Here is a 57,225-nt window from a genome sequence, read left to right on the forward strand (position 1 = left end):
GAGCGTTACGGCATGCGACGCCTGCGCTTCTTCAACCTCGCCACCAACCGCACGCAGTGCATACTGGCCGCCTGCGCTTACAATCTGCGCACCATGATTGGCGTCCTCTATCCACCCGATGAGAGGCGGACATGAGGGAGGAGTGCGTCCACAATCCGGCAGGATGGCTGCCTAAACCGACAAAGGCCCCGCAAGGGCCGCGGAAAACCGCTCTGCCGGCCTTCAAAAAGGCCCTCACTGACCACCGAAATCCACTTCGCTCCCCGTGCAAAGCCCTCACAAGGGGAGAAGGGAAGAACCGCGCTACTCCGGCACGTACCTTACCGCACCCTTTGCAGCACTGGTTGCCATCGCGGCATAGGCGCGCAAGGCCATCGTCACCTTGCGCTTGCGCTGTTCCACGGGCTTCCAGGCGGCAGCTCCCTTTGACTCCATCGCCGCGCGGCGGGCGACCAGTTCCGCGTCGTCGACAGCAAGCCGGATGGTACGGTTCGGGATATCGATCTCGATCGTATCGCCCTCCTGCACCAGCCCGATCAGCCCGCCTTCCGCCGCCTCCGGGGACGCATGGCCGATCGACAGGCCGGAGGTGCCGCCGGAGAAGCGGCCATCGGTGACCAGCGCGCAGGCTTTGCCGAGGCCCTTCGACTTGAGATAGCTGGTCGGGTAGAGCATTTCCTGCATGCCAGGGCCGCCACGCGGCCCCTCGTAGCGGATGACGACGACATCGCCGGCCTTGATCTCGTTGGACAGGATCGCTTTGACGCTGGCGTCCTGGCTTTCGAACACTCTGGCCGGGCCGGTGAATTTCAGGATCGATTCATCGACGCCGGCGGTCTTCACGATGCAGCCGTCCAGCGCAAGGTTGCCCTTGAGCACGGCAAGGCCACCGTCCTTGGAAAACGGGTGCTCGGCCGAGCGGATGACACCCTTCTCCCGGTCGAGATCGAGCTCGTCCCAGCGGCGGTCCTGACTGAAGGCGACTTGCGTCGGCACGCCGCCCGGAGCCGCCAGAAAGAAGTCGCGGACGCTTTGACTGGTGGTGCGGGAGATGTCCCAATGGTCGAGCGCTTCACCCAGCGTTCGCGTATGTACAGTCGGCAGGTCGCGATTGATCAGCCCGGCGTTGTCGAGCTGGCCGAGGATCGCCATGATGCCGCCGGCGCGGTGGACGTCTTCCATGTGCACATCGGCCTTGGCGGGGGCAACCTTGCACAGCACCGGCACCTTGCGCGACAGCGCGTCGATGTCGTCCTGGTCGAAGTTGATCTCGCCCTCATGCGCTGCAGCGAGAATGTGCAGCACGGTGTTGGTCGAGCCGCCCATAGCGATGTCGAGCGTCATCGCGTTCTCGAAGGCGCCCTTCGAGGCGATGTTGCGCGGCAGCGCGGTGTCGTCGTCCTGCTCGTAATAGCGCTGGGCGAGATCGACGATCAGATGGCCGGCCTCGACGAACAGGCGCTTGCGGTCGGCATGGGTCGCCAGCGTCGAGCCGTTGCCTGGCAGGGAAAGACCCAGCGCCTCAGTCAGGCAATTCATCGAATTGGCGGTGAACATGCCCGAGCAGGAGCCGCAGGTCGGGCAGGCCGAGCGCTCGATGGTCTTGACGTCCTCGTCGGAGATCTTGTCGTCGGCGGCCGCGACCATGGCATCGACCAGATCCAGCGCCTGCGTCTTGCCGGCAAGCACCACCTTGCCGGCCTCCATCGGCCCGCCGGAGACAAAGACCGTCGGGATGTTGAGACGCAGCGACGCCATCAGCATGCCGGGGGTGATCTTGTCGCAATTGGAGATGCAGACCATGGCGTCGGCGCAGTGTGCGTTGACCATGTACTCGACCGAGTCGGCGATCAGCTCGCGTGACGGCAGCGAATAGAGCATGCCGTCGTGACCCATGGCGATGCCGTCGTCGACGGCGATGGTGTTGAACTCTTTCGCAACGCCGCCAGCCTTCTCGATCTCGCGCGCGACCAGCTGGCCAAGATCCTTGAGGTGGACATGGCCGGGCACGAACTGGGTGAAAGAATTGACCACGGCGATGATCGGCTTGCCGAAATCGGAATCCTTCATGCCGGTGGCGCGCCAAAGGCCACGGGCGCCGGCCATGTTGCGGCCATGGGTTGTGGTGCGGGAGCGATAGGCAGGCATGAATTTTCCTTGGCTGGCTGGCTGCGCTCGATGGGAGCGCGGCGGCGCTGAATTCGGACCGCAGGCGTTATAGACGCCGAAGCCTGGTCTGGCCACAATTTTGCAATGCGCCAGATTTTCCCAAGAAAATTTGATGACACTGTCGGATTGCGCGCCGCCCGGGCGTCCTTGGCAAACGGCAGGGCAAATAACACCAACGCCAAGCCAGGCCGTTTCACCGTGATAGCCAACTGCAACAGCCGAGGAGCAAGCAAATGCAAAAGATCACCCCCTGCCTGTGGTTCGACGACCAGGCCGAGGAGGCCATGAACCACTACATGTCCATCTTCAAGAATTCGAAGGTGCTGAGCGTGATGCGCTGGCCCGAGGGCAGCGGCGATAGTGAGGGCAAGGTTCTGGTGACCTATTTCGAGCTCGACGGCGTTCAGTTCCAGGCGCTCAACGGCGGGCCGCAATTCAAGTTCACCGAGGCAGTCTCGCTCTCCATCGACTGCAAGACGCAGGAGGAGGTCGACTATTTCTGGGACAGACTCATCGAAGGCGGTGGCGAGCCCAGCCAGTGCAGCTGGCTGAAGGACAAATTCGGCGTGTCCTGGCAGGTCGTGCCGGAGCAGTTGCCCAGGCTGCTGCTTGATCCCGACCAGGCCAAGGCCAACCGGGTGATGCAGGCGATGATGCAGATGACCAAGATCGACATCGCCAAGATCGAAGAGGCAGCCAGGGGGTGAGTGAACGCGCGACCTTGCCTTCTCCCCCTGTGGGAGAAGGTGGATCGGCGCGCAGCGCCGAGACGGATGAGGGGTGTTCCAGCGGAGTGAGGCGTCAGCGTTCCCTGGAATACCCCTCATCCGTCGCCTTCTCCCACAAGGGGAGAAGGAAAAGCGGCGCAGCTCAGGCTGCCTTGTCGCGGACCTGGTAATCCTTGACCGCGGCGAAGCGGATCGCCTTCCAGCGTTCGGCCTCGTAGTTGAGCGAAAAGGCGTGCTGGGCCAGGAACACCGGGTCGTTGTCGAGGTCGCGGGCGATGTCGCCGCGATGCGCCTCGATGAAGCGATGCACCTCGGCCTTGTCGTCAGCCGATATCCAACGGCAGACGGAAAAGCGCGACATCTCGAAATCGACGGGCAGCGTGTATTCGAAGTTCAGCCGCTCCTTCAGCACGTCGAGCTGCAGCGCACCGACGACGCCGACGATTGCCGGTGAACCGTCCTCCGGCGAGAACAGTTGCACGACGCCTTCCTCGGCCATCTGGTGTAGCGCTTCCTTGAGCTTCTTGGCCTTCATCGCGTCGCCGAGGCGGACGCGGCGCAGGATTTCCGGCGCGAAATTCGGCACACCGCGGAACAGTATCTCCTCGCCCTCGGTCAGCGTATCGCCGATGCGCAGCGTGCCGTGATTGGGGATGCCGACGACGTCGCCGGCAAAAGCCTCGTCAGCAGTGACGCGGGTGCGGGCGAAGAAGAATTGCGGCGCCGACAGGCTCATCGGTTTTCCTGTGCGCACCAGCTTGGCCTTCATGCCGCGCTCGAGCTTGCCCGAGCAGACACGGACGAAGGCGATGCGGTCGCGATGGTTAGGGTCCATGTTGGCCTGGATCTTGAAGACGAACGAGGTCATCTTGTCCTCGGTCGCCTCGACCTTACGCGTGTCGGCCTCCTGCGCGCGCGGCGGCGGCCCGTAGGCGCCAAGCGCTTCGATCAGGTCGCGCACGCCGTAATTACGCAGCGCCGAGCCGAAATAGACCGGCGTCAGATGACCCTCGCGGAAGGAGTCGACGTCGAGCGGACGGCAGGCTTCGCGCGCCAGCTCCAGCTCCTCGATGAAGGCTTCGCGCTCGTTCTCCGGCAACAGGCCGGCGACGCGGTTGGAATCGGGACCGTTGACCGGCGTGCGCTCCTTCTCGGCATCGCCCTTGCGCACGGCGTTCAGCGCCAGATGATAGGTGCCGGAAAAGGTCTTGCCGCGGCCGATCGGCCAGGTGATCGGTGCGGTGTCCAGCGCCAGCTTCTGCTCGATCTCGTCGAGTATCTCGAACGGGTCGCGGCTTTCGCGGTCCATCTTGTTGACGAATGTGATGATCGGGATGTCGCGCAGCCGGCACACCTCGAACAATTTTAGCGTGCGCGGCTCGATGCCCTTGGCGGCGTCGATGACCATGACCGCCGCGTCGACAGCCGACAGCGTGCGATAGGTGTCGTCGGCGAAATCCTCGTGGCCGGGCGTGTCGAGCAGGTTGAAGACGTTGTCCTCATACTCGAAGGTCATCACAGAGGTGACGACTGAAATGCCGCGCTCGCGCTCGATCTTCATCCAGTCCGACCGGGTCTGGATGCGATCCTTCTTGGCCTTGACCTCGCCGGCAAGCTGGATGGCGCCGCCGAATAAAAGCAGCTTTTCGGTCAGCGTCGTCTTGCCGGCGTCCGGATGCGCGATGATCGCGAAAGTACGGCGGCGCGCCACCGCGTTCGTGATGTCTTCAGCCAATTTGTGGAATCCCATGTGGTGCGCGGGCTTTTAGCAGCGCTTTTGTAGCCTGTCGAATATTTTTGGGCGGATGGCTCTCACCCGGTCTTGAGATAGGGTTGCCGCAACGACATCAGAAGACCCGATTCGACAAAGGACCATCCATGAGCGCAGCCAAGCAAGTCATCGTTGTCGGCGCCGGCATTATCGGCGCGTCCATCGCCTGGCATCTGGCGAAGGCCGGCGCGAAGGTGACGGTCGTTGCCGACAGCGGCGTCGGCGGCGTCGCCACGCCGAATTCCTTTGCCTGGATCAATGCCAGTTGGGGCAATCCAGAGCCGTGTTTCCGGCTGCGCATTCGGTCGATGGCCGAATGGACGCGGCTGGCGCAGGACCTGCCCGGCATTCCGCTCGCCTGGTGCGGAGGCCTGTGCTGGGATCTGCCGCCAGCCGAGTTGGAAGCCTATGCCGCCGAGCACTCCGGCTGGGGTTACGGCATCGAGCGCGTCGATCGCGCGGAAGCCGCACGCATCGAGCCCAATCTTGCCGAGCTTCCCGATTTCGCCCTGCATGTGCCCGGGGAAGGCGTCGCCGAACCGGTCGCCGCCACGCAGGTGCTGCTGGCCAACGCCGAGCTGCGTGGCGCGCGGGTGATGACCGGCATGACCGTCACTGCGCTGATACAGACCAATGGCACGATTACCGGCGTCGATACATCCACCGGACCGATTGCCGCCGACGAGGTGGTGATCGCGGCGGGCGCCGGCTCTCCGGCAATCGCCGCGACGACCGGGTTAAAACTGCCGATCGAGACGCCGCCCGGCCTGATCGTCCACTCACGCCCCTACGAAAAGCTGCTCAACGGGCTGGTGATCGGCGACCGGCTGCACATGCGCCAGACGGCGGAAGGCCGCATCATCGCCGGCTCGGATTTCGGCGGCGCCGATCCGGGCATGGATGCCGAAGCCACCGCTCGCGACCTGTTTGCGGCGATGAAGAGCATGCTGCGCGGCGCTGGCGGGCTGGAACTGGATTTCCACACGGTCGGATACCGGCCGACGCCGATCGACGGCTTTCCGATCATCGGGCGGGCTCAAGGCATCAGCGGACTCTACGTCGCGGCCATGCATTCCGGTATCACACTGGCGCCTGCCGTCGGCCTGTTCGCCGCCCGGGAAATCCTCGACGGCGCGCGCGATCCGCTGCTTGAGCCTTATGGGCTGACGCGGTTTGCTCAATAGCCGGGCGGACGGCGAAAACCGCCGCTCAGCGGCGCTATTGCCCTGGCGATGCCGAGCAGCCGCGATTCGGACCAGCGTCTGCCGACCAGCTGCAGACCAATGGGCAGGCCGTCACGGTCCTGCGTGTACGGCAGCGAAAGTGCGGGGTGGCCGCTATAGTTGAACACCGCGCCATAGGCCGGCAGCATCCAGTAGCTCTGCTCCTTGTCATCGACCTTGATCGGTGTTCCCGGCTCGCAATGCGGAAAGGCCGTGGTCATAGCAACGGGGCACAGCAAGACATCCCATTCTTGGAAAAACCGTTCCCAGGCAAGGATTGACCGATCGCGGCGGCCGAGCGCCTCGAACCAACGCGAGACCGGCGTCGGTTCTTCTGGCGGCTCCGGCTGCGTTGCCTCCAGCATCATGCCGATCAGCGCGCCGCCCTCAGCCAGGTCGTCGTGCCAGTCGAGCTTCGGTAGTCTTGCTTGCTCGACAGACGCGCCCGCAGACTGAAGCTCCCTTGCCAGGTTCTCGACAGCGGCCCTGATTTCGCCGGTCACCGGAAAGCCCGGAAAGGTCGGCGCGAAAACGATGCGCAGGGTCTTGAGGTCAAGCTCCGGCATACTCTCGACAGGTACCGGCGCAAGGTCGGCGTCGCGGCCGTCCGGCCCTGCAATGATCCCCAAGATCAGCGCCAGATCTTCGACGTTGCGGGCCAGCGGACCGATGCAGGACATCAGTCGCACGCCGCGCGGTACGCCACCGGGATCGGGAAAGGCGCCGGCTAAGGAGACGCGATGCTCTGTCGGCTTGAGGCCGTAGACGCCGCAGAAGGCGGCAGGCAGGCGGATCGAATCCTGCATATCGGTGCCGAGCTCGAACGGCGTCATCCCGGCGCAGAGCGCTGCGGCAGCGCCACCGCTGGAACCGCCGGCGGTGCGCGAGAGATTCCAGGGATTATTGGTGCGACCGAACAGCGGATTGTTCGACTGCCAGTCGCCCAGCATCGTGGCGACATTGGTCTTGCCGACCAGCACGCCGCCGGCCGCCTTCAGCCTGGCAACGATCGGGCTATCCTCCCGTGCGACATAGTCGGCAAACGGCGGGAAGCCGACTGTGGTCTTCATCCCCGATGTTTCGTGCGTGTCCTTCAGCGTGAACGGCACGCCATGCAGCGGCCCAAGAGCGTCGCCGCGCGCCTGGGCTTCGTCGGCCTTCTCGGCGCGTTGCCGCGCTCCTTCCCTGTCGAGCGTGACGACTGCGTTGACTGCCTCATTGTGCCTGTCGATCTGCGCCAGATGCGCGTCCAGCACCTCCACTGCGGAAATCCTGCGGTCGCGAATGGCGGCCGCCAGCTCGGTGGTAGAGGAAAAGACGAGGTCCATGACCAATGCTCCCGGCTAGCTGGCAGCGCTCGTCTCACCAAATGGCAGACTGCAGCGCGGCTTCAAGCCAAGTTCAGCATTCCAGGCCCGGCGGCGCTTGATCGGGATTGCGCAGAGTTAGCCGACCAGCGCCAGCTTCACCGCGACCCGAGAAGGGGCGAATGCCGATGCCGACGAAGACCGCTTCGTCTAGATAGGCCGCCGGCCCTCACTTCGCCTCTAACGTCCCCTGTTGTGCGTCCGCTCGTAAAGTTCGCGGATGATCCGGCTTGCCGTGGAATCGAACAAGAACGGCAAGAAAGCGTGAATGAGCGCGGCGAATGCCGCCATGAACAACCGTGACGAGAACCACGCGGCGAAAGCCATGTGGCCGAAGTAGGTTTCGCCCACCGAAGCCGGATGAGAAGTGAAAAGTCTTGCGAGCCGTACGGTCATGCTGGTCCCCTTCTCAGCGCGTGAAGTTCAGATCTTGAGCATTTTGCCATGTCTCGCCGGTTCATCGATCCCAAATCATCCTTGTGTTTGGCACATTATTGGGACAAACATCCCACATGCCGCTGGAAATCGATGAAATCGACCGAAGATTGCTGGCCGAGCTGCAACGTGACGGCACGCTATCGGTCGATCAATTGTCGGAAAGGGTGTCGCTGTCGCGCAACGCCTGCTGGCGCCGGGTCAAGCGGCTGGAAGAAGACGGCGTCATCACCGGCCGGGTGGCGCTGGTCGATGCAGACAAGCTTGGGCTTGGCCTCTCGGTGTTCATCCTGGTCCGGACCTCCAATCACGATCCGGACTGGCTGCAAAAATTCCGGGCCGCAGTGACCGGTTTTCCCGAGATCACCGGCGTCTACCGCATGTCCGGCGACCTCGATTATGTGTTGCGCGCCCGCGTCGCCGACGTGAAGGCTTATGACCGGCTCTATCAACGGCTGATCGCGAAGGTGGCGTTGTCGGACGTGTCGGCCTCCTTCGTCATGGAGGAGATCAAGGAGACAACGGTCATTCCCATGGAACTGCGCTGAGGCGGAACTGCGCTGAAAGAAAGCCGTTGATAGCATAGCCGCCGAGTTGACCGAATCGGCTTTGGTAGCGATAGGATCAGCCTTATGCGCGCAGCCCTCTACACTTCCTCCGTCATCGGTCCGGCCGTCGGCTTCGTCAGGCTGCCGCATGGCGAAGGCCTGCCGCTTCCTGCCTATGAAAGCGCGGGCGCCGCCGGCATGGATCTGCGCGCCGCGGTGCCGGACGATCGGCCGCTGCTGATCCTGCCGGGAAAACGCGCGCTGGTGCCAACCGGGCTGATCCTGGAGATTCCGGAAGGCGTGGAAGGCCAGGTCCGGCCGCGCTCGGGCCTCGCCTTCAAGCATGGGCTCACCTGCCTCAACACACCGGGCACTATCGACAGCGACTATCGCGGCGAGGTCAAGGTGCTGCTGATCAACCTCGGCGACGAGGATTTCGCGGTGACGCGCGGCATGCGGATCGCCCAGATCGTCTTTGCGTCTGTGATGCAGGCGACGGTCGAGGAGCGCACATTGGCCGGCGGCACGGCGCGCGGCTCCGGCGGCTTCGGATCGACCGGCACGGCCTGATGAGCATCGTGAAATGAGAATGCCCAAACTCGTCATCTTCGATTGCGACGGGGTTCTGGTCGACACCGAGAACCTGGCCAATCGACGCCTCGCCGAATGGCTCAGCATCGCCGGTTATCCAGCAAGCTTCGAATATTGCCGCAAGAATTTCTCCGGTCGCTCGATGGTCTCGGTGCAAAAGGAAGTCGAGGCGACCGGCATCAGCCTCGGCGCCGATTTCGTCGAACGCTGGAACGCCGGCCTGCCGGACCTGTTCGCGCATGGTGTCGAAGCCGTCCCCTATGTCCGGGAGTTCATCGAAACCGTACACGCGGCCGGCATCGCAACGTGCGTCGCTTCATCAGCGCGGGTGTCGAAAATGCACATCACGCTCGGCCAGACAGGTCTGCTGCCGCTGTTCGAGCATGCGCTGTTCAGCTCGACCATGGTCGAGCGCGGCAAGCCGTTCCCCGACCTGTTCCTGCATGCGGCAAGCACGATGGGCTTCGCGCCCGCCGACTGCATTGTCATCGAGGACAGTGTCGCCGGGACATTAGCCGGGATTGCCGCCGGCATGCGCGTTTACTCCTACCACGCCGACCCGCATTCCGACCGCGACGGTCTGACTGAGGCCGGCGGCATCCTGTTCGACGACATGCGCGAACTGGCCGGGCTGGTGCCGATCCACTGATCTGATATCCAGGCTTCTTATCCGGCTGTACGCCTCAATTGTCCGTGCTAGCATTGCGAATGCTCGACAGTGGGAGGCGCCAGCGCATGAATTCCATCCTGCTTCGCTTCATCCTTGCCTGTTTGCTGCTGCCGTGTCTGTGGACTGCGGCCGGTGCGCAAGGCGTCAGCTTCCCGGACCTCGGCAGCGCCGTCCCCGGCCACAAGGACACGACCTATCTCGACCTCGCCAGGATGGTCATTCCCGATCTAGCGGGGGACAAGGATGGCTTCTACCGAGGTTCCATGCCGGTCAAGATGCGCCATATCGAGGGTCGGGATAGCGGTGGCTCGCCGCCCGAAACCTCGGGCCTTTCCAACGCCGCCGCGCTCGACATCAAGGCCGGCGGCAAGGATCGGCTGGCCTTGCTGCTCGACCTCGGCAGCTCGTCGGACAGCGCCGAGGGGTTCGCAGTGCTGGCGCTTTACGATCTTGCCGGCAAGCCGAGACTGCTCGACATTGTCAATGTCGCCATCGACCGGAGCACCTCTTTCCGCGAGCCGGGCAAGCTGCCGATCGGGTCCAGCGATGACGCCATCATCACCCTGAGCACGCATTTCAATTCGAGCCAGGGCTATGTGAGCACGCCGCTGATCCTGGTCCGCGACGACAGGTTCGAACTGATCGACATGATCTACACGTTCAACGAGAACCTCTGCGCCTATAGGCGCACGCAGGAGTTGGCCTTTCAGACCGTTGCGGACGGCCAGCCCTATGCGACCATCAAGGCCACGGTGACCGATGCCACGGTGCCGAATGGTGAAAGCTGCGACGATCCGGCGCCCAAGGCTTCCTCGCGCGATATTTCCGTCACCTACCATTGGGACAGGGCCGCATACGTCAAGGATTCCGACGCGCTCGACAAATTGGCAGCAGAGAACGCCAATCGCTTCTAAACCAATCGCATTCGTTTGCCCGCCGCAAATCGGCGCGATAGAATCCGGCCTCACACCCCGCAGATGAAGGAATGCATCGATGGACAAGGGCAAAATCTTTCGCGACCTGCATAGCTCGATCTTCGTCATGCCCAACCCGTGGGACATCGGCACGACGAAACTGCTGGCCTCCTTCGGTTTCAAGGCGCTGGCGACGACCAGCGCCGGCTTTGCCTTTTCGCGCGGCCTGCCCGACGGCGCCGTGACCTTCGAGGCGATGATCCACCACTGCCGCGAGGTGACGGCGGCGACCGGCCTGCCGGTTTCGGCCGATCTCGAGAAGGGCAAGGGCGACAGCGCGACAAGTGCCGCGGAAACCGTCTTCGCGGCCGAGGCCGCGGGCCTCGCCGGCTGCTCGATCGAGGATCACACCGGCGAACCCGACAAGCCGATCTACGATTTTTCGCATGCAGTCGAGCGCGTCGCCGCTGCAGCGGAGGCGGCACGGGCGCTGAAGCACGATTTCGTCTTCACTGCACGAGCCGAGAATTTTCTGTGGGGCAAGCCCGACATAGACGACACGATCAGGCGGCTGCAGGCCTTCGAGAAAGCCGGCGCCGACGTGCTCTACGCGCCGGGCCTTGGCGACATCAAGACGGTGCAAACCGTCTGCTCGGCGCTGACCAAGCCGGTCAACGTCATGGTGAGACCCGGCTTCACCATTGCCGATCTTGCCCTGGCGGGGGTCAAGCGCATTTCGCTCGGGCCGTGGCTGACCAATTTCGCCTTCGGCATGCTGGAAACGGCGGCGCGCGAGATCCAGCAGGACGGCACCTTCGGCTTCACCCGCGCCGCTATGCCGTTCGGCAAGCTGCAGGCGTTGTTTGCCGAACCCAACGCATGACGCTCACCGTCGTCGACATGCACACCGGCGGCGAGCCGCTGCGGATCGTCACCGGCGGTTATCCGCAGATTCCGAAAGGAACGATCCTGGAAAAGCGCACCTATGTGCGCGATCACCTTGATCATCTCCGGAAAATCCTGATGTTCGAGCCGCGCGGCCATTACGACATGTATGGCGCGCTGCTGGTGGAACCCGACCTGCCCGGCGCCGACCTCGCCGTGCTGTTCATGCACAATGAAGGCTATTCGACGATGTGCGGCCACGCCATCGTCGCGCTCGGTCGTTATGCCGTCGACGAGGGGCTGGTGGCGCGGCGGGAGCCGGTGACGACGGTTAAAATCGAAGCACCGTGCGGGCTGGTCGTTGCCTCGGTCGAGGTGCAAGACGGCAAGGCCGGTGCGGTGTCGTTCGAAAGCGTGCCGGCCTTTTTGTTCGCCCGCGACCAGGAGATCGAATTGCCGGGCTTTGGCACGGTCGGCTTCGACATCGCCTATGGCGGCGCCTTCTATGCGCTCGCCGATTGCCGCCAGTTCGGGCTGGAGTTCGGCAAGAACCGCGTGCGCGATTTCGTCGATGCGGCGACAGCACTAACGGGGAAACTGAAGGCCGAGTTCCCGCTGTCGCACCCCGACCATGCCGACCTCGCCTTTCTCTACGGCACCATCCTGACCGACGGACAGGACGTATTTTCCGATACCCCGACCAAAAACATCTGCGTCTTTGCCGAGGCCGAGGTCGACCGTTCGCCAACCGGCTCGGGCGTCACCGCGCGGCTGGCGGCAATGCATGCCAAGGGCGAAATCGCCGGCCAGACGCGGCTGTTCGAGAGTATTGCAGGCTCGCGCTTTTCGGGCAGCGTGGCGAGGACCGCGAAAGCCGGGCCGCATGACGCCATCGTCGCCCGCGTTGGCGGCCGCGCCTACTACTCCGGCCGGGCCGAATTCATCGTCGAGTCCGACGACGAGTTGGGGCGCGGCTTTCTTTTACGCTAGCGCCGGGGTGTGCTGAGATTCAGGTCAGGCCGCGCTGAGAATGGTGGGCTCCGAGAACCGGAACGCAGCGTACTTTTGGGTACGTGAGTACCGGAAGCGCAGGAAACCGCCATTCGCAAGCCGGCATCACCTGAATATCAGCGCACCCTAAGCCGCTTCCCGCGCTGAGACCGCCTTGTGCAAATGCACCATCATGGCGGCGGCAAACAGCGGCGTCAGAAGGTTGAGCAGCGGCACGGCAAGAAAAGCAGCAATGAGCAGCCCGGCGAGAAACACCGTGCCGGCATGTTTTTTTCGCAACGCCCGTGCCTCGGCCTCCGGGCGAAAGCGCATGGCGGCGAATTCGAAGAACTCGCGCCCGAGCAGATAGCCGTTGACGATGAAGAAAGCGGCGATGTTGATGCCCGGGACCAGCAGAAGCAGCAGGGCCGCGATGTTGCCGAGGATGACGACGCCGAAGAATTTTAGCGCCAGAACCAGCGAGCGCAGTGCCGGCATGGCGCGGCCGGGCGGTTCATCGGGATAATCGCTGCGCTCGACCACCTCGGCGACGTCGTCGAGGAACAGGCCGGCGATGATCGCCGTCACCGGGGCGATGAGCAGCGCCAGACCCAGCGCGAGACCGATCCCGGCGACGATGACGCCCAGCCATCCGGCCCAGGACGGCAGACTAGGCAGCCATGCGTCGATCCATGGCCAGGCCAGCCATTCGAACAGGCCCTCGATGGCGAACCACAGCGCGGCGAGCGCCAACAAGGTCAGGCCGAGCGTCTTCACGAACACCGAGCGGAATTCGGGCGAGAACAGCTGGCTGGCGGCGGCGCGGGCGGCGCTAGGGATCACGGCGTTTCCAATTCCATGCTGAACAGGCCCATATCAAACGGGCCCATGGCGAACAGGACATCTGCGAGATAGGCGGAGACACGACAAGTCACAAGCGCAACTTTCCTACTGCGCAAGCCTCGCCTGGCGGGCGGGAATGGTCATCGCCGCCACGCCGGCGACGACGAAGGCCATGCCCCACCACGCCGCCGGGCCAAGGCTTTCGCCGAGGAACACGGCCCCAATACCAACGCCGATCGGCACGCGCAGATAGGCTTGCGAGGTGGTGCCGACGGAGCCCAGCGTATGGATGAGGCGGAAATAGATACAGAAGGCCAGCGCGGTTGAAAAAACCGAAAGTCCAAGCAGAGCAAGGATCGAGGCCGCTGACGGCGCTAGCGTCCAGGGCCGCTCGAACACAAGGCTGAGGGGCACGAGTATCGCCGCGCCGCAGAGCATCGAACCGGCGGCCGGAATCATCGGATCGAGGCCCTTGAAGCCGCGGCCGAAAATGGCCGCGCCGGCATAGCAGACCGTCGCGGCGACGACGGCAAGCTGCGCCCACAATTGGTGACCGAGACCGCCAAGCGCCTGGGTGCCGACGATGAGGCATATTCCTGACATGCCGGCGCCGACGCCGAACAGTTTGCGCATGGTCACCGGTTCGTGCCGCGTGATGAGCGCGGTCAGCAAGAAGGTGAAGATCGGCGATGTCGCATTCAGGATCGTGGCCAGGCCGGCGTCCAGAGTGCGCTCGGCCGAGGCGATCAGCGTGAACGGCACAACGCTGTTGAGGCATGCCTGGAACGCGAACCGACGCCAGCTGGCGGCATCGCGCGGCAGGGCCAGGCCACGCCAGCGGATGAGGGCAAGAAGAATTCCACCCGCAATCAAGGTTCGGGCGGCGATCAGCGTTACCGGCGGGATCGTCTCGACGCCGATCTTGATGAAGGTGTAGGAAGCGCCCCACAGCACTGCCAGCGCAACGAGGAGCGCCAGCTCGGTCTTCATGTCGGTATTTGTGGGCATGGCGGTTCGCACCTTTGGGGGACATTGATCGACTACGTCATCTTTGTAAGCAAGGCACGGAAGAAATGCTTCGATCCTTATCCAACCGTGATTGTTGGCTAGGCAAAGCCGCATCAAATCGCTAGACCCGCCCCCGGCCGGCGTGCCAGAAAGCCGGTGGTTTTTCGCGGAGACATCATTGATGCCGGACTATGACGTGCTTTGTATCGGTAATGCCATCGTCGACATCATCGCCCAGTGCGACGAGGCGTTCCTGGAGACGAACGGCATCATCAAGGGCGCGATGAACCTGATCGACACGAGGCGCGCCGAACTGCTCTACAGCCGGATGGGCCCGGCCATCGAAGCCTCGGGCGGCAGCGCCGGCAACACGGCAGCGGGCGTCGCGAGCTTCGGCGGGCGCGCCGCCTTCTTCGGCAAGGTCTCGAACGACGTGCTCGGCGAAATCTACGCGCACGACATGCACGCCCAGGGCGTCGCCTTCGACACCAAGCCGCTCAACGGCGAGCCGCCGACGGCGCGCTCGATGATCTTCGTCACGCCGGACGGCGAGCGCTCGATGAACACCTATCTCGGCGCCTGCGTTGAGCTGGGCCCGGAGGATGTCGAAGCCGACAAGGCGTCGGGCGCCGCCGTCACCTATTTCGAGGGCTATCTGTGGGACCCGCCGCGCGCCAAGGAAGCGTTCCGGCAGACGGCGAAGCTCGCCCATGCCGCCAGCCGCCAAGTGTCGATGACGCTGTCGGATTCGTTCTGCGTCGACCGCTACCGCGACGAGTTTCTGGACCTGATGCGCTCGGGCACCGTCGACATCGTCTTTGCCAACAGCCATGAGATCAAGGCGCTCTACCAGACCGCCTCGTTCGACGAGGCGTTGGCCCAAATCCGCAAGGACTGCAAGATAGCTGCCGTCACCCGCTCGGAAATGGGCTCGGTCATCGTGCGCGGCGACGAGACCGTCACCGTCGATGCAACCAAGATCCGGGAACTGGTCGACACCACCGGCGCCGGCGACCTCTATGCCGCCGGGTTCCTCTATGGCTACACGCAAGGTCGCAGCCTGAAGGAGTGCGGCAATCTCGGCTCGCTGGCAGCCGGACTGGTCATCCAGCAGATCGGCCCAAGGCCCCGGCAGAATTTGCGCCACGAGGCTGAGCAGGCAGGGTTGATTTAGTGGCACCTCTCCTTCTCCCCTTGTGGGAGAAGGTGGATTGGCGCGCAGCGCCAAGACGGTTGAGGGGTGCTGGGCGGAGTCCTGTCGGTGTCAAGCTGGAACACCCCTCATCCGACCGAGCTTCGCTCGGCCACCTTCTCCCACAAGGGGAGAAGGGAATGCACAGTCGAACCGCAACAATTGAAACACTTCAGTCGAGTTTCGGCATTCATTCGAAACAACCGGGAGCGAAAAACCGCGCCATGGAGCGAACCCGTCGGGACGGCTCCGCGGCCGAGGCCGCTAACCAACTGAAGGATCAGGAAGATGTCTACTCCCGTAACAGTCGACGCTTTCAGCGGCGTCGATCCTGGCGCGTTGACGCCGACGCAGCACGAAAAGCTCTACACCGGCGCGATGGCTCGCGCGCGTCAGGAAAGATCGGCCGTGCCCGCCAAAGGCATGGCGCGCCTGACATCGATGTTCAGGATCGAACGTCGCCTCGCCGGCATCGTCCTGCTGCTGGCCACGATCATCGGGGCCATGGCCGTCACCAACGGCGCCCAGGCCGAAGAAAACAAGTTCAAGATGAAACACAGCATTTCACAGGCGGTGAAGCAGAACTCGGCGATGCCGCAAACGCGCCTCGCCCGTCGCACCCAAACCTTCAGGCCAACAGGCAAACTGCCGTCCCTTGGCGATAAGATCCGCCCCAGGATAAATGCGAAAATCGACTGCGCAGTGATTGGCTGCAAAGCCAAGCCACCGATCCTGAAGCATAAGCGCAAGGATCTGCCTTGCAAGGTGTTCGGATGCAAACCCGGCAAGGACCACGGTAATCACCATGGCCACCACAAGCACGGCTCCTGGTTCTGGGGCGGCGTGACGATCGTCGCGTCCGACCATGGCGCCTGCGGCTATGAATTCTGGAAATGGAAGAAGACCGGCTGGCGCTACTGGCGGCATGCCTATCAGAGCTGCCGCGGCTGGAGATGAGCCGTCCTATTGTTTACTGTCTGGCCCTCCCGGCATGCTGGGAGGGCTTTTCGCCTGCTGTGGACGGAGCGGGACTCCGATCTCCTCACGCCCCCGCCGTGTAGGCGGCAATCGCCGCCATATTCACGATGTCCGAATCCTTGGCGTTGAGCGAGACGATCTGCACCGGCTTGTTGAGGCCGACCAGCAGCGGGCCGATGACGGTCGAGCCGCCGAGTTCCTGCAGCATCTTGGTCGAGATCGAGGCCGAGTGGAAGGCCGGCATGATCAGCACGTTGGCTGGGCCCGTAAGGCGGATGAACGGGTATTGCGCCATGGCGCGCGCATTGAGCGCCACGTCGGCGGCCATCTCGCCGTCATACTCGAAATCGACGCGCCGCTTGTCGAGGATGCGCACCGCTTCCTGGACGCGTTCGGAGCGCTCGCCCTGCGGATGGCCGAAGGTGGAATAGGCGAGCATGGCGAGCCTTGGTTCATAACCCATGCGGCGGGCAAAGCCGGCGGCTTCCTCGGCGATGTCGGCGATCTGCTCGGCATTCGGCATGTCGTGCACGGCGGTGTCGGCGACGATCACGGTTCGGCCCCGCGCCAGCACGATGGAAACACCGATGACGCGGTGGCCGGGCTTGGCGTCGATGACGCGGCGGATGTCGTCGAGTGCGGTCGAATAGTTGCGGGTGACGCCGGTGACGATGCCGTCGGCGTCGCCCAGCGCCACCATACAGGCGGCGAAGTGATTGCGGTCGTTGTTGATCAGGCGCTGGCAATCGCGGAACAGGAAGCCCTTGCGCTGCATGCGCTCGTATAGATAGTCGGTGTAGACGCCGTTGCGGCGCGTCAGCCTGGCGTTGATGATCTCGATGCCTTGCCTGTCGATCTCGATGCCGGCGTTCCTGGCATTCTCCTTGATGATGTCGTCGCGGCCGAGCAGGATGGCGGTGCCGAGCCGCTGGTTCACATAGGAGACGGCGGCGCGCATGACCTGCTCCTCCTCGCCCTCGGCGAAGACGATGCGCTTGGGCTGGCGGCGCACGCGGTCGTAGATGCGCTGCAGGGTCGAGGCGATCGGGTCGCGGCGGGCTGAAAGCTCCTGCGCGTAGCGGTCGAGATCGAGGATCGGCTTGCGGGCGACGCCTGAGTCCATCGCGGCCTTGGCGACGGCGATCGGAATGGCCGAGATCAGCCGCGGGTCGAACGGCACCGGAATGATGTAGTTGGGGCCGAATTTCGGCCGGTTGCCCTGATAGGCGGCGGCAACGTCGTCGGGCACGTCCTGGCGCGCGAGTTCGGCCAGCGCTCGTGCCGCGGCGATCTTCATGTCGTCATTGATGGTGGTGGCGCGTACATCCAGCGCACCGCGGAAGATGTAGGGGAAGCCGAGCACATTGTTGACCTGGTTCGGATAGTCCGAACGCCCCGTCGCCATGATGGCATCGGTGCGGATCTCGGCTACTTCCTCGGGCGTGATCTCCGGATCGGGATTGGCCATGGCGAAGATGATCGGGTTCTTGGCCATCGACTGCACCATCCTGGTGGTCAGCGCGCCCTTGGCGGAGAGGCCGAGGAACACATCGGCGCCGTCCAGCGCCTCGGCCAGCGAGCGCGCGTCGGTCTTGATGGCATGCGCGGACTTCCACTGGTTCATGCCTTCGGTGCGGCCCTGGAAAACGACGCCCTTGGTGTCGCACAGGATGATGTTTTCAGGCGTAAAGCCCATCGCCTTCATCAGCTCGATGCAGGCGATGCCGGCCGCACCCGCCCCGTTGCAGACCATTTTCGTGGTCTGCATGTCGCGGCCGGTGATTTTGAGCGCATTGATCAGGCCGGCGGCCGAGATGATGGCGGTGCCATGCTGGTCGTCGTGGAAGACCGGTATGTCCATCAATTCGCGCAGCCGTTGCTCGATGATGAAGCATTCCGGCGCCTTGATGTCCTCGAGGTTGATGCCGCCGAAGGAGGGCCCAAGGAAACGCACGCAGTTGATGAACTCGTCGGCATCCTCGGTGTCGACTTCGAGATCGATGGAATCGACATCGGCGAAGCGCTTGAACAGAACCGCCTTGCCTTCCATCACCGGCTTCGAGGCCAGCGCGCCGAGGTTGCCGAGGCCGAGAATGGCGGTGCCGTTTGAGATGACGGCGACCATGTTGCCGCGCGCCGTATAGTCGAAGGCGCGGCTGGGGTCCTCGGCGATGGCGAGGACGGGAACCGCGACGCCCGGCGAATAGGCGAGGCTGAGGTCGCGCTGGGTGGCCATCGGCTTGGTGGCGACGATCTCCAGCTTGCCGGGGCGGCCCATGGCGTGGAATTCCAGCGCCTCCTGCGCGCTGACGGAAGGGCCGTTGCTTTCGGTTTTCCTGGCCATGATGCTTTCGATTTCCTCGCCCGTGCGGCACCTCGTTGAGACGGGTGCAATGCTTTCTTTTGTGGAACGTTCGGGATTAAGGCTACACTTCGCCGCTGTAAACCGCCAAGCAGATGGCTTGGGAAATTTTGGAAGCAGCTTCTTGAACGACGAAACGCCCATTCGCAGCGACAGCGCTACGCCGGCCTTTGCGCCGGCGACGCCGATGATGGAGCAGTATATCGAGATCAAGGCGGCGAATCCGGACTCGCTGCTGTTCTACCGCATGGGCGATTTCTACGAGCTGTTCTTCGACGACGCCGAGAAGGCGAGCCGGGCGCTCGGCATCGTCTTGACCAAGCGCGGCAAGCACCAGGGGCTCGACATCCCGATGTGCGGCGTGCCGGTGCATGCCGCCGACGATTACCTGCAGAAGCTGATCGGACAAGGGTTCCGCGTCGCCGTCTGCGAGCAGATCGAGGATCCGGCCGAGGCGAAGAAGCGCGGCGGTAAGTCGGTGGTGCGCCGCGACGTGGTGCGGCTGGTGACGCCCGGCACCATCACCGAGGACAAATTGCTGGCGCCGTCGGAATCGAGTTTCCTGATGGCGCTTGGCCGGGTCAAGGGCGGAGCGGAGCCAAGAGGCGGGGAGCGCGGCAGCGCGACAGGGAACCAAGGAAGTTTTGCGCTGGCCTGGATCGAGATCTCGACTGGTGCCTTCCGCGTTGCCGAGACCACCGCCGACCGGCTGCTCGCCGATGTCTTTCGCGTCGACCCACGCGAGCTGATCGTCGCCGAGCCGGTGTTTTACGATCCCGAGCTGAAACCGGTGTTCGATGTGCTCGGCCGCGTCGCTAATCCGCAGCCGCCGAGCCTGTTCGACTCGGCGTCGGCCGCCGGCCGCATCGCCCGTTTCTTCGAAGTGGCGACGCCGGACAGTTTCGGCACGTTTTCGCGCGCCGAACTGTCGGCGATCTCGGGTGTGATCGCCTATGTCGAGAAGACGCAGAAGGCCGAGCGGCCGCCACTGTCGCGGCCCGAGCGCGAGGAGCAGGGCTCGACGCTGTTCATCGACCCGGCGACACGCGCCAATCTGGAACTGCTGCGCACCTTGTCCGGCAGCCGCGAAGGCTCGCTGTTCAAGGCGATCGACCGCACGGTGACCGGTGGCGGCGCAAGGCTGCTCGCCGACCGGCTGATGGCGCCGCTGACCGACCCGGCGGCGATCGGCGCGAGGCTGGACTCGGTGTCGTTCTTCCGCTCCGAGACGCGGCTGTGCCAAGCGGTGCGGACGAGCCTGAAGAGCGTCGCCGACATGCCGCGCGCGCTTTCCCGGCTGGCGCTCAACCGCGGCGGCCCGCGCGATCTCGGCGCGCTGCGTGCGGGGTTCGAGGCAGCCGGTGCTATCGCCGAACTGTTTGGGGCGACTACCCTTCCACAAGAACTGGCGGCGGCGCTGGCGGCGATCGAGGCGCTGCCACGCCCGCTGGTCGAGCATCTGACGCAGGCGCTCGGCGACGAGTTGCCGCTGCTCAAGCGCGACGGCGGCTTCGTCCGCGGCGGCTATCACGCCGAACTCGACGAGATGCGGGCACTGCGCGACGAATCGCGCAAGGTGATCGCCGGGCTGGAGCGCTCGCTGATCGACGAGACCGGCATCCGCTCGCTAAAGATCCGGCACAACAATGTGCTCGGCTACTATATCGAGGTCACCGCCAACCACCATGCGATCATGACCGGCAGCGACGGGGCGAAGGCGCGCTTCATCCATCGCCAGACCATGGCCAATGCCATGCGCTTCACCACGACGGAACTGGCCGAGCTGGAATCGAAGATCGCCAATGCCGCCGACCGGGCACTGGCGATCGAGCTTGCCGCCTTCGAAACGCTGACGGCGGAAGCGGTCGGCCAGGCGGACGCGATCCGCGCCGGCGCCGAAGCGCTCGCCGTGCTCGACGTGTCGGCAGCCCTCGCCCTGCTGTCCGAAAGCGAGGCCTGGTGCCGGCCGCTGGTGGATGCGAGCCTCGCCTTCGCGATTTCGGGCGGGCGACATCCGGTGGTGGAACAGTCGCTGCGGCGTTCGGGCGAAGGACCGTTTGTCGCCAACGATTGCGATCTGTCGCCGGAAGGTGACGCCAAAAACGGCGCGATATGGCTGCTGACCGGCCCCAATATGGGCGGCAAATCGACCTTCCTCAGGCAGAACGCGCTGATCGCCATCCTCGCCCAGACCGGCTCCTTCGTGCCGGCGGCATCAGCTCACATCGGCGTCGTCGACCGGCTGTTTTCGCGTGTCGGCGCCTCGGACGATCTGGCGCGCGGCCGCTCGACCTTCATGGTCGAGATGGTCGAGACGGCGGCGATCCTCAACCAGGCCGGCGAACGCGCGCTGGTGATCCTGGATGAAATCGGCCGCGGCACCGCGACCTTCGACGGCCTGTCGATCGCCTGGGCGGCGGTCGAGTATCTGCACGAGAAGAACCGCTGCCGGGCGATCTTCGCCACCCATTTCCACGAGATGACGGCGCTGGCCGGCAAACTCGCTCGACTGCACAACGTCACCATGCGCGTCAAGGAATGGGAGGGCGACGTGGTCTTCCTGCACGAGGTCGGCAAGGGTGCCGCCGACCGCTCCTATGGCGTGCAGGTGGCGCGACTGGCCGGCCTGCCGGAAGCGGTGGTCGGGCGGGCCAGGGAAGTGCTGCACCAGCTTGAAGCGGGCGAGGTTTCAGGCAAGGCAAACCGGCTGGTCGACGATCTGCCGCTGTTTTCGGTGGCGGTGAGGCGGGAAGCGCAAAAGCCGGTGAAGGACGATGCACTCGGTGCCGCGCTCGGTGCGATCAACCCCGACGAGATGACGCCGAGGGAGGCGCTTGAGGCGCTTTACAGGCTGAAGGGAATGGCGGGGAAGTAGTTGGGCCTCGTCCGATAGCGCTCTACGGCGCCCCCCTCTGTCCTGCCGGACATCTCCCCCACTTGGGGGGAGATTGGCAGCTTCGCAGACAGCATCTTCTCTCTAGCGTTGGAGATTGGCGAACGCGATGGTGATAGCGAATCTCCCCACCTGTGGGGGAGATGTCCGGCAGGACAGAGGGGACGCGAAGGAACGCGGCCTTAGTTTTATTTCCCGCTATTCCTCAAATCATCTGCAGCCCGCGCTTGCGCGTCGGTGGTGGGAAGGCGCGGTCGATTTCTGCGAAATCTTCCGAGGTGAGCTCGATGTCCAACGCAGCGACATTCTGGCGGACATGCTCTTGTTTGCCGGCTTTCGGAATGGCGATGACACCTGGCTGTGCCATCAACCAGGCCAGCGCCAGCTGAGCCGGCGTGGCGTCGTGGCGGACGGCGATGGCTTCGAGCTTGGCATTGCGAGCCAATACGCCCTGATCGACCGGCGAATAGGCCATCAGCGGAATGCCGCGCTGCCGGCTCCATGGCGCAAGGTCGAATTCGGGGCCGCGCTGAGACAGATTGTAGAGGATCTGGTTGCTCTGGACGTTGCCGCCGCCCGGCAGGCTGACCAGTTCCTCCATCTCGTGGGTGTCGAAATTGCTGACGCCCCAGTGGCGAATCTTGCCGGCCTTTTTCAACGCCTCGAAGGCCTCGACCGTTTCCGTCAGCGGCACGCTGCCGGGCCAATGCAGCAGATAAAGATCGATACGGTCGGTGCGCAGATGCCTGAGGCTTTTCTCGCAGGCCGCCGGCACGCCGGTGCGCGAGGCGTTGGACGGCAGCACCTTGGAGACCAGGAACACCTCGTCGCGGCGCCCGGCAATGGCATCCGCCACCACCTCCTCGGCCCCGCCGCTGGCATACATTTCGGCGGTGTCGATCAGCGTCATGCCGAGATCGAGCCCAAGCTTCAGCGCGTTGACCTCATCGGCATGGCGGCTGAAATCGTCGCCCATCTTCCACGTGCCTTGACCCAGCACGGGAACGGCTTCGCCCGAGGGCAATGTGGTGGTTCTTATCGTTGACGGCATGGCGCGCTCCAGTCGGGCCCGATGGCAGCACAGCCTTCGGGAGAAATCCAGATGAAAGTCCTTCCCTGGATTTCCTCCGGACTGATTTGGTGCCTACTTCACAGGGTGGGCGGCGAGCCAATCCTGCATCTGCTTGATCTCGGCTTCCTGCGCGGCGATCACCGCTTCGGCCAGCTTGCGCATTTCCGGATCCTTGCCATTGGCGAGCTCGACCTTGGCCATGTCGATCGCGGCCTGGTGATGCGGGATCATGCTGCGGGCGAAATCGATATCGGCATTGCCGGAATGCTCGATCGCCATCATGGCGGTGTGCATCTTGTCCATCGCCGCCTTGTAGCCGTCGGTTGAGGGGCTTTGCGCGCTCATCGCCCCCATGTCGTGTTTCATCTCCTGGGCTTGCGAGGGAATGCTTTCGAGGAAAACGGCAAGCAGCATTCCCGCCGCCATCAGCAGCAGCACGATCTTCTTGGCCAAGGTCATTCATGATCTCCTTTTTGAACGAATTCCTATCTGGGGATTTCGCTCAGAGTTTCAACGTCCTGAGCCGCAACGCGTTGGTGATGACCGAAACCGAGGACAGGCTCATCGCCGCCGCCGCCAGCATCGGCGACAAAAGCGAGCCGGTGAGCGGATAGAGCACGCCGGCGGCGACCGGCACCCCAAGCACGTTGTAGAGGAAGGCGAAGAACAGGTTCTGGCGGATGTTGCGGATCGTCGCCTGGGCGAGCGTGCGGGCCCGGACGATGCCGTTGAGATCGCCCTTGACCAGCGTGATCCCAGCGCTTTCGACCGCGACATCGGCACCGGTTCCCATGGCGATGCCGACATCGGCAGCGGCCAGCGCCGGCGCGTCGTTGACGCCGTCACCGGCCATGGCGACGCCGGCGCCCCTGGCGCGCAACTCCTCGACCAGCGCGCTCTTCTGTTCCGGCAGCAGGCCGGCACGCACCTCGTCGATGCCGAGTTTGCTGGCGATGGCTTTCGCCGTGCGTTCGTTGTCGCCGGTCGCCATGATGATCCTCAGGCCGCGGTCGTGCAGCGCCTTGATCGCCTCTGATGTCGTCGCCTTGATCGGGTCGGCGACGGCGACGATGCCAGCCAGTTTGTTGCCGACGGCGACGAACATCGCGGTCTTGCCCTCTGCCTGCAGCGTCTCGGCGCTGGTCGAGACGGATGCGATATCGATGCCGAGATCGGCCATCATCGCGGCGTTGCCGAGCGCGACCTTCTTTCCCGACACCGTGCCGGAAACGCCCTTGCCGGTGACCGCCTCGAAACCGCCGGCGTCGGGGATCTCCACCCCGCGTTCACGGGCACCTTCGACGATTGCCTCGGCCAGCGGGTGCTCCGAGCCTTTTTCCAGGCCGGCGGCGAGTGCGAGGAGATCATCTTCCGTCACGCCCTCGGCAGCGACGACGTCGGTCAATCTCGGCCGGCCTTCGGTCAATGTGCCGGTCTTGTCGACGATCAGCGTGTCGACCGAGGCAAAGCGTTCGAGCGCCTCCGCGTCCTTGATCAGCACTCCGGCATGCGCGCCGCGCCCTGTGGCGGTCATGATCGACATCGGCGTGGCAAGCCCCAGCGCGCAAGGACAGGCGATGATCAGCACCGAGACCGCCGAGACGATGGCAAAGATCAGGCTGGGTTGCGGCCCGAAGATCGCCCAGGCGACGAACGCAACGATCGCAACCACCACGACGGCCGGGACAAAATAGAAGGAGACGCGGTCGGCCAGACCCTGGATCGGCGCACGCGAACGCTGCGCCTTGGCGACGAGTTCGACGATCCGTGCCAGCGTGGTCTCGGCGCCGATCCTCTCGGCGCGCATGATCAGCGAACCGTTCTTGTTGAGCGTGCCGCCGGTGACGGGGGCGCCTTCAGTCTTTTCGACCGGCAGCGGCTCGCCTGATAGCATCGATTCGTCGATGGAAGAGCGGCCTTCCAGCACGATGCCATCGACCGGCACGGCGTCGCCGGGACGGATGCGCAGGCGATCGCCGACCTTGACCGTGTCGAGCGGCACGTCGTTTTCGGAACCGTCCCCGCTGATCAGCCGCGCGCTCTTTGGCGCAAGGTCGAGCAGCGCGCGGATCGCCGAACCGGTTTTTTCACGGGCGCGCAATTCCAGCACCTGGCCGAGAAAAACCAGCGCCACGATGACGGCGGCCGCCTCGAAATAAACCGGAACCGTGCCCTCATGACCGCGGAACTGGTGCGGAAATATATCCGGGAACAGCGTGGCGACGACGCTGTAGAGATAGGCGGCACCAACACCGAGCGAGATCAGCGTCCACATGTTGGGACTGCGGTTGAGAATCGAATCCCAACCGCGATGGAAGAAGGGAAAGGCGGCCCACAGCACAACCGGGCTCGCAAGCGCCAGTTCCACCCAGACCTTCGCCGAATCCTCGATAAAAGCGCTAAACGTCACGCCGAGCATCGGCGCCATGGCGAATATCAGCAATGGCACGGACAACACGGCACTCACCCAGAAGCGTCTGGTGAAATCGACCAGTTCCGGGTTCGGCCCCTCATCGCCGGTCGGTACGCCCATCGGCTCCAGCGCCATGCCGCAGATCGGGCAGGCGCCTGGCTTGTCGCGGACGATTTCGGGATGCATCGGGCAGGTATATTGCGTGCCTTTCGGCATCGCCTGAGGCTCTGGCTTGTCGCCAAGATACTTTGCCGGCTCCGCCTCGAATTTCACCTTGCAACCGGCCGAGCAAAAATAGAAGCCCTGGCCTTCATGCCGGGAAAAGTGCTTCGCGGTGGCACGGTCGACACGCATGCCGCAGACCGGGTCGGTGGCCGTAAGGTACTTTTCCGGCTCGGCCGCGAATTTCGAACGGCAGCTCTCGCTGCAGAAATGATAGCGATGGCCGCCATGCTCGGCTGTCGGCTTGCCGGCGGCCGGATCGACGGTCATGCCGCAGACCGGATCGCGAATGACCGCGTCGGCGATGGACGGAGCAGCTTTCGCCGAGCAGCAGCCGCTATGCGCGTGATGGTCGTGGTCGGAATGGGTCATGCGGAGAGGCCTCTCTGTCTCGATCTTGAAACGGAGGTAATGCTTCCAGTGACTGGAAGGTCAAGGGCCAATTTCAACCTTTCGTGCCGTGGTGTATGCCGGATGGGCCTGGGTCGGAAAATCCCGCACCCAACCGCATCCATATGCTATGGACGCCACCACTCTTGGCTAACCGCATCGACGCCGTTCAAATGAAATGCCTGGTCATCAATCTCGATCGGTCCCGCGACAGGCTCGCCCATATGACGGCCGAGTTTGCCGGTCTCGGCGTTCAGTTCGAACGGGTTGCAGCGATCGACGCGCAGGATCGGCCGGACCTCGCCCGCATGCCGCTGCGTGTCAAGCGCAAGTCATTGCTGCGCCTGGCCGACGCCGAGATCGCTTGTCTCCTCAGCCATAAAGCCTGCTGGGCGATCATCGCGGCCGGCGACGATGCCTACGGTGCCGTCTTCGAGGACGACATCGTCTTTTCCGCAAAAGCCGGCGCATTGCTTGCCGATACCGGCTGGATTCCGGCCGATGCCGATATCGTCAAGCTGGAGACGTTCTTCAAGAAAACCACGATCGCGCGCAAACACGTCTCTGCAGGCCGCGGCTTTTTCGTGTCCAGGCTTCACAGGATCCACATCGGGACAGCCGGCTATGTAGTTTCAAGGCAGGCCGCGCACGACCTCATCAATGCCACCGAGGATATCGGTATTCCGGTCGATCACGTCGTCTTCAATCCGCGCTTGGCAACATCGTCCAGCAAGACCATCTATCAGCTTGTTCCAGCGCTGTGCGTCCAGGACCAGTTCCTGGGCGACAAGGCGATCGGGCTGCCAAGCCTGCTCAAATCGGAGCGGAGCGACCAGTGGGCTGCAATCGGCATGGTCAAAAGACACAAGAAGACGGGAGCCAACAAGATCAAGTCCGAGGTCAAGCGGATCGTGCAGCAGATTTTCGACCTCTGCCGGCTGCGGCAGGAGACGATCATCCCGTTCGACTACCGTGGAGAGCGTGTCCGTCCGCCCCATACCCAGCGCCGCGAAAACGCGCTATAGACGCCGCCGAAACGGCGAGGCCGATCTGCGCACATGGCAAGAATCTCTCTAAAGCTCGATGAACTGATCGACGGCGAAGCCTTGCGCCGCGAGATGACCGCGCTGACTGCGGCCACGGCAGGCGACGGCTCCGGCAAAACTGCGCGCGCCGGTGTTCTCCAGCTTCTCAAGGGCAGGCTGGCAGCCGGCCGCGCCGTCGCCGAACGCATGCTGATGGACGATGGCAGCGGCACCGCCTGCGCCGCCCGGCTGTCGCATCTCATGGACGAAATCATCCGCGCGCTCTACGATTTCGCCGCCACCCATGTCTATCGCGTCAAAAACCCGTCATCGGCCGAACGCATGGCCGTCGTCGCGGTCGGCGGCTATGGCCGCGGCACGCTGGCGCCGGGATCCGACATCGATCTCCTCTTCCTGCTGCCCTACAAGCAGACGCCATGGGGCGAGCAGATCGTTGAATACATGCTCTACATGCTATGGGATCTGGGGCTGAAGGTCGGCCACGCCACCCGCAACATCGACGAATGCCTGCGGCAGTCGCGCACCGACATCACCATCCGCACCTCGATCCTGGAAGCGCGTTTCCTGTGGGGCGAGCAGAAGCTCTATGACGAGCTCCTGCAGCGTTTCGACCGCGAGGTGGTGCGCACAACCGGGCCCGAATATGTGCAGGCCAAGCTTGCCGAACGCGACGAACGCCACGCCAAGGCCGGCGAAAGCCGCTATTTGGTCGAACCCAACGTCAAGGACGGCAAGGGCGGCCTGCGCGACCTGCAGACGCTGTTCTGGATCGGCAAATACTTCTACCGGGTGCGCACCGGCGAGGAGCTGGTCGACAAGGGCGTCTTCACCGACGGCGAATACAGGGAATTCCAGAAGGCCGAGGATTTCCTGTGGGCAGTGCGCTGCCACATGCATTTCCTAACCGGCAAGGCCGAGGAACGGCTGCATTTCGACATCCAGCGCGAGATCGCCGAACGGCTGGGCTACACCACGCATCCGGGCCTGTCGGCGGTCGAGCGCTTCATGAAGCACTACTTCCTCGTCGCCAAGGATGTCGGGGATCTCACCCGCATCTTCTGCGCTGCGCTCGAGGAAGAGCAGGCCAAGCATGTGCCGGGCTTCAACCGTATCTTCCTCACCTTCTCGCGCCGCAAGCGCAAGCTTGCCGGCACGTCCGATTTCATTATCGACAACCATCGCATCAACATCGCCGACGACCAGGTGTTCGAGCGCGACCCGGTCAATCTCTTGAGGCTGTTCTGGTTCGCCGACAAGCATGGGCTCGAATTCCACCCCGATGCACTGAAGCTTTTGACCCGTTCGCTCGGCCTCGTCGGCAAGGCACTCAGGCGCGACGAGGAAGCCAATCGGCTGTTCCTCGACATATTGACGTCGGACCGCAATGCCGAACTCAACCTCAGGCGCATGAACGAAGCGGGACTGCTTGGAAAGCTGATCCCGGATTTCGGCAAGATCGTCGCCATGATGCAGTTCTCGATGTATCACCACTATACGGTGGACGAGCACCTCATCCGCTGTATCGGCGTGCTGGCCGAGATCGAGCGCGGCGACGGCGAGAAGGTCCATCCGCTTTCGCATTCGCTGATGCCGGGGCTGAAGAAGAGCCGCGAGGCGCTCTATGTCGCGGTGCTTTTGCACGATATCGCCAAAGGGCGGCCGGAGGACCATTCCGAAGGGGGCGCCAGGATCGCGCGGCGGATCTGCCCGCATATGGGGCTCTCGGCCGCCGACACCGAAACGGTCGCCTGGCTGGTCGAGAACCATCTCGTCATGTCCATGACGGCACAGACCCGCGATCTCAACGATCGCAAGACGATCGAGGATTTCGCCGCGATCGTGCAGTCGGTCGAACGGCTGAAGCTGCTGCTCATCCTCACCGTCTGCGATATCAGAGGCGTCGGGCCGGGCGTCTGGAACGGCTGGAAGGGGCAGTTGCTGCGCACGCTTTACTACGAGACCGAGCTGCTGTTGACCGGCGGATTTTCGGAAGTGTCGCGCGCCAAGCGGACGGCGGTGGCACGCGAGCTGCTGGCCGAGGCGCTCGCCGATTGGCCGGAAAAGGCCCGCAAGCGCTATGTCGGCAAGCATTACGAGAATTATCTGCTGACGGTCGACCTCGCCGACCAGCTTCGCCACGCCGAATTCATCCGCGAGGCGGATGCGGCGGGCAAGAAGCTCGCCACCATGATCAAGACCCACCAGTTCGAGGCGGTGACCGAGATCACCGTGCTGGCGCAAGACCATCCCCGCCTGCTTTCGGTCATTGCCGGCGCCTGTGTGGCGGCTGGCGGCAACATCGTCGATGCGCAGATCTTCACCACCTCAGATGGCCGCGCGCTGGACACTATCCTGATCTCGAGGGAGTTCGACCGCGACGAGGACGAGCGCCGCCGCGCCGAACGCGTCGGCCGCCTGATTGAGGACGTGCTGTCGGGCAAGAGCTGGCTGCCTGAGATGATCGAAAAGCGGACCAAGCCGCGGCGTGGCGCCAAGGTGTTCCGCATCCAGCCACGCGCTGAAATCCGTAACACGCTGTCGAACCGGTTCTCGGTGATCGAGGTCGAGGGGCTGGATCGGCCGGGCCTGCTGTCGGAGATCACCGGGGCGCTGTCCGACCTGTCGCTCGATATCGCGTCGGCGCACATCACCACCTTCGGCGAAAAGGTCATCGACACGTTCTATGTCACAGATCTCACCGGCCAGAAGATCGACAGCCCAACGCGCACGACCGCCATTCACAACAGGCTGATCGCGGCCCTCGAAGGCACCGTGCCGGAGCGCGGCGGCAAGGCCAAGGCCGCCGCCGAGTGAACGCCGGCCTCGATTTTTCCCCATCACGCAGGCACTCTCCGCACAAATGAGCCTTGTCAAGAAATTCGCGACGGTCGCTTCCGGCACGCTGATGAGCCGCGCCCTCGGTTTCTGCCGTGAAATGCTGATGGCGGCCGCCCTCGGCACCGGGCCGATCGCCGACGCCTTCAACGCCGCCTTCCAGTTTCCCAACACCTTTCGCCGGCTGTTTGCCGAAGGCGCCTTCAACGCCGCCTTCGTGCCGCTCTTCGCCAAGGAAATCGAGACGCACGGCACCGATGGCGCCAAGCGCTTCTCCGAAGAGGTGTTCGGCGTGCTGTTCACGGCGCTGCTGGCGCTGACCATCGCCATGGAACTGGCGATGCCGCTGATCGTGCGCTACCTGGTGGCGCCGGGCTTTGCCGACACGCCGGGAAAGTTCGAGATGACGGTCGGACTTGCGACCATCATGTTTCCCTACCTGATCTGCATGTCGCTCGGCGCCATGATGGCCGGCATGCTGAATTCGCTGCGCCGCTATTTCGCCGCCGCGGTGGCGCCAGTGTTCCTCAACATTATCCTGATCGGCGTGCTTGCCTATGCCTGGCACAAGGGATCGGACGCGCGCACCGTCGGCTTCGCGCTGGCCTGGGGCGTGCTGGCGGCGGGACTGGTGCAACTGGCGATCGTATGGGTGGCGGTGCGCCATGCCGGCATCTCGATCGGTTTCCGCCGGCCAAAGATGACGCCGAACGTCAAGCGGCTGCTGATCCTGGCGCTGCCGGCGGCGATCACCGGCGGTATCACCCAGATCAACCAGCTGATCGGCACGGCGATCGCCTCGGCGCAGGACAGCGCGGTGTCGTCGCTCGCTTACGCCGATCGCATCTATCAGCTGCCGCTTGGCGTCGTCGGCGTGGCCGTTGCCATCGTGCTGCTGCCCGAACTGTCGCGGGCGCTTAAGTCGGGCAATCTGATCGAGGCGGCCAATCTGCAGAACCGGTCGGTGGAGTTCACCTTGTTCCTGACCTTGCCGGCGGCGGCAGCGCTGCTGGTCATGTCGGAGCCGATCGTGGGGCTGGTCTACGAACGCGGCGCGTTTGCCGCCAACGGCTCGACGCCGATCGTGGCGGCGATCCTGGCGATCTTCGGCCTGGGCTTGCCGGCCTTCGTGCTGATCAAGGCGTTCACCCCAGGCTATTTCGCCCGCGAGGACACGCGCACGCCGATGATCTTCGCCGCCATCTCGGTGGCGGTGAACGTCACCACCGCGCTGACGCTGTTTCCGTCGATGGGCGCGCCGGGCATCGCGGTTGCTTCGGCCGTCGCCGGCTGGGTCAATGCGCTGATGTTGCTCGGCGTGCTGATCCGGCGCGGCCATTGGGGCCGCGACGTGCCACTCATGAGACGTATCCCACGGCTGGTGCTGTCAGCGGCGGTGATGGGGGCGGCGCTGTATTTTGCCGAGCACTGGTTTGCCGCCTGGCTTGCCTCGGGCTCGCCGCTGGTCATCAAGGCTACGACGCTTCTTGCGCTGGTAGCCGGCGGGGCGTTGCTTTATTTCGTCACCGCCTTCGCCACCGGCGGCGCCGACTTCGGCATGATCCGGCGCAATATCAGGCGAGGAGCGGCGAAGGCAACGCCTGTCCCAAAATCCGAACTGGACGAATAATCCGCAGACTCTGAGCGCGGCGCCGGTCTTGATCGGATCGCCGCCTTCGTCCATAAGCGCGCCGTCGAAAGACTTTCGCCGCGCGCGAAACGGCCCTCCACAAGCCATGAGGACATCATGACCGCCTTCAAACCGCTCGTCTTTTCCGGCGTCCAGCCGACCGGCAATCTGCACCTCGGCAACTATCTCGGCGCCATCAAGAAATTCATCGCCCTGCAGGACACCTCCGATTGCATCTATTGCGTCGTCGACCTGCATTCGCTGACCGCGCAGCTCGTGCATGAGGACCTGGCGGATCAAACGCGTGCGATCACCGCGGCGTTTCTCGCCTCCGGCATCGACCCGAAAAAGCACATCGTCTTCAACCAGTCGCGGGTCATGCAGCACGCCGAGCTCGCCTGGATCTTCAACTGCGTGGCCCGCATCGGCTGGATGAACCGCATGACGCAGTTCAAGGACAAGGCCGGCAAGGACCGCGAGAACGCCTCGCTCGGGCTGCTTGCCTATCCGAGCCTGATGGCTGCCGACATCCTTGTCTACCGTGCCACCCATGTGCCGGTCGGCGATGACCAGAAGCAGCATCTGGAGCTGACACGCGACATCGCGCAAAAATTCAACAACGACTTTTCGGACCGCATCGCCGGCCTTGGCGTCGGCATAGAGATGAAGGTCGGCGAAGAGACGGTGAACGGCTATTTCCCGCTGACCGAGCCGATCATCGGCGGACCGGCGGCGCGCATCATGTCGCTGCGCGACGGCTCGAAGAAGATGTCGAAGTCGGACCCGTCGGACCTGTCGCGCATCAATCTGACCGACGATGCCGACACCATCTCGAAGAAAATCCGCAAGGCCAAGACCGACCCCGAGGCGTTGCCCGGGGAATTGGACGGCCTTGCCAGCCGGCCCGAAGCCGAAAACCTCGTCGGCATCTATGCGGGTCTCGCCGAGATATCGAAGGAGGCGGTGCTGAAAGAGTTCGGCGGCCAGCAGTTTTCGGTGTTCAAGCCGGCGTTGGCCGACCTTGCCGTGGAAAAGCTGGCGCCGGTCGCCGGTGAAATGCGCCGCATTTCCGATGACCGTGCCTATGTCGACGCAGTGCTCAGGGATGGCGGCGAGCGCGCGGGACTATTGGCCGAGGCGACGATGAAGACCGTGCGCGACATCATCGGCCTGCTGCAAAGCTGATCTGCGCCCAACATCGCTACATCCGCCGGTCGCTTGCGGCCGGGCTGTGGCGGTGGCAGATTGCGAACCGAAACCGTCGAACAGGGTGAATATGGTCTCCAAACGCCTCAGCCGCGAAGCCGGCCATCGCCGCAAGTTCCTGGCGATCATCGACGACACGCCTGAATGCGAGCGGGCCGTCGTCTACGCCTCGAAGCGCGCGCAGAGCACCAACGGCGTGCTGGTGCTGCTCTATGTGATCGAGCCGGACGATTTCCAGCATTGGCTGGGTGTCGAGAAGATCATGCGCGAGGAGGCTACAGCGACGGCTCGCGCGGCCCTCGACAGCTATGCCAACAAGGTGCGCCAGAAGCTCGGCATCGAGCCGGAACTGGTGGTGCGCGAAGGCAAGCCGACGGAAGAGATCCACAAATTGATCGAAGAAGACCAGGATATCGCCATCCTCGTGCTGGCGGCCGGCGCCGGCAAGGAGGGGCCGGGGCCGCTGGTCGGCGCGGTCGCCGGCAAGGGCGCCGCCTTCCCCATCCCGGTGACGGTGGTGCCGCAGAACCTGTCTGACGAAGAAATCGACAGCCTGGCCTGAGGTGTGCTGATATTCAGGTGAGGTCGGCCTGCAAACGGCGGCTTCCTGCGCTTCCGGTGCTCACGTACCAAAAGTACGCTCCGCTCCGGTTCTCGGAAACCATCATTTTCGGCTCGCCCTGGCTCAACACACCTCAAACCATGTTGCAGAAGACCGCAAAAACATTCTCCCAGCCAGCCGTTCTAGCGATGGCTTTCGCTTGAATGTCCCGCCGAGAAGGCCTATTTAGAATTATTCCAAACTGTCTGCCCGAATGGGCACGGAGACGTCCATGTTCATCCAGACCGAATCGACGCCAAATCCGGCGACATTGAAATTCCTGCCCGGCAAGGAAGTGCTCGTCGAAGGCACCGCCGATTTCCGTGATGCCGACAGCGCCGCCTCAGCTTCGCCGCTGGCCGGCCGGCTGTTCGAGATCCCGGGCGTCACCGGCGTCTTTTTCGGCTATGACTTCGTCACCGTGACCAAGGACGGTCCCGACTGGCAGCATCTGAAGCCGGCGATCCTCGGCGCCATCATGGAACACTTTATGTCCGGCGCGCCTGTCATGGCCAAGGCCGGTCCCGCTGCAGAGACCAGCCAGACCGGCGAATTCTACGACAAGGCCGACGAGGAGCTGGTCATCACCATCAAGGAACTGCTCGACACGCGGGTGCGCCCGGCCGTCGCCCAGGACGGTGGCGACATCACCTTCCGCGGCTTCGAGAACGGCACCGTATTCCTGCACATGAAAGGCGCCTGCGCCGGCTGCCCGTCATCGACGGCGACGCTGAAGCATGGCATCCAGAACCTGCTCCGGCATTTTGTGCCCGAGGTTCAGCAGGTCGAGCAGGTCTCTTAAGGACTCCATTCGCCTTCTCGCGACAACAAAAAACCGGGCCGAATTGCCCGGTTTTCTGTTTTGGGACGTCAGTTGTTGCCTAGACGGTCCGCGTATGAGTTCTAAAGAACGATAACCTTGGCGCCGACGGAGGTGCGGTCGTAAAGGTCGATGATGTCCTGGTTCATCAGGCGGATGCAGCCCGACGACATCGCTTTGCCGATCGAGTTCCATTCCGGGCTGCCATGCAGGCGGTAGCCCGAATCGCCGCCTCTGTTGAACAGATACAGCGCGCGCGCGCCGAGTGGGTTCGTCAATCCCGGCTCCATGCCGCCGGCAAACTTGGCGAGCTCCGGCTGGCGCTTGATCATCGCCGAAGGCGGCGTCCAGGTCGGCCATTCGCGCTTCACCGCGATGCGGGCGGTGCCGCGCCATTCAAATCCCTCGCGGCCGACGCCGATGCCGTAACGCATCGCCTCGCCGCCGCCCATGACGTAATAGAGAAACTTGTTCTGCGTATCGACGACGATAGTGCCCGGCTTTTCATCGGTGTCGTAGCTCACCACCTGCCGACGGTACTTGAACGGCACCTTTTCGATCGGAATGCGCGGCAGTTGATAGCCCGCATCGGTCATCGGGCCATAGTTGCTGGTGAATATCTGCGAGCCGATGGTGCTGCAACCAGCAATAGCCGTCGACAGCGCAAGTGCGGCGACGATTGCGAATGACTTCATGCGCATGAAAAGGTCCGATGCCCCGCCCGAAATAGAGCGGCTCGAGACGGCCGCTTTGTCACCATCATTCATGCTGGCATTTGCTTTGCTTGCCAAGCGCGCGATGCCTATATGCAGGGGCTTACGCGCCGGTAAGTGCGTAACTGTGGCTTTTCGGCAACGGCCTTCGCTAGATTGTGAAGGAAATTCAATGGGGCGGCTCGCCGGACCGCCGAAGGTCGAGGAACTGTCATGAATGTCGGAGATGCCGCCCGCCGTTCCGGCCTGCCGGCCAAGACCATCCGCTACTATGAGGAGATCGGCCTGATCCGTCCTGCGCGCGCCGGCAACGGCTACCGCGACTATTGCGGCGACGACATCCACCGGCTGACTTTTCTGCGCCGCTCGCGCAATCTCGGCTTTTCCATCGACGACTGCCGCCAATTGATGGCGCTCTACCAGGACCGCAGCCGCGCCAGCCATGATGTGCGCGAGATCGCCGCCGCGCATGTGACGGCGATCGAGGAGAAGGTGCGCGAGTTGCAGTCGATGCGTTCGACCTTGCAGAAGCTGATCCATGCCTGCCACGGCGACGACCGGCCGCACTGCCGTATCCTGGATGATATTGCCGGGGCTGCGCTGGCTGGAGATAAAATCGCTTCCGCGGCGGCATGAGCGACCAGCCTCCGGCACTCCGCGAGGCCGCAAACGGACGGCCCTTACGACCCCGGCGGGCGATACCGGATCGACTTTGCCTTCCCAAGCGCTTGCATCGTCTCTTCGACGCTTAGGAGGACGGTGGTCTCATGCGAGCTGAGCGCCCCGCCCGCACCGATAGCCAGCATGACAGATGCCATCGAGACATTGTCTGGCGCCTCCCACAGATTCCAACCATCGTGCTCTCCGAAGGCGTACCAGAACCCGTGCAGCTTTCCGCCCACCGATTCGATGTAGGAACGGGCCGCCTCGCGGCGATCCTCGGGGTTTTCGATCAAGCGCGCCCAGGTTTCGGGCGTATAGCTGAATTTCGTAAGATACATCGGCATGGTTCGTCTCCTCCCAGAGCTGCGCCAACGAACCCAGTTAAGCGCCCCAATCGGAGAGAAGGCGAGTCGTTTCCGAGGCGTAGTACCGCTGGCTTAGTTGCGGGGCCGCTAATGGAGGTGCTTCACTGGCTCTCTTCAGGGAGTAAGGCCAATGGCAGCCTATCTTATTGCTGATGTAGACATAACCGATGCCGCCGTTTTCGAGGAATACCGCCGGGATGTACCAGCAACCGAAGCGCGCTATGGAGGAAGATACATCGCTCGCGGCGGAGCCACCAAAGTGCTGGAAGGCGATTGGGAACCTCATCGCCTGGTCATTGTCGAGTTCCCGGACATGGCTTCGCTCATGGCATGGTACGACTCTCCAGAATACGGTCGGCTCAAAGCTATCCGCGAACGCTGCGCAAGGACGAGGATCATTGCGCTGGAGGGCATGATGCCGGTCAGTTAAAGGCCCGGGCTGCCAACCGGATAATCGCCTGAAGAAAGCGGGTTCAAACCGTGAACAGAATCTGGCATGGTGCTGCCATGCCAATCATCTCGCCTGTCCCTCTCAACCCGCTCATCGATGGCCGCCAGTCCGAGCGTGCCATGCTGGTGCGGCGCGGCGTGCAGCGGCTGCTTAAGGAAATGGGCGCGCATGTGCTGCCCGAACTGTCGCTGGCGACCGGGCGCCGCGCCGACCTTGTCGCGCTGACCCGCCAGGGCGACATCTGGATCATCGAGATCAAATCCTCGATCGAAGATTTCAGGGTCGACCGCAAATGGCCGGACTACCGGCTGCACTCCGACCGCTTCTTCTTCGCCACCCATCCCGGCGTGCCCTCGGAAATATTTCCGCAGGAATGCGGTTTTATCCTGTCCGACGGCTACGGCGCCGAAATCCTGCGCGACGCGCCGGAGCACCGCATGGCGGCGGCGACGCGCAAGGCGCTGATGCTGAGGATCGCACGGGCCGGAGCATCGCGGCTGCTCGCGGCGGAACTCGCCGGCGTCTCGGTGCCGGCGCTGGAGGGCGAGAGCGAGTAGAGAACGTTCGAGCTATCTGGATACAGTGCTTTGTGCTGCCTACCCGACTGCCAGCGTTCGTGGTTGGCGAAAGCCTAAGCGGCATCCGATCTCCCCCCTTGCGGGGGAGATGTCCGGCAGGACAGAGGGGGGTGGGAAGGATTGCCAACTTTCAGCTTAACACACCCCCAATCGGGAAACAGTCTTAGGGGTTTTGTTGCGATAGGTTTGGCAGGTCGGAGCGACAGCACCCCCCTCTGCCCTGCCGGGCATCTCCCCCGCAAGGGGCGAGATCGGCAGCTTCGCCCGATGGCGAAATGATGATCAATCTCGACCTAGCCAGTTTCTATTCTTCTTCCTCGTCCGCCCCGTTCGCAGCCGGCGCGACCAGCAGCACGGCGGCGCCGAGGATCGCGGCGATGAAGGATCCGGCCAGGATGCCGACCTTGACCGCGTCCTGCAGCTCGACGTTGTTGGCGAAAGCGAGCAGGCCGATGAACAGGCTCATGGTGAAGCCGATGCCGCAGAGCAGCGAAATGCCAACCATGTGCAGCCAGCCGGCATTGACAGGCAGGTCGGCGAAGCCGAGCCGGATGGCAAGCGCGGAAGAGCCGAACACGCCGACCAGCTTGCCGGCGACGAGGCCGGCGGCAACGCCCAGCGTAAGCGGCTCGACCAGAGCGGCTGCGCTCAGGCCGGCCAACGAGACGCCGGCATTGGCAAAGCCGAAGATCGGGATGACGAACAACGGCACGATGTTATGCAGGCCGTGTTCGAGCCGATGCAGCGGTGAATGGTCGAGATCATGGCTGATGCCCGGAGTGACCTTCAGGGGTATGCTCAGGGCCAGCGCCACGCCGGCGAGCGTGGCATGCACGCCTGACTTCAGCACCAGCACCCACAGAACGGCTCCAAGCACGAGATAGGGCAGCAGCGTCAGCACGCCCATGCGGTTGAGCGCGATGAGCAGAGCGATGACCGCGAAGGCGGCGCCGAGATAGGCGAGCGACAGGCCGCTCGTGTAGAACACGGCGATGATGACGACCGCGCCAAGGTCGTCGATGATGGCAAGCGCGGTGAGGAATACCTTCAGCGACCCCGGCACGCGGTTGCCGAGCAGCGACAGCACGCCGAGCGCAAACGCGATGTCGGTAGCGGTCGGGATCGCCCAGCCGGACAGAGCGGCTGGGTTGTCGCGGTTGATGGCGACATAGACAAGTGCCGGCACCAGCATGCCGCCGGCGGCGGCGACGCCGGGCAGGACGCGCCGCGGCCAAGTCGAGAGCTGTCCGTCCAGCATCTCGCGCTTGATCTCCAGGCCGACCAGCAGGAAAAAGACGGCCATCAGGCCGTCATTGATCCAGTGCGATACGCTGAGCGGTCCCAGATAGACGTGAAGGGCGTCGAAGTAGGTTTCGGCCAGCGGCGAATTGGCGACGATCAGCGCCAGTGCCGCGGCTGCCATCAGGATGATGCCGCCGGCCGCCTCGCTGTCGAGGAATTCGCGGAAAATGGAGACCGGCCGCTGCTTCTGGTCCTGCATGTCGCCTCTCATGTTCCCGGGTGGACGGAATCACTTCGCAGGATGATGAGCAAGCCCCGGCAATGAGGCAAGCAGCCTGTCAGTCAGCCGTTAATCAGCGGGGCGCGCGCTTGGCCAATATCCGCTGCAGCGTGCGGCGGTGCATGTTAAGCCGGCGCGCGGTCTCGGAGACGTTGCGGTCGCACATTTCGTAGACGCGCTGGATGTGCTCCCAGCGCACGCGGTCGGCCGACATCGGGTTTTCAGGCGGTGCGGCGCGTTCGCCAGCGGTGCGGGTTAGGGCGGCGAAAATGTCGTCGGCATCGGCCGGCTTCGACAGATAGTCGATGGCTCCCAGTTTCACCGCCGTCACCGCAGTGGCGATGTTGCCGTAGCCGGTGAGGATGATGGCGCGGGCGTCGTCGCGCTTCTCGCGGATGGCGGCGACGACATCGAGGCCGTTGCCGTCGGCGAGCCGCATGTCGACCACGGCATAAGCGGGCGGGTTGGCGCGCGCCTTGGCCACCGCCTCCTCGACGCTCTCGGCCGTCTCGACCACGAAACCCCTGGTTTCCATGGCGCGGGCAAGTCGCGTGAGGAATGGCTTGTCGTCGTCGACGATCAACAGCGAGGTGTCCTCGCCTTCAACCATTGCGCCAATCGTTTCGTCGCCATTCATCGTCTTCTAAATTCCTGCTGCCTGATTTTTACGCAAATATCGTTTTGGAGCGCTGTTGTCCAATTCAAGCCGTGTCAAACATGGTGGCCGAAGCCGATTCAGGATTGAGGAAGACGCTGCGTGGCCACGATATCTGCACGATGGCGCCCTCGCCCGGCTCGTTTGAATTGCGGAAATCAAGCGTGGCCCCCGAGCGTTCCAGCAAGGTCTTGGCTATGAAAAGCCCCAGGCCCAGGCCGCCGCCGGCCTCGGTGCCCTGGCGTGTCGACATATAGGGCTCGCCGATGCGGTCGATGATTTCGGGAGGGAAACCCGGCCCGTCGTCGGTGATCGAGAAGGTAACGGCGGCCTCGTTCCAGCTCCAGCGCACGGTGACGGCCTTGCGGGCAAAATCGACGGCGTTCTCGACCAGATTGCCGAGGCCGTAGATGACGCCGGGATTGCGCCGCCCTACCGGTTCGGGGCCGATGCGCTCGCCGGGACGAAGCTTGATCGAGATGCCGAAATCACGGTGCGGCGCCGTCATCTCCTCGACCAGCGAGGTCAGCGGCAGGCGGGAGAGATGCGCCTCGCCCTCAGACGAGAGGCTGGTGAGACGTTTGAGAATTTCGCGGCAACGCTCGCTCTGCGAGCGCAGCAGGGTCACGTCGTCCCGGTATTTCGGGTCATTGCCAAGTGCCTTCTCCATCTCCTTGACGACAAGGGTGATGGTGGCAAGTGGCGTGCCCAGCTCATGCGCGGCGGCGGCGGCAAGGCCGTCCAGTGCCGACAGGTGCTGCTCGCGCTGCAGCACCAGCTCGGTGGCGGCAAGCGCGTTGGCGAGCAAGCGTGCTTCCTCGGCCACGCGGAAGGCGTAGATCGCGGTGAAGGCGATCGAGGAAAACACCGCCATCCACATGCCTGCGACATAGATGAACGGCATCTCCAGCGGCGCGCCCTCATACCAGGGCAGCGGCAGATGGAAGAAGACCAGCAGGGTCGCCGCCACCATCACCAGCGCGCCGAGGATGGCCGTCAGGCGCAGCGGCAGCGACGTCGCCGAGATGACCACCGGCACGGTCACCAGCACCGAAAACGGATTGGTGAGGCCGCCGGTCATGTAGAGCAGGCCGGCAAGCTGCAGGCTGTCGATGGTCAGGATGGCAAAGGCCGGCAGCGGCGTCAGCCGATGCGCTGCCGGATAGCGGAAGGTCAGCAACAGGTTCATCCAGGCAGAGCAGGCGATCAGCGCGAAGCAGAGGCTGACAGGCAGCGGAAATTTCAGCCCATAGGCAACGACGAGCACCGTCAGGCTCTGGCCGACGATGGCGAGCCAGCGCAGCCTGATCAGCGTGTTGAGACGCAGCCGCTGGCTTTGCTGGAAGTCGGGCGCCTGCAGGATGTTTATCATGACCAAGGATTATAGCCGGGAAAGGAGAAGCGGTAGATGTTTCTGTCTTCTTGTTGACCATGATCGGATCATGGTCGGTCTGCGTCAGCTGCCACGCGGTTTGGCGCGGCTGGTGGCGGCGGCGAGAAGCGGGTTCTCCGGCCAGACGTGCCGGGGATAGCGGCCACGCATGTCGGCCCGCACATCGGCCCAGGAACCGCGCCAGAAACCGGGCAGGTCGCGCGTCGTCTGGATCGGCCGGTGCGCGGGCGACAAAAGCTCGAGCGTCAGCGGCACGGTGCCATTGGCAATCGAAGGGTGCCGGTCGAGACCGAACAGCTCCTGGACGCGGATCGCCAGCACCGGCCATTCGCCGTCATAGCGGATCGGCACGCGACTGCCTGACGGCGCGTCGAAATGGGTCGGCGCCAGCGCCTCGATCCTGCGCTGGAGATCGTGCGGCACCAATGCCATGAGGCCGATCGAAAGCACGCCCGGGTCGATCGCGGCGAACGACGCCGCACCAGAGAGGTACGGCAGCAGCCAATCGTCGAGACTGTCGATGAGCGCGGCGTCGGAAACGTCGGGCCAGGGCGCGCCGAGGCCGCGATGCAGCCAGCCGAGCCGTTGGCGCAGCGTTTCCGCCTCCTTGCCCCACGGCAAAAGCGACAGCCCGTGTTGGCGCAAGGCGTCAAGGATCGCGTGATCCGCCTCAGTGCCGGCCGGCGCCGGCAGCATGCGTTCGGATAGCGTGATGGCGCCGAGGCGAACGGTTTCGCGCACGCGCACCGCGCGCCTGTCGCGGTCGAAGCTCGTTTCCCCGCGGGTCTCGATCTTGTCGGCAAGCGAAGCGCGAATGTCGGTCTCATCTATCGCCGCTGCTGCCGTGATGCGGGCATTCTGCGCCTTGCCCTGCAGGTCGGCGACGACGAGCCAGGTTTCGCCCGCCAGGGGATCAGCGGTGTCGAGCATGGCGCCCGAACCGTTGGCCAGCACGAAACGGCCGCGCTCGCCGCGCGCCCTGGCGACACGGTCCGGCCAGGCACGGATGAGGAGGGCGCCGGCGGAAGCCTGCTCATTGTTTCTCCCGCCACCGGCCTGCCTCGCCAGCCGCTCTGCAAGCTGCCGCGCCGATGTGGCGCGCGGCGATCTTTCGGATCGGAACCGCATCAGCCGGCGTTCGAGGTCGGCGCCGTCGCCGCCAAGGCCGCGCTCGGTGAGCAGCACGGCGAGCATGGCCGCCTCGAACGCCTGGCCGGTCTTCGCCGCCTCGGCGACCATGTGAGCGAGCCGCACCGGTAGCGCCAGCCTGCGCATCGCAGCACCCGCTTCCGTCAGGCGCCCTGCCTCGTCAATGGCATCGAGCGCACGAAGCAGCGACCTTGCCTCGTTGAGCGCCGGGGCCGGCGGCGGATCGAGGAACGAAAGGCTCGTTGGATCGGCAACACCGAAGGCGGCGCAATCGAGCAGAAGTCCGGAAAGATCGGCCTCGATGATCTCCGGCGGGGTGAACGCGGGAAGTGCCGCCGTCTGCTCGGCTCGCCACAGCCGGATGGCGACGCCCGGTTGTGTGCGTCCGGCGCGGCCGGCGCGCTGGTCGGCGGAGGCTCTGCTGACACGCACCGTCTCCAGCCGCGTCAGGCCGCTGGCCGGCTCGTAGCGCGGCAGCCGCGACAGACCGGAATCGATGACGACGCGCACACCGTCGATGGTGATCGAGGTTTCGGCGATCGACGTTGCCAGCACCACCTTGCGGCGGCCGGATGGCGCCGGCTTGATGGCCGCGTCCTGCGCCTTGCCGTCGAGCATGCCGTAGAGTGGCACGATGTCGGTGTCGGCACTGACGCGGCCCTGCAGCCGCTCGGCGGTGCGCTCGATCTCGCGCTGGCCGGGCAGGAAGGCGAGCACGCTGCCGCTCTCCTCGGCAAGGGCCGCGCGGATCGCCTTGGCCATGGCGTCCTCGATGGCGATGCCGGCCGGCCGTTCGTCGTAACGGATATCGACGGGAAAGGCGCGGCCTTCGCTCTCGATCACCGGGGCGCCGGAAAGCAAGCGAGCGACACGCGCGCCGTCGAGCGTTGCCGACGTCACCAGCAATCGCAGATCGGGCCTCAGCGCACCTTGCACATCGAGCGCCAGCGCCAGACCGAAATCGCCGTCGAGCGAGCGCTCGTGGAATTCGTCGAAGAACACCGCCGAGACACCGGGCAGTTCCGGATCGTCGAGGATCATGCGGGACAGCACGCCCTCGGTAACGACAAGAATTTTCGTCCTTGCCGAGGTCCGGTTTTCCATGCGCATGGCATAGCCGACCGTCTCGCCGGGCTCCTCGCCGAGCAGTTCGGCCATGCGGCGGGCAGCGGCGCGGGCAGCGAGCCGGCGCGGCTCGAGCAGAATGATCTTGCCCGTGCCGAGCCATGCTGCATCGAGCAGCGCCAGTGGCACCAGCGTCGTCTTGCCGGCGCCGGGCGGCGCCACCAGCACGGCGCTGTTGCCATGGCCAAGCGCCTCGCTGAGCGCCGGCAGCACGGCGGAGACCGGGAGTTCCGGCAAGGGTTTTCTGGTCATCGTCCCACGGACGTACTCATCCAATCGCGGCAGGTCCGCAGCGTCGGCATATCAGCGGTGGCGGTCGCCGCGCAACCGACGGCAGCGGGCCAGTTCAAAGCCGGGTTCGCGAAAATGGGTTCCAGCGCACCGTGCCCAACCTCGCCTCCTCGCGCACCATCGTCAAAAGGCCGGAGCCACCGACGATGGCGAGACCGACAAGCGACAGAAAATCGGGATATTCCTGGAAGAACAGCGCGCCCAGGATGACCGCCCAGACGATCTGCGAATAATGCGTCGGCGCGATCCGGTTGGCTGGCGCGTATTTCACGGCCATAAGCTGAAGCAATTGTCCGCAAGACGTGAACGCACCCGACAGCACCAACCAGGTCAGCTGCCTTGCGTCCGGAAGCGTGAATGACGTGGCCGCGGCACCGATGCCGTTGAAGAACAGGCCGTAGCCAATCAGCACGCCGAGCATCGTCGTGCGCTTTTCCCCAGCCGCGAGCGAGCGCATCAGGATGATGCTGGCGGCGGCAAGGAAAGCAACGCCGAACGCAGCGAGGTGACCGAGATGCATCTCGCGAAAGCCCGGCCGCACGACCAGCATGACGCCGGCAAAGCCGGCGACCACCGCCAGCCATCGCCAAGGGCCGACCTTCTCCTTGAGGATGAGGGTGGAAAGGATGGTGACGCAGAGCGGCGCCAGGAAAATCAGCGCATAGGCTTCCGCCAGCGGGATGGTGGTGAAGGCATAGACGCTGAGCACGCCGGACGCGATGCCGGCCCAGGCGCGGGCCTGAACCGCCCAAGGCCGCTTCGTGCGCCAGAAATCGCGCCAGCGTTCGCCGTTCAGCCGGGTGAAGAGAAGAAAGAAGCCGGCAAACAATGTCGAGAAGAACCCGATCTCGAACACCGTGAACTGCCCACCCAGGCTTTTGACAACGGCATCGTTGAATGAATAGCTTGCATAGGCGATCAGGGCGAGCAGAATTCCGTTCGTCACGTGTTTCCAGTTCCAGGGAGAGCAGGGTGAAGATACTGGCGCTCGGTGCGCATCCGGACGACATCGAGATTTTCATGTTCGGTACGATGGCAGCCTATGCCGCGCAAGGCGCAGAACTGGTTTTTGCGATAGCCACGGACGGCGCCAAGGGTGGGAAGGGCGATCCGGAACCGCTCGCCCGCGCCCGCCGCGAGGAAGCGGCTGTGGCGGCGGACCTGCTTGGCGCAACACCGCACTTCCTCGATTTTCCGGACGGCGCGCTGGTTGCCGACGCCGCGCTGATCGCGGCACTGAAGACGCTGATCGGCGACGTGAAGCCGGACCTGGCGATCACCCATGCGCCGAACGACTATCATGGCGACCACCGCGCGCTGTCGGACGGCGTGCGCATCGCGGCGTCTTTCGCAGTCCCGGTGCTGCATGCCGATACGCTCGGCGGTACCGGTTTTTCGCCGACGCATTATGTCGACATATCAGGGCATTTCGATCGCAAGGCGATGGCGATCCGGGCGCATCAGTCGCAGGATCCCGAACGTTTCGTCGATGCGGCGCGCACGCAGAACGCGTTTCGCGCCGGCCAGTGCAATGGCGCAGCCGGTTCCTTCGCCGAAGCCTTTCGCTTCGAGCCGGTCTTCCCGTTCGCCGACATACGGGCTCTGCTGCCGCCGGCCCCAGCAATCCGGCCGGTGACAGTGAGCACCAAAACGGTCAAATAAGCCGGCACCCGGCGCGCCAGACAACCCGACAGAAGCCGCCTTTCCTGAACCAGCGCCCGGAGCCGACGCGCCATGCTGCGGTGCAGCGACGAATTCGCTTGCCTTGTTTAGTAAAAATTGCATCACTAAACAAATTACTAAACATCCGGCGCTCAACCCGTCATAGTGTTTAGGCCCCTGAGGAGGGGGGTTGAGGTTTTTGAAACCGTCATCCGGGCGCGTTTCGCAAATGGGAGGAAGGCATGAAATCGACCTTGAAACTGACGTTGGGACTGACCTCGGCGATGTTTGCGTCGACAGCCGTTTCGAACGTCGCGCATGCGGAAGATCTGACGCTTTGCTGGGCAGCCTGGGACCCGGCGAACGCTCTTGTGGAACTGTCCAAGGATTTCACCAAGGAATCCGGCATCGGCATGAAATTCGAGTTCGTGCCGTGGACCAACTATGCCGATCGGTTTCTCAACGAACTGAATTCCAAGGGCAAGCTGTGCGACCTGATCATCGGCGATAGCCAGTGGATCGGCGGCTCCGCCGAGAACGGCCATTACGTCAAGCTGAACGACTTCTTCGACAAGGAGAAGATCAGCATGGACGACTTCGTGCCGGCCACGGTCGTCGGCTATTCGGAATGGCCGAAGAACACGCCGAACTACTGGGCACTGCCGGCCATGGGCGATGTCGTCGGCTGGACCTATCGCAAGGACTGGTTCTCCAAGCCGGAACTGCAGAAGGAATTCAAGGAGAAATACGGCTGGGATCTCGCCGCGCCGACGACCTTCGACCAGCTGAAGCAGATCGCCGAGTTCTTCCAGAAGCGCGAGATCGACGGCAAGACCGTGTACGGCGCGTCGATCTATACCGAGCGCGGCTCCGAAGGCATCACCATGGGCGCCATGGACGTGCTCTACAGCTTCGGCTTCAAATACGAGAACCCCGACAAGCCCTACGAGATGGACGGCTTCGTCAACTCCGAGAAATCGGTGAAGGGTCTGGAGTTCTACAAGGCGCTCTACGACTGCTGCACGCCTCCCGGGGCTTCGAACAGCTACATGGGCGAAGGCGTCGATGCCTTCAAATCCGGCCAAGTGGCGATGCACATGAACTTCGCCTTTACCTGGCCAGGCCTGCAGAAGGACGAGAATGTCGGCGGCGACAAGATTGGCTATTTCGCCAATCCCAAAGGTCCCGACGGCGACCAGTTCGCCCAGCTCGGCGGCCAGGGCATCTCGGTGGTTTCCTATTCCGACAAGCAGGAAGCCGCGCTCAAATACATCAAGTGGTTCGCCAACAAGGACGTGCAGGCCAAATGGTGGTCGCTCGGCGGCTATTCCTGCCTCAACGCGGTCGTGAAAGACCCGAGCTTTCCGGCCAGCCAGCCTTATGCGCAGACCTTCCTCGACTCGATGGCCATCGTGAAGGACTTCTGGGCTGAGCCGAGCTATGCGCCGCTGCTGCAGGCGTCGCAGAAGCGCTTCCACGACTATGTCGTGGCCGGCCAGGGTTCGGCGAAGGACGCGCTCGACGGCCTGGTCAAGGACTGGACCGAGGTCTTCCAGGACGACGGCAAGATGTAATCGGCGAGAGACCGGCTCCTCCCGAGCCACGACCCCAGGGCCGGATGATTTCGGGTCGGAGACCCGAAATCATCCGGCCCCGGACCAAGAGCGAGTGAGCATGACGTCGTCCGAAAACCGCTTAACACTTTTCGGCATCATGCTCTGGTCCCGTGCCGCCCTTGGCACGGGACACAGTTCAGATAAATTCCAATGTCGAGACGACTTAAAGTGACCGAAGCGGGACTGACCATGCTCAATCGGACTGCGGACAGCGTTGCCCGGGCCACGCCTGAGCCGTTGGCCCGCAAGGTCCGGGGCATCAGCGACAAGGGCCTCGCCTGGCTGTTCATCTCGCCGACGATCCTTTTGCTGCTCGCCATCAACATCTTTCCGCTGTTCTGGGCGATCTATCTTTCCTTCACCAATTACCGCGCCAATCGCCCCAACGAGGTGGTGAAAAACGTCGGCCTTGCCAACTACAAGCGCATCCTCGGCGACCAGGATATCTGGATCGCCATGCAGACGACGGCGCATTTCGTGTTCTGGACCATCCTGCTGCAGACGCTGATCGGGTTCACGCTGGCCTGGCTGATCGACCGGAAGTTTCGCGGCCACGCCTTCTGGACGACCATCATTCTGGTGCCGATGATGCTGTCGCCCGCAGTGGTCGGCAATTTCTGGCGCTTCCTCTACGAGCCGCAGATCGGCCTGTTCGCCTATGCCGTCTCGTTCGTCACCGGCATTCCGGCAACGGAGATCGGCATGCTCTCCAACGTCTCGCTGGCACCGTGGTCGATCGTCATCGTCGACACCTGGATGTGGACGCCGTACGTGATGCTGATCTGTCTCGCCGGGCTGCGCTCGATCCCCGAATATATCTATGAGGCGGCCGAGGTCGACCGTGCCTCCAACTGGCGGCAGTTCTGGTCGATCACGCTGCCGATGGCGCTGCCCTTCATCATGCTGGCGGTGCTGTTCCGCGGCATCGAGAACTTCAAGATGTTCGACATGGTCAACCTGCTCACCGGCGGCGGACCCGGCTCGACCACCGAAGTCGCCTCGATCACGCTGAAGCGGCAGGCCTTCGAAAGCTGGCGGACGGGCTACTCCTCGGCCTTCGCCATCATCCTGTTCGTCGCGGTGTTCGGGCTGGCCAATATCTACGTCAAGGCGCTCAACAAGGTGAAGCAGAGATGAGCCTGACGTCAGCCCATTCGGTCGTCGCACCCTCGGCCACGTCGAAGCGCGTCGCCGGCACGATCATCGTGCTTTACGCGCTGATCTCGATCGTGCCGCTGCTGTGGATCTTCGCCACCAGCTTCAAGACGCCGCCGGATTCGATTGCGTATCCGCCGAAGATCCTGTTCCAGCCTAGCCTCGAAGGCTACTGCAATCTGTTCACGACGCGCACAAGGCAGACGCCGGAATACATCAACTCGCTTGGACCGGCGACCGGCTTCTGCGACGAGACCACGCGCAAGCGCAACATGGTGATCGCCGGCCCGTCCAACTTCATGCCGCGCTTCGTCAATTCGCTGATCATCGCCTTCGGCTCGACTTTTTGCGCGGTGTTCCTCGGCACGTTGTCGGCCTATGGCTTCTCGCGCTTCAAGGTGCCGCTGGCCGACGACCTTCTGTTCTTCATCCTGTCGACGCGGATGATGCCGCCGATCGCGGTCGCCATTCCCATATATCTGATGTATCGCGAGCTTGGCCTGTCGGACACCGCGCTCGGCATGATCCTGCTCTATACGGCGGTCAATGTGTCGCTTGCCGTGTGGCTGCTGAAAGGCTTCATCGACGAGATTCCGCGCGAATACGAAGAAGCGGCGATGATCGACGGTTATACGCGGCTGCAGGCCTTCTGGCGCACCGTGCTGCCGCAGGCGACCACCGGCATCGCCGCGACCGCCATCTTCTGCCTGATCTTCGCCTGGAACGAATATGCGTTCGCCGCTCTGCTGACTTCGGGCACGGCGCAGACCGCGCCGCCCTTCATCCCGACCATCATTGGCGAAGGCGGCCAGGACTGGCCGGCGGTCGCTGCAGGCACGACGATCTTCCTGGTGCCGATCCTGGTGTTCACCATCCTGCTTCGCAAGCAATTGCTGCGTGGCATCACCTTCGGCGCGGTGCGCAAATGATTGATGTGGGAATAAGAAACCGACGGTGCCACCGTTTCCCTTCTCCTCGTCCACGGCTACGGGATCGACACATTTGCGAACGCTTAACGTTTAGCGATAGCGTGCATGACAAGCAGGCACATGCATCTTCTTCCGCCGCGCCAGGTCGACCCCCACTCCGTCGAGCTTCGCTCGACACCTCTCCCCCGATCGACGGGGTAGAGGAAGGGCGCGAACTTAATTCAGCCAGACTCCCTTCCTCTCCCTCCGGAGGGGGGAGAGGTGGCGCTGCGAAGCAGCGACGGAGTGGGGGAACCACCTGGCAACCGCGTCGCCCCGTGAACGGGGTGAAGGAAGGGAGAACCGCATGACGCGCCCTGCCGTTTCCAGAAAATCGTCGTGGCCGCGCACGCTCCGCCGCGGCCTGATGGAGAACATCGCGACGGTGCTCATCGCCATCGGCTTCCTGATGCTGTTTCAGCCCTTCGCGCTGTCGCTCTACACGTACTCCTTCGTCACCATGCTGGCCGGCACGGCGATGTTCATCATCGTCTCTAAGTTTCCGGAGTAGACGATGGCTGAAATCCGCGTTGAGCATCTGAGGAAGGCATTCGGCGATTTCGTCGCCGTGCAGGATTCCAACTTCGTCGTCGGGAATGGCGAGTTCTTCGTCATGCTGGGGCCGTCGGGTTGCGGCAAGACGACGACGTTGCGCATGATTGCCGGGCTCGAACTGCCGACCGGCGGCAAGATCCTGCTCGGCGGCGAGGACGTCACCATGCGACGTGCCCGCGAGCGCGACATCGCCTTCGTCTTTCAGCTGTTCGCGCTCTATCCGCACATGAATGTGCGTAAGAACATCGGCTTCCCGTTGCTGGCGCAAGGCATGCCCGGCATCGAAATCCGCCAGCGCGTCGAAGAGACGGCGAAGCTGTTGCGCATCGACCATCTGCTCAACAAATCGGTCTCCGGCCTTGCCGGCGGTGATCGCCAGCGCGTCGCGCTCGGCCGCGCCATCGTGCGGCGGCCAAAATGCTTCCTGATGGACGAGCCGCTCGGCACGCTCGACACCGAATTCCGCGATCTCATGGTCCATGAGCTGCGCGAACTGCACAACCGCATCCGCGCCACCACGGTCTACGTCACGCACGACCAGATGGAAGCGATGTCGATGGCCGACAAGATCGCGGTTATGAACCACGGCGTCATCGAGCAGTTCGGCACCCCGCGCGAAATCTACGACCGGCCGGCTACCATGTTCGTCGCCGATTTCATCGGCTCGCCGCCGATGAATTTTCTCGGCTTCGGCGGCGGGCTTTCAAAGGGTGCCAGGGAGATAGTGGTGCAAGGTGCCAAGGTGGCGGTGCCGGAGGTGCGCGAGGACATCGCGCCGGCCGACATGGCGCTCGGCATCCGACCGGAACACATCCGCTTCGACGACGCGTCGAAGCTGCGCGGCGCCATCTATGGCACCGAATATCTCGGCACCACGCAGATCGTTGCGGTGGAGACATCCGGCGGCATCATCAAGGCGCGGGTGCCGGCCGAAATCCGGCTCAATGCGGGCGACCATGTCGGCCTGGCGCTGAGCAGCGCACGGCTGTCGCTGTTCGAAAAGGGCTCCGGCCGCGCGGTGAGAACCGCAATCCATGACGCAACCGCGGAGGTCCGCCATGGCTGACGTGCACATCCAACGCGTGACCAAAGCCTTTGGCGAGCATATCGCGGTGGACGCTCTCGATCTGCACGTCACCGATGGCGAATTCGTCGTGCTGCTCGGGCCGACCGGGGCCGGCAAGACGACGACGCTCCGGCTTATTGCCGGATTGGAACGGCCGGATACTGGCTCAATCCATATCGGCGGACGCGACGCAACAGCACTCTCGCCGGCCGAGCGCGACACCGCCTTCGTCTTCCAGCAATATTCGCTTTATCCGCATCTGTCGGTCTACGACAATCTGGCCTTTCCGCTGCGCTCGCCTGCGCGGCGGCTGGGCGAGGACGCGGTGCGCCGCCGCGTCGAAGAGGTGGCCAAGATGGTGCGTATCCACCACAAGCTGAACAACCGCTCCACCAAGCTTTCCGGCGGCGAGATGCAGCGCGTCGCCATCGGGCGCGCCCTGGTGCGCAAGCCCTCGATCTATCTGATGGACGAGCCGCTGTCGTCGCTCGATGCCAAGCTGCGCGCCGACCTCCGGCTCGAGCTGAAGCGCATCCAAGCCGAGCTCGGCGCCACCATGCTTTATGTCACGCATGACCAGATCGAGGCGATGACGATGGCCGATCGCATCGGCATTCTCGCCGATGGCGTGCTGGTGCAGATCGGCACGCCGCGGACGATCTATTCCGAGCCGGCAAACCTTCATGTCGCCGCAAGGCTCGGCCAGCCGGCAATCAATCTGTTGCCGACCGGCCTGCTGCCGGATGGCGACATGCCGGCGGGAACCAAAACGATCGGCGCGCGTACAGAACATCTGTCGATCGGCAAAGCATCGAATGGCCCCGCCGACGGCGTTGTTAACTGGGTCGAACATTTGGGCGACCAGAACCACCTGCATGTGACGGTGGGAAGCAGAAAGCTGGTGACGCTGACCGACCCCGACATCCAACTGGAAAAGGGCGACAGGGTGATTATCCGCTACCGGGCGCCGCTGTTCTTCGACCAGGCCGGCAACAGGATTGCAAACCGATGAGCGCTGAGACGCTGGACAAGACTGGGACGATGGACAAGGTTGACCTGAAGACGCTGATATCCGTCACCGCCAACACGATTGCCGCCCACGCGGACGAACTGACCGCGCTCGACCAGGCGATCGGCGATGGCGACCATGGCCTGAACATGAAGCGCGGCTTCGAGGCGGTGCGGGCGGAGGCCGAGGGGTTTGCTGCAAAGCCATTGCCGGAGGCGCTGAAGGCGATCGGCACCAAGCTGGTGATGACGGTGGGCGGGGCATCGGGACCGCTGTTCGGCACGCTGTTCATGGCGCTCGGCAAGGAGATTTCCGCAGAGCCGGATCGCGCCAATCTGGCTACGGCTTTCGGCAAGGCAATCGAGGCGGTGGCAGCGAGGGGCAAGTCGCAAGTCGGGCAAAAGACCATGCTCGACGTGCTGCAGCCAGTGCATGACGCCCTGCTGCAGGGAAAGACCGGGGCGGAAATCACTGACGCCGCCGACAGGGCAGCCGACGCCACCGTGCCGATGAAGGCCTTGCGCGGACGCGCGTCGTTCCTCGGCGATCGCTCGATCGGCCATATGGATGCCGGCGGGCGCTCGGTCGCGCTTCTGGTGCGGGCCGTTGTCGAAACCATCGAGGGGCACGCATGAGCAATGTCGGCATCGTCATCGTATCACACTCGCCGCTGGTCGCCGAAGGCACGGCGGACATGGTGCGCCAGATGGTTGGCGACGAAGTGCCGCTTGCATGGTGCGGCGGAAACGGCCATGGCGGGCTGGGGACCAATGTCGAGGCGATCATGAGCGCCATCGACAAGGCCTGGTCGGAGGCGGGTGTCGCCATACTTGTCGATCTCGGCGGCGCCGAGACCAACAGCGAGATGGCGGTCGAGATGATCGGCGAGCCGCGCGCGCAGAAGATCATCGTCTGCAATGCGCCGATCGTCGAGGGCGCGGTGATGGCGGCGACGGAAGCTTCCGGCGGCGCTTCGCTCAGGGAAGTGGTGGCGACGGCACACGAATTATCGCCATCGTGAATGAACAGGAATTTTGACTCAATGTCCGCATCCGCAGAAGCCACCGTCCTGATCACCCACGAGGTGGGCCTGCATGCGCGCCCTTCGGTGAAGTTCACCAAGCTCGCCAAGACATTTTCGGCCGATGTCGAAGTTGCGCTCGCCGCCAACGGACCTTGGTTCGATGCCAAGAGCATCGTCAAGGTGATGGCGGCCAAGGCGCCGAAAGGGACGGTTCTGCATATCCGAGCGAGGGGTGACGGCGCCGGCGAGGCGGTCGGCGCGCTGGCCGAGCTGGTGCGGCGCGATTTCGACGAGGGCGTGGACCATGCCCGAACCGCTTAGGCTGAAGGGGATTTCGGCCTCGGCCGGCTATGCCGAGGGGCCGCTGTTCAACCTCGACCCGGTTGCCGCGCGCTATGCCGGCAAGGCAACGGCTGCTGAAGAGAAGGCTGCGCTCGATACGGCAATCGGTATTGCGACAGGCAGGCTCACCGCGCTGATCGAAGCGAGTGAAGGCGATGCAGCCGACATTCTCGAATTCCAGATCGCCATGCTGGAGGACGATGCGCTGACCGGCCCGGCCTTTGCCGCGATTGCCGCCGGCCAGCCAGCCGATGCGGCATGGCGGCAGGCACTGGATGCCGAGATCGCAGGCTACGAAACGTCGGATCAGGATTACTTCCGCGCACGCGCGGCCGACATGCGCGACATCAGAGACCAGGTGCTGCGCGCGCTGACCGAGGACAGCGAGGCAGCTGCGCCGGCGGGAGCCATTTTCTATGGCGAGGACATCGCTCCGACGCGCTTTCTCGAAACCAACTGGAGTTCCGGCGGCGGCATCGCGCTGAAAGCCGGCAGTGCCGCCAGCCATGTCGCCATGCTGGCGCGCTCGCGCGGCGTGCCAATGATCGTGGGGCTTGGTGCTTCGCCGGCTCATCTTGCCGGCATCGCACTGCTCGACGCCGAGCATGGCGGCATCGTGCTTTCGCCATCGAAGGCCGAGATCGAAGCTTTCCGCCGGTCTTCGTCGTCGTTCACGGCCCGTCGCGACAAGGCACAGACCTATCTGGAGAGGCCGGCGGTGACAAAAGCCGGCACAGCGGTGCGCGTGCAGGTCAACATCGCCGATCCATCCGATGTCGACGGCATCGATATCTCGACCTGTGAGGGCATCGGGCTGATGCGCACCGAATTCCTGTTCGGCAAGACGCTGCCCGACGAGGAGACGCAATATTGCGCCTACCGCAAGGTGCTGGAATGGGCGGGCGAAAAGCCGGTGACCATCCGCACCGTCGATGCCGGCGGCGACAAGCCGGTGCCAGGCTTCACCGTGGACGAGGGCAATCCGTTTCTCGGCCTGCGCGGCATCAGGCTGTCGCTGGCGCGACCGGAGGTCTTTCGCGTGCAGATCCGGGCCCTGTTGCGCGCCGCCGTGCATGGCAATCTCAAGGTGATGTTCCCCATGATCGCCGTGGCGGACGAGTACGAACGTGCCGTCGCGCTATTTACGGAAGAACAGGCTGGTCTCGTGGCGCGCGGCGTCGCGCAAAAAATGCCGCCGCTCGGCATCATGGTCGAGGTGCCGTCGGTTGCGATCGCGCCGGAAGCGTTTGCCAACGTCGCCTTCTTCTCGATCGGCTCGAACGACCTGACCCAGTATGTGATGGCGGCGGCGCGTGACAATGCTTCCGTCGCCCATCTGAATTCCGTCCGGCATCCGGCCGTGCTCCGGCTGATCGCCTCGGTTGCCGCCTTCGGCCGCGCGCAAAAGATTCCGGTCAGCCTGTGCGGCGACGCCGGTGGCGATCCAGCGTCGATCCCGGCGCTGCTTGAGGCCGGCCTGCGCGACCTTTCCGTGGTTCCCGCCCAGCTCGCCATGGCCAAGGCGGCCATCGCGGACGTATCGATCTAGGCGCTGGCATGGCCGACAAGACACCTGAACCCGGCTCCGAAGAGGCGATCCGCGCTTACAAGACCATCCTGTCGCAGGTGATCGACCAGCGCCCGTCCGGCATGCGCCAGCGCCTCGCCGACGCGCTCGGCAAGCACCGCAGCTTCGTCACGCAGATTTCCAGCCCGGCCTATTCGATCCCGATCCCGTCAAAACATTTGCCGGCTATTTTCTCCGTCTGCCATTTCAGCCCGGCCGAACGCGACCATTTTCTTGCTGCCTACCACCAGGCGCATCCGGGAAAAATGTCGGTGGCGTCAGGCATGCGAAAGACGCGGCATGTCTCGCTGATCGTTCCCGATTTCGGTGACGACAAGCAGAACGCAGCACTCGACCGGGCAGTCAACGATTTCATCCAGAAGATCACCAGCATAGCCGGCAAGGGCGGGACATAGTCGCGCCGCGCCTGGCCATTTCGGGAGGACGGTCATGAAGAAATTTCTGAATTCGGTCGACACGGTGCTGACCGAAAGCCTCGATGGTTTCGTCGCCGCCCATGCCGACATCCTTGTGCTTGGCGACGAGCATAAATTCGTCCGCCGTAAGGTGCTCAAGCCGGGCAAGGTGGCGCTGATCTCCGGCGGTGGCTCTGGCCACGAGCCGCTGCATGGCGGGCTGGTCGGGCATGGCATGCTGGACGCCGCCTGCCCCGGCCAGGTGTTCACCTCGCCGACGCCGAACCAGATGCTGGCCGCGGTAGAGGCCGTCAACACCGGCGCCGGCTGTCTGTTCATCGTCAAGAACTACGAGGGCGATGTGATGAATTTCGATATGGCCGCCGAAATGTCGGAGGGCGTCGTGCAGATGGTGACCAATGACGATGTCGCCGTCGAGAACTCGTCCTACACGACCGGCCGGCGCGGCGTCGCCGGCACGCTGGTGGTCGAGAAGATCGTCGGCGCCGCGGCCGAGCAAGGCATGGCGCTGAAACCATTGAAGGCGCTTGGCGAACGCGTCAATGGCGCGACGCGCTCTATGGGCGTGGCGCTGACCAGTTGCACCGTGCCGGCGGCCGGCAAGCCGACCTTCGATATCGGCGACGGCGAGATGGAGTTCGGCGTCGGCATTCATGGTGAGCCCGGCCGCCGCCGCGACACGCTGAAGAGCGCCGATGCCATCGCCGAGGAGATCTGCCTGGCGATCCTGGGCGATCTCGGCGACCGGGCGAAAGGCCCGGCGCTGCTCTTCATCAACGGCTTCGGCGGCACGCCGCTGATGGAGCTTTACCTGATGTACAACAGTGCCCGAAATATCTTCGAGAATAACGGTGTGACGGTCACCCGCTCGCTGGTCGGGTCCTATGTGACATCGCTCGACATGGCCGGCTGCTCGATCACGCTGACCATGCTCGACGACGAGACGACCGCCTTGTGGGACGCACCGGTGCATACGGCGGCACTGCGCTGGGGGATGTAGCGCGGCCAAACACGGCGCTGCCGCTTGCCATCAAAAAGCAAGCCCGCTTCGATCTGCGAAGCGGGACTTTGCAAAGACGCCCCCAAAAATAATCGGTGACAACGCTGTCATGCGCCACGCCGAGCATTGTCAGACCAGTTTGGTGGATTTAGGCACAATGTTGCTTTCCTTACCTTTGGTAAGGTAAGGAATCCGGCGGGTTTTGGGAGGCGGAACATGCGTTACAATTGGGATCGGGCTCCGACGGGGTTCGAACGTCACCGAAAGGCGCTCGCCGCCGCTTTGCTGATCGCCGGCGGGGTCGGACTCGTGCTCGCGGCGCTGCCGCTCTAGAACCAATCCGAATAGGGCAGTCGAGATGGCGTCGAGGATGCCTGGGCGCGAGCGGCTTTCAAGGCACCTCGCCGGTCACGGCGATAAAGCGGCGGTCCCGTCCTTCAAATCCCTGACTGAAGCGTTGCACGAGCACGGCTAGCACTGCCGATTTGCCATCCGGGGTGAACGCATAGGATTCCGACAGGCTGTAGGAAGTCGGACAATTCCTCGAGCCGGGCACGGCTTTGTCCTCATGCAGCAGCTTGAACGGCTTGCCATCCTGTCCCTGCAGCGTCAGGCGGAAACCGAGCGCCTTGCCGGCCGTGGCGCCTTGCTGCGTCTCATCGAAACTTGACGAGCAATCCGTCGTGCTCCCGGCTAGGGTCTGGTCGAGCTGGATGGTCGAGATGCCAAGCTCGTCATAGCTCGGCGAAAGCCATTTCTGCGAAACCTGCTCCAGGCGCGCAATGTCTTGGTAACCGATCATGTCGTCGGGAAAGGTGAATTTGTCCACGGCCGTCCGTTCGCCGCGCGGCGCGATGGCATATCGGGCGAGCAGAGGTGCCGCCTGCGCGGCTGCCTGTGCCCTCGCCTGCTCCACCGTCAGGGTCGAATCCTCGGTCTCATCGACGATGCGGATGGGCTTGCCGCCGACGAACTCGTCGGTGCGTGTGTCGATGATGTCGATCTCCGACCAGCCCGAATCCGAAACACCGGCATCGAGCGTGCCGTATTGCTCGAAGGCGAAATAGTTGCCGTCCGGCGAAAAGCCGATAATGCGCCTCGCCGCCGCATCGCCGGCCTGAGCGGCGGAAGCGACCGTCAACAGCACAGCCGCCAACACGGCAACCTCGCATCGCGACTTCATTGCGCCTTGCCCCCCATTATGACCCTAGACCATCATGCCGCGTTTTGCGGCCAAGGCGAGGTCGCCAAAAGACGAAATTGCACATGCTTGCAAAAACAGCATACGCTATTTCAAAGACAGCAAACATTCCTGGGGAGGAAGCTGGATGGCGTCACGCTACCACGAGGTCTATGACAGCTGGAAACGCGATCCGGAGAAATTCTGGGCGGATGCGGCCAAAGCCATCGACTGGTTCTCACCCTACGACAACGTGTTCGATCCGAATGCCGGCGTCTACGGGCGCTGGTTTGGCGGCGCCTCCTGCAACACCTGCTTCAACGCCGTTGACCGTCACGTGACGGGTGGCCGCGCCGATCAGATCGCGCTGATCCATGACAGCGCGATTTCAGGCACGATCAAGAAATTCACCTATGCCGAACTGAAGCGCGAGGTGGTCGCGCTGACTTCGGTGCTGAAGAACCGCGGCGTCCAGAAAGGCGATCGCGTCATCATCTACATGCCGATGGTTCCGGAAGCGGCCTTCGCCATGCTTGCCTGCGCCCGGATCGGCGCCGTGCATTCGGTCGTCTTCGGCGGCTTTGCCTCGCACGAACTCGCCACGCGCATCGACGACGCCAAGCCGAAGCTGATCATCTCCGCCTCTTGCGGCCTGGAGCCTGGGCGCGTCGTCGCCTACAAGCCGCTGCTCGACAAGGCGATCGAGACGTCGCGGCACAAGCCCGACGCCTGCCTCATCCTGCAGCGCGACCAGCTGCGCTGCGAGCTCAGGGAAAACCATGACATCGACTATGCCGACGCCGTCGCCCGCGAGCGGGCCGCGGGCGCCAATGTCGACTGCGTTCCGGTGCTCGCCACCGACCCGCTCTACATCATCTACACGTCCGGAACGACCGGCCAGCCCAAGGGCATCGTGCGCGACAATGGCGGCCACATG

Annotated in this window: 52 protein-coding genes (1 of these 52 only partly in view); 34 read left to right on the top strand and 18 right to left on the bottom strand. The window is 63.8% G+C overall.

What is annotated here, in order from left to right; translation table 11 throughout:
* Positions 1-303: 303 nt before the first annotated feature.
* Entirely contained in the window at positions 304-2,148 is a 1,845-nt protein-coding gene (gene ilvD / locus EOC93_RS05070) for a dihydroxy-acid dehydratase (protein ID WP_126103848.1), read from the bottom strand.
* Between the two features lie 254 nt (positions 2,149-2,402).
* Between ilvD and EOC93_RS05075 the strand changes: the two genes are divergently transcribed.
* Positions 2,403-2,876, top strand: a complete 474-nt coding sequence (locus EOC93_RS05075; protein WP_126103849.1) for a VOC family protein — start codon at positions 2,403-2,405, stop codon at positions 2,874-2,876.
* A 163-nt stretch (positions 2,877-3,039) separates the two neighbouring features.
* Here EOC93_RS05075 and EOC93_RS05080 read toward each other — a convergent pair whose 3' ends face one another.
* On the bottom strand, positions 3,040-4,632 hold the full coding sequence (locus EOC93_RS05080) for a peptide chain release factor 3 (RefSeq protein WP_164547048.1): 1,593 nt from the start codon (positions 4,630-4,632) through the stop codon (positions 3,040-3,042).
* Positions 4,633-4,775: 143 nt separating this feature from the next.
* Between EOC93_RS05080 and EOC93_RS05085 the strand changes: the two genes are divergently transcribed.
* The gene (locus tag EOC93_RS05085) at positions 4,776-5,852 is read left to right on the top strand and encodes an FAD-binding oxidoreductase (RefSeq protein ID WP_127204034.1); all 1,077 of its coding nucleotides are present in this window, start codon (positions 4,776-4,778) and stop codon (positions 5,850-5,852) included.
* Here the strand turns inward: EOC93_RS05085 and EOC93_RS05090 are convergent.
* Both EOC93_RS05090 and EOC93_RS05095 read right to left on the bottom strand, forming a co-directional pair.
* Positions 5,846-7,219 carry an amidase gene (locus EOC93_RS05090; RefSeq protein ID WP_127204035.1) on the bottom strand — a complete coding sequence of 458 codons (1,374 nt, stop codon included), beginning with the start codon at positions 7,217-7,219 and terminating at the stop codon, positions 5,846-5,848. The two genes, EOC93_RS05085 and EOC93_RS05090, sit on opposite strands and share 7 nt — an antisense overlap.
* A 219-nt stretch (positions 7,220-7,438) precedes the next feature.
* Positions 7,439-7,654 carry a DUF6356 family protein gene (locus tag EOC93_RS05095; RefSeq protein WP_127204036.1) on the bottom strand — a complete coding sequence of 72 codons (216 nt, stop codon included), beginning with the start codon at positions 7,652-7,654 and terminating at the stop codon, positions 7,439-7,441.
* A gap of 116 nt (positions 7,655-7,770) precedes the next feature.
* Between EOC93_RS05095 and EOC93_RS05100 the strand changes: the two genes are divergently transcribed.
* The 6 genes from EOC93_RS05100 (at position 7,771) to EOC93_RS05125 (ending at position 12,291) form a co-directional block, all read left to right on the top strand.
* Positions 7,771-8,241, top strand: coding sequence for an Lrp/AsnC family transcriptional regulator (locus EOC93_RS05100; RefSeq protein ID WP_127204037.1), 471 nt, complete (start codon positions 7,771-7,773; stop codon positions 8,239-8,241).
* Between the two features lie 84 nt (positions 8,242-8,325).
* Positions 8,326-8,811: a dUTP diphosphatase gene (dut, locus tag EOC93_RS05105; protein ID WP_127204038.1), complete on the top strand. Its 486-nt coding sequence runs from the start codon at positions 8,326-8,328 to the stop codon at positions 8,809-8,811.
* A 13-nt stretch (positions 8,812-8,824) separates the two neighbouring features.
* The gene (locus EOC93_RS05110) at positions 8,825-9,481 is read left to right on the top strand and encodes an HAD family phosphatase (protein WP_127204039.1); all 657 of its coding nucleotides are present in this window, start codon (positions 8,825-8,827) and stop codon (positions 9,479-9,481) included.
* 86 nt (positions 9,482-9,567) lie between these two features.
* Complete coding sequence (locus tag EOC93_RS05115; protein WP_127204040.1) at positions 9,568-10,416, top strand: hypothetical protein; 849 nt, start codon at positions 9,568-9,570, stop codon at positions 10,414-10,416.
* 79 nt (positions 10,417-10,495) lie between these two features.
* On the top strand, positions 10,496-11,299 hold the full coding sequence (locus EOC93_RS05120) for an oxaloacetate decarboxylase (protein WP_127204041.1): 804 nt from the start codon (positions 10,496-10,498) through the stop codon (positions 11,297-11,299).
* Positions 11,296-12,291: a proline racemase family protein gene (locus EOC93_RS05125; protein WP_127204042.1), complete on the top strand. Its 996-nt coding sequence runs from the start codon at positions 11,296-11,298 to the stop codon at positions 12,289-12,291. The genes EOC93_RS05120 and EOC93_RS05125 overlap by 4 nt, the downstream gene beginning before the upstream one ends.
* Before the next feature lie 147 nt (positions 12,292-12,438).
* Here EOC93_RS05125 and EOC93_RS05130 read toward each other — a convergent pair whose 3' ends face one another.
* On the bottom strand, positions 12,439-13,134 hold the full coding sequence (locus EOC93_RS05130; RefSeq protein WP_127204043.1) for a sulfate transporter family protein: 696 nt from the start codon (positions 13,132-13,134) through the stop codon (positions 12,439-12,441).
* 105 nt (positions 13,135-13,239) lie between these two features.
* Positions 13,240-14,142, bottom strand: a complete 903-nt coding sequence (locus EOC93_RS05135; RefSeq protein ID WP_127204044.1) for an EamA family transporter — start codon at positions 14,140-14,142, stop codon at positions 13,240-13,242.
* A 181-nt stretch (positions 14,143-14,323) separates the two neighbouring features.
* Here EOC93_RS05135 and EOC93_RS05140 point away from each other — a divergent pair, with 181 nt between their 5' ends.
* Positions 14,324-15,316: an adenosine kinase gene (locus tag EOC93_RS05140; protein ID WP_127204045.1), complete on the top strand. Its 993-nt coding sequence runs from the start codon at positions 14,324-14,326 to the stop codon at positions 15,314-15,316.
* Between the two features lie 306 nt (positions 15,317-15,622).
* Positions 15,623-16,291 carry a hypothetical protein gene (locus EOC93_RS05145; protein WP_127204046.1) on the top strand — a complete coding sequence of 223 codons (669 nt, stop codon included), beginning with the start codon at positions 15,623-15,625 and terminating at the stop codon, positions 16,289-16,291.
* Between the two features lie 85 nt (positions 16,292-16,376).
* Here EOC93_RS05145 and EOC93_RS05150 read toward each other — a convergent pair whose 3' ends face one another.
* Entirely contained in the window at positions 16,377-18,656 is a 2,280-nt protein-coding gene (locus tag EOC93_RS05150; protein WP_127204047.1) for an NADP-dependent malic enzyme, read from the bottom strand.
* Positions 18,657-18,798: 142 nt separating this feature from the next.
* Here EOC93_RS05150 and mutS point away from each other — a divergent pair, with 142 nt between their 5' ends.
* Complete coding sequence (gene mutS, locus EOC93_RS05155) at positions 18,799-21,549, top strand: DNA mismatch repair protein MutS (RefSeq protein WP_127204048.1); 2,751 nt, start codon at positions 18,799-18,801, stop codon at positions 21,547-21,549.
* 223 nt (positions 21,550-21,772) lie between these two features.
* Here the strand turns inward: mutS and EOC93_RS05165 are convergent, their stop codons facing one another.
* The 3 genes from EOC93_RS05165 to EOC93_RS05175 form a co-directional block, all read right to left on the bottom strand.
* On the bottom strand, positions 21,773-22,618 hold the full coding sequence (locus EOC93_RS05165) for an aldo/keto reductase (RefSeq protein ID WP_127204049.1): 846 nt from the start codon (positions 22,616-22,618) through the stop codon (positions 21,773-21,775).
* Positions 22,619-22,711: 93 nt separating this feature from the next.
* Entirely contained in the window at positions 22,712-23,098 is a 387-nt protein-coding gene (locus tag EOC93_RS05170) for a DUF305 domain-containing protein (protein ID WP_095483034.1), read from the bottom strand.
* Between the two features lie 43 nt (positions 23,099-23,141).
* Positions 23,142-25,646, bottom strand: coding sequence for a heavy metal translocating P-type ATPase (locus EOC93_RS05175; protein WP_127204050.1), 2,505 nt, complete (start codon positions 25,644-25,646; stop codon positions 23,142-23,144).
* Between the two features lie 191 nt (positions 25,647-25,837).
* Between EOC93_RS05175 and EOC93_RS05180 the strand changes: the two genes are divergently transcribed.
* From EOC93_RS05180 to EOC93_RS05205, 6 genes are all read left to right on the top strand, one after another.
* On the top strand, positions 25,838-26,689 hold the full coding sequence (locus EOC93_RS05180) for a glycosyltransferase family 25 protein (protein WP_127204076.1): 852 nt from the start codon (positions 25,838-25,840) through the stop codon (positions 26,687-26,689).
* Between the two features lie 33 nt (positions 26,690-26,722).
* Positions 26,723-29,524: a [protein-PII] uridylyltransferase gene (locus EOC93_RS05185; protein WP_127204051.1), complete on the top strand. Its 2,802-nt coding sequence runs from the start codon at positions 26,723-26,725 to the stop codon at positions 29,522-29,524.
* A 46-nt stretch (positions 29,525-29,570) separates the two neighbouring features.
* Complete coding sequence (murJ, locus tag EOC93_RS05190; protein ID WP_127204052.1) at positions 29,571-31,175, top strand: murein biosynthesis integral membrane protein MurJ; 1,605 nt, start codon at positions 29,571-29,573, stop codon at positions 31,173-31,175.
* A 117-nt stretch (positions 31,176-31,292) separates the two neighbouring features.
* Positions 31,293-32,360 (top strand): tryptophan--tRNA ligase, encoded by a 1,068-nt coding sequence (trpS, locus tag EOC93_RS05195; protein ID WP_127204053.1) that lies wholly within the window; start codon positions 31,293-31,295, stop codon positions 32,358-32,360.
* A gap of 91 nt (positions 32,361-32,451) precedes the next feature.
* The gene (locus EOC93_RS05200; protein ID WP_095483040.1) at positions 32,452-32,943 is read left to right on the top strand and encodes a universal stress protein; all 492 of its coding nucleotides are present in this window, start codon (positions 32,452-32,454) and stop codon (positions 32,941-32,943) included.
* A gap of 271 nt (positions 32,944-33,214) precedes the next feature.
* The gene (locus EOC93_RS05205; protein WP_095483050.1) at positions 33,215-33,784 is read left to right on the top strand and encodes a NifU family protein; all 570 of its coding nucleotides are present in this window, start codon (positions 33,215-33,217) and stop codon (positions 33,782-33,784) included.
* Positions 33,785-33,885: 101 nt separating this feature from the next.
* Here the strand turns inward: EOC93_RS05205 and EOC93_RS05210 are convergent, their stop codons facing one another.
* Positions 33,886-34,503, bottom strand: a complete 618-nt coding sequence (locus EOC93_RS05210; protein WP_095483051.1) for a L,D-transpeptidase — start codon at positions 34,501-34,503, stop codon at positions 33,886-33,888.
* A gap of 225 nt (positions 34,504-34,728) precedes the next feature.
* Here EOC93_RS05210 and cueR point away from each other — a divergent pair, with 225 nt between their 5' ends.
* Positions 34,729-35,151: a Cu(I)-responsive transcriptional regulator gene (cueR, locus tag EOC93_RS05215; RefSeq protein ID WP_127204054.1), complete on the top strand. Its 423-nt coding sequence runs from the start codon at positions 34,729-34,731 to the stop codon at positions 35,149-35,151.
* Positions 35,152-35,195: 44 nt separating this feature from the next.
* On the opposite strand, the gene EOC93_RS05220 is transcribed toward cueR, so the two are convergent.
* On the bottom strand, positions 35,196-35,522 hold the full coding sequence (locus EOC93_RS05220; RefSeq protein WP_095483041.1) for a GYD domain-containing protein: 327 nt from the start codon (positions 35,520-35,522) through the stop codon (positions 35,196-35,198).
* A gap of 151 nt (positions 35,523-35,673) precedes the next feature.
* Here EOC93_RS05220 and EOC93_RS05225 point away from each other — a divergent pair, with 151 nt between their 5' ends.
* On the top strand, positions 35,674-35,973 hold the full coding sequence (locus tag EOC93_RS05225; protein ID WP_127204055.1) for a DUF1330 domain-containing protein: 300 nt from the start codon (positions 35,674-35,676) through the stop codon (positions 35,971-35,973).
* 77 nt (positions 35,974-36,050) lie between these two features.
* Positions 36,051-36,551, top strand: coding sequence for an MmcB family DNA repair protein (locus EOC93_RS05230; RefSeq protein ID WP_095484288.1), 501 nt, complete (start codon positions 36,051-36,053; stop codon positions 36,549-36,551).
* A 325-nt stretch (positions 36,552-36,876) separates the two neighbouring features.
* Here the strand turns inward: EOC93_RS05230 and nhaA are convergent, their stop codons facing one another.
* The 5 genes from nhaA to EOC93_RS05255 all read right to left on the bottom strand — a co-directional run bounded on the left by nhaA (position 36,877) and on the right by EOC93_RS05255 (position 43,653).
* On the bottom strand, positions 36,877-38,073 hold the full coding sequence (gene nhaA / locus EOC93_RS05235) for a Na+/H+ antiporter NhaA (protein ID WP_127204056.1): 1,197 nt from the start codon (positions 38,071-38,073) through the stop codon (positions 36,877-36,879).
* A gap of 94 nt (positions 38,074-38,167) precedes the next feature.
* Positions 38,168-38,731 carry an ActR/PrrA/RegA family redox response regulator transcription factor gene (locus EOC93_RS05240; protein WP_082982096.1) on the bottom strand — a complete coding sequence of 188 codons (564 nt, stop codon included), beginning with the start codon at positions 38,729-38,731 and terminating at the stop codon, positions 38,168-38,170.
* Positions 38,732-38,795: 64 nt separating this feature from the next.
* Entirely contained in the window at positions 38,796-40,121 is a 1,326-nt protein-coding gene (locus tag EOC93_RS05245) for an ActS/PrrB/RegB family redox-sensitive histidine kinase (RefSeq protein ID WP_164759047.1), read from the bottom strand.
* Between the two features lie 84 nt (positions 40,122-40,205).
* Positions 40,206-42,668, bottom strand: coding sequence for an ATP-dependent helicase HrpB (gene hrpB, locus EOC93_RS05250; RefSeq protein ID WP_095484290.1), 2,463 nt, complete (start codon positions 42,666-42,668; stop codon positions 40,206-40,208).
* Between the two features lie 94 nt (positions 42,669-42,762).
* Positions 42,763-43,653, bottom strand: a complete 891-nt coding sequence (locus tag EOC93_RS05255) for a DMT family transporter (protein ID WP_127204057.1) — start codon at positions 43,651-43,653, stop codon at positions 42,763-42,765.
* A 26-nt stretch (positions 43,654-43,679) separates the two neighbouring features.
* Here EOC93_RS05255 and EOC93_RS05260 point away from each other — a divergent pair, with 26 nt between their 5' ends.
* The 13 genes from EOC93_RS05260 (at position 43,680) to dhaK (ending at position 55,108) form a co-directional block, all read left to right on the top strand.
* Positions 43,680-44,369: a PIG-L deacetylase family protein gene (locus EOC93_RS05260; protein WP_095484292.1), complete on the top strand. Its 690-nt coding sequence runs from the start codon at positions 43,680-43,682 to the stop codon at positions 44,367-44,369.
* A gap of 242 nt (positions 44,370-44,611) precedes the next feature.
* Positions 44,612-45,943, top strand: a complete 1,332-nt coding sequence (locus EOC93_RS05265; RefSeq protein WP_095484293.1) for an extracellular solute-binding protein — start codon at positions 44,612-44,614, stop codon at positions 45,941-45,943.
* A 231-nt stretch (positions 45,944-46,174) separates the two neighbouring features.
* The gene (locus tag EOC93_RS05270) at positions 46,175-47,122 is read left to right on the top strand and encodes a sugar ABC transporter permease (RefSeq protein WP_126107265.1); all 948 of its coding nucleotides are present in this window, start codon (positions 46,175-46,177) and stop codon (positions 47,120-47,122) included.
* Positions 47,119-48,069: a carbohydrate ABC transporter permease gene (locus EOC93_RS05275; RefSeq protein ID WP_095484294.1), complete on the top strand. Its 951-nt coding sequence runs from the start codon at positions 47,119-47,121 to the stop codon at positions 48,067-48,069. The genes EOC93_RS05270 and EOC93_RS05275 overlap by 4 nt, the downstream gene beginning before the upstream one ends.
* A 346-nt stretch (positions 48,070-48,415) precedes the next feature.
* Positions 48,416-48,619 (top strand): hypothetical protein, encoded by a 204-nt coding sequence (locus EOC93_RS05280; RefSeq protein ID WP_127204058.1) that lies wholly within the window; start codon positions 48,416-48,418, stop codon positions 48,617-48,619.
* 3 nt (positions 48,620-48,622) lie between these two features.
* Positions 48,623-49,729 (top strand): ABC transporter ATP-binding protein, encoded by a 1,107-nt coding sequence (locus tag EOC93_RS05285; protein ID WP_127204059.1) that lies wholly within the window; start codon positions 48,623-48,625, stop codon positions 49,727-49,729.
* Positions 49,722-50,741 carry an ABC transporter ATP-binding protein gene (locus EOC93_RS05290; protein ID WP_095484297.1) on the top strand — a complete coding sequence of 340 codons (1,020 nt, stop codon included), beginning with the start codon at positions 49,722-49,724 and terminating at the stop codon, positions 50,739-50,741. Before EOC93_RS05285 ends, EOC93_RS05290 begins: the two co-directional genes overlap by 8 nt.
* Before the next feature lie 29 nt (positions 50,742-50,770).
* Complete coding sequence (dhaL, locus tag EOC93_RS05295) at positions 50,771-51,373, top strand: dihydroxyacetone kinase subunit DhaL (protein WP_095485039.1); 603 nt, start codon at positions 50,771-50,773, stop codon at positions 51,371-51,373.
* Positions 51,370-51,759 carry a dihydroxyacetone kinase phosphoryl donor subunit DhaM gene (dhaM, locus tag EOC93_RS05300; protein WP_027032790.1) on the top strand — a complete coding sequence of 130 codons (390 nt, stop codon included), beginning with the start codon at positions 51,370-51,372 and terminating at the stop codon, positions 51,757-51,759. The genes dhaL and dhaM overlap by 4 nt, the downstream gene beginning before the upstream one ends.
* 21 nt (positions 51,760-51,780) lie before the next feature.
* A complete protein-coding gene (locus EOC93_RS05305; protein WP_095485040.1) occupies positions 51,781-52,083 on the top strand; it encodes an HPr family phosphocarrier protein in 303 nt (100 codons plus the stop codon).
* The gene (gene ptsP, locus EOC93_RS05310) at positions 52,067-53,653 is read left to right on the top strand and encodes a phosphoenolpyruvate--protein phosphotransferase (protein ID WP_095484298.1); all 1,587 of its coding nucleotides are present in this window, start codon (positions 52,067-52,069) and stop codon (positions 53,651-53,653) included. Before EOC93_RS05305 ends, ptsP begins: the two co-directional genes overlap by 17 nt.
* An 8-nt stretch (positions 53,654-53,661) precedes the next feature.
* Complete coding sequence (locus tag EOC93_RS05315) at positions 53,662-54,087, top strand: hypothetical protein (protein WP_095484299.1); 426 nt, start codon at positions 53,662-53,664, stop codon at positions 54,085-54,087.
* Between the two features lie 34 nt (positions 54,088-54,121).
* Positions 54,122-55,108, top strand: a complete 987-nt coding sequence (gene dhaK / locus EOC93_RS05320; RefSeq protein WP_095484300.1) for a dihydroxyacetone kinase subunit DhaK — start codon at positions 54,122-54,124, stop codon at positions 55,106-55,108.
* A 391-nt stretch (positions 55,109-55,499) separates the two neighbouring features.
* Here dhaK and EOC93_RS05325 read toward each other — a convergent pair whose 3' ends face one another.
* Entirely contained in the window at positions 55,500-56,291 is a 792-nt protein-coding gene (locus tag EOC93_RS05325; RefSeq protein ID WP_127204060.1) for a DUF2259 domain-containing protein, read from the bottom strand.
* Positions 56,292-56,436: 145 nt separating this feature from the next.
* Here EOC93_RS05325 and EOC93_RS34600 point away from each other — a divergent pair.
* Positions 56,437-57,225 carry part of the coding region annotated (locus EOC93_RS34600; protein WP_245461371.1) for an AMP-binding protein on the top strand (this coding region is incomplete at its 3' end). 215 nt of the annotated region lie beyond the right edge of the window, so 789 of the 1,004 annotated nt are shown.

Source organism: Mesorhizobium sp. M6A.T.Ce.TU.002.03.1.1 (assembly GCF_003997275.1).
GTDB lineage: Bacteria > Pseudomonadota > Alphaproteobacteria > Rhizobiales > Rhizobiaceae > Mesorhizobium > Mesorhizobium mediterraneum.

Excerpts from the sequence above, each read along its gene's own strand:
- ilvD (WP_126103848.1), bottom strand. The coding sequence starts at position 2,148 with ATGCCTGCCTATCGCTCCCGCACCACAACCCATGGCCGCAACATGGCC.
- EOC93_RS05075 (WP_126103849.1), top strand. The coding sequence starts at position 2,403 with ATGCAAAAGATCACCCCCTGCCTGTGGTTCGACGACCAGGCCGAGGAG.
- EOC93_RS05085 (WP_127204034.1), top strand. The coding sequence starts at position 4,776 with ATGAGCGCAGCCAAGCAAGTCATCGTTGTCGGCGCCGGCATTATCGGC.
- EOC93_RS05090 (WP_127204035.1), bottom strand. The coding sequence starts at position 7,219 with ATGGACCTCGTCTTTTCCTCTACCACCGAGCTGGCGGCCGCCATTCGC.
- EOC93_RS05095 (WP_127204036.1), bottom strand. The coding sequence starts at position 7,654 with ATGACCGTACGGCTCGCAAGACTTTTCACTTCTCATCCGGCTTCGGTG.
- EOC93_RS05100 (WP_127204037.1), top strand. The coding sequence starts at position 7,771 with ATGCCGCTGGAAATCGATGAAATCGACCGAAGATTGCTGGCCGAGCTG.
- dut (WP_127204038.1), top strand. The coding sequence starts at position 8,326 with ATGCGCGCAGCCCTCTACACTTCCTCCGTCATCGGTCCGGCCGTCGGC.
- EOC93_RS05110 (WP_127204039.1), top strand. The coding sequence starts at position 8,825 with ATGAGAATGCCCAAACTCGTCATCTTCGATTGCGACGGGGTTCTGGTC.
- EOC93_RS05115 (WP_127204040.1), top strand. The coding sequence starts at position 9,568 with ATGAATTCCATCCTGCTTCGCTTCATCCTTGCCTGTTTGCTGCTGCCG.
- EOC93_RS05120 (WP_127204041.1), top strand. The coding sequence starts at position 10,496 with ATGGACAAGGGCAAAATCTTTCGCGACCTGCATAGCTCGATCTTCGTC.
- EOC93_RS05125 (WP_127204042.1), top strand. The coding sequence starts at position 11,296 with ATGACGCTCACCGTCGTCGACATGCACACCGGCGGCGAGCCGCTGCGG.
- EOC93_RS05135 (WP_127204044.1), bottom strand. The coding sequence starts at position 14,142 with ATGCCCACAAATACCGACATGAAGACCGAGCTGGCGCTCCTCGTTGCG.
- EOC93_RS05140 (WP_127204045.1), top strand. The coding sequence starts at position 14,324 with ATGCCGGACTATGACGTGCTTTGTATCGGTAATGCCATCGTCGACATC.
- EOC93_RS05145 (WP_127204046.1), top strand. The coding sequence starts at position 15,623 with ATGTCTACTCCCGTAACAGTCGACGCTTTCAGCGGCGTCGATCCTGGC.
- EOC93_RS05150 (WP_127204047.1), bottom strand. The coding sequence starts at position 18,656 with ATGGCCAGGAAAACCGAAAGCAACGGCCCTTCCGTCAGCGCGCAGGAG.
- EOC93_RS05165 (WP_127204049.1), bottom strand. The coding sequence starts at position 22,618 with ATGCCGTCAACGATAAGAACCACCACATTGCCCTCGGGCGAAGCCGTT.
- EOC93_RS05170 (WP_095483034.1), bottom strand. The coding sequence starts at position 23,098 with ATGACCTTGGCCAAGAAGATCGTGCTGCTGCTGATGGCGGCGGGAATG.
- EOC93_RS05175 (WP_127204050.1), bottom strand. The coding sequence starts at position 25,646 with ATGACCCATTCCGACCACGACCATCACGCGCATAGCGGCTGCTGCTCG.
- EOC93_RS05180 (WP_127204076.1), top strand. The coding sequence starts at position 25,838 with ATGAAATGCCTGGTCATCAATCTCGATCGGTCCCGCGACAGGCTCGCC.
- EOC93_RS05185 (WP_127204051.1), top strand. The coding sequence starts at position 26,723 with ATGGCAAGAATCTCTCTAAAGCTCGATGAACTGATCGACGGCGAAGCC.
- murJ (WP_127204052.1), top strand. The coding sequence starts at position 29,571 with ATGAGCCTTGTCAAGAAATTCGCGACGGTCGCTTCCGGCACGCTGATG.
- trpS (WP_127204053.1), top strand. The coding sequence starts at position 31,293 with ATGACCGCCTTCAAACCGCTCGTCTTTTCCGGCGTCCAGCCGACCGGC.
- EOC93_RS05200 (WP_095483040.1), top strand. The coding sequence starts at position 32,452 with ATGGTCTCCAAACGCCTCAGCCGCGAAGCCGGCCATCGCCGCAAGTTC.
- EOC93_RS05205 (WP_095483050.1), top strand. The coding sequence starts at position 33,215 with ATGTTCATCCAGACCGAATCGACGCCAAATCCGGCGACATTGAAATTC.
- EOC93_RS05210 (WP_095483051.1), bottom strand. The coding sequence starts at position 34,503 with ATGCGCATGAAGTCATTCGCAATCGTCGCCGCACTTGCGCTGTCGACG.
- cueR (WP_127204054.1), top strand. The coding sequence starts at position 34,729 with ATGAATGTCGGAGATGCCGCCCGCCGTTCCGGCCTGCCGGCCAAGACC.
- EOC93_RS05220 (WP_095483041.1), bottom strand. The coding sequence starts at position 35,522 with ATGCCGATGTATCTTACGAAATTCAGCTATACGCCCGAAACCTGGGCG.
- EOC93_RS05225 (WP_127204055.1), top strand. The coding sequence starts at position 35,674 with ATGGCAGCCTATCTTATTGCTGATGTAGACATAACCGATGCCGCCGTT.
- EOC93_RS05230 (WP_095484288.1), top strand. The coding sequence starts at position 36,051 with ATGCCAATCATCTCGCCTGTCCCTCTCAACCCGCTCATCGATGGCCGC.
- nhaA (WP_127204056.1), bottom strand. The coding sequence starts at position 38,073 with ATGCAGGACCAGAAGCAGCGGCCGGTCTCCATTTTCCGCGAATTCCTC.
- EOC93_RS05240 (WP_082982096.1), bottom strand. The coding sequence starts at position 38,731 with ATGAATGGCGACGAAACGATTGGCGCAATGGTTGAAGGCGAGGACACC.
- EOC93_RS05245 (WP_164759047.1), bottom strand. The coding sequence starts at position 40,121 with ATGATAAACATCCTGCAGGCGCCCGACTTCCAGCAAAGCCAGCGGCTG.
- hrpB (WP_095484290.1), bottom strand. The coding sequence starts at position 42,668 with ATGACCAGAAAACCCTTGCCGGAACTCCCGGTCTCCGCCGTGCTGCCG.
- EOC93_RS05265 (WP_095484293.1), top strand. The coding sequence starts at position 44,612 with ATGAAATCGACCTTGAAACTGACGTTGGGACTGACCTCGGCGATGTTT.
- EOC93_RS05270 (WP_126107265.1), top strand. The coding sequence starts at position 46,175 with ATGCTCAATCGGACTGCGGACAGCGTTGCCCGGGCCACGCCTGAGCCG.
- EOC93_RS05275 (WP_095484294.1), top strand. The coding sequence starts at position 47,119 with ATGAGCCTGACGTCAGCCCATTCGGTCGTCGCACCCTCGGCCACGTCG.
- EOC93_RS05280 (WP_127204058.1), top strand. The coding sequence starts at position 48,416 with ATGACGCGCCCTGCCGTTTCCAGAAAATCGTCGTGGCCGCGCACGCTC.
- EOC93_RS05285 (WP_127204059.1), top strand. The coding sequence starts at position 48,623 with ATGGCTGAAATCCGCGTTGAGCATCTGAGGAAGGCATTCGGCGATTTC.
- EOC93_RS05290 (WP_095484297.1), top strand. The coding sequence starts at position 49,722 with ATGGCTGACGTGCACATCCAACGCGTGACCAAAGCCTTTGGCGAGCAT.
- dhaL (WP_095485039.1), top strand. The coding sequence starts at position 50,771 with ATGGACAAGGTTGACCTGAAGACGCTGATATCCGTCACCGCCAACACG.
- dhaM (WP_027032790.1), top strand. The coding sequence starts at position 51,370 with ATGAGCAATGTCGGCATCGTCATCGTATCACACTCGCCGCTGGTCGCC.
- EOC93_RS05305 (WP_095485040.1), top strand. The coding sequence starts at position 51,781 with ATGTCCGCATCCGCAGAAGCCACCGTCCTGATCACCCACGAGGTGGGC.
- ptsP (WP_095484298.1), top strand. The coding sequence starts at position 52,067 with ATGCCCGAACCGCTTAGGCTGAAGGGGATTTCGGCCTCGGCCGGCTAT.
- EOC93_RS05315 (WP_095484299.1), top strand. The coding sequence starts at position 53,662 with ATGGCCGACAAGACACCTGAACCCGGCTCCGAAGAGGCGATCCGCGCT.
- dhaK (WP_095484300.1), top strand. The coding sequence starts at position 54,122 with ATGAAGAAATTTCTGAATTCGGTCGACACGGTGCTGACCGAAAGCCTC.
- EOC93_RS05325 (WP_127204060.1), bottom strand. The coding sequence starts at position 56,291 with ATGAAGTCGCGATGCGAGGTTGCCGTGTTGGCGGCTGTGCTGTTGACG.